This is a genomic window from Acidovorax facilis (assembly GCF_023913775.1).
In the GTDB taxonomy this organism is placed as follows: domain Bacteria; phylum Pseudomonadota; class Gammaproteobacteria; order Burkholderiales; family Burkholderiaceae_C; genus Acidovorax; species Acidovorax facilis.
In genome coordinates, this window is record NZ_JAMXAX010000016.1 from 1 (window position 1) to 54,690 (window position 54,690).

At 62.1% G+C, this 54,690-nt stretch carries 64 protein-coding genes (1 of these 64 only partly in view); 21 read left to right on the forward strand and 43 right to left on the reverse strand.

All coding sequences use genetic code 11. The annotated features are described in order from the left end of the window. The 13 genes from NFX52_RS07575 to NFX52_RS07635 all read left to right on the forward strand — a co-directional run. The coding region (locus NFX52_RS07575; RefSeq protein ID WP_252635595.1) for a Mu transposase C-terminal domain-containing protein at positions 1-1,905 on the forward strand (1,905 nt) is incomplete at its 5' end. 71 nt (positions 1,906-1,976) lie between these two features. Then, complete coding sequence (locus tag NFX52_RS07580) at positions 1,977-2,717, forward strand: AAA family ATPase (RefSeq protein ID WP_055395407.1); 741 nt, start codon at positions 1,977-1,979, stop codon at positions 2,715-2,717. Next, the gene (locus NFX52_RS07585) at positions 2,714-3,325 is read left to right on the forward strand and encodes a hypothetical protein (RefSeq protein WP_055395406.1); all 612 of its coding nucleotides are present in this window, start codon (positions 2,714-2,716) and stop codon (positions 3,323-3,325) included. Before NFX52_RS07580 ends, NFX52_RS07585 begins: the two co-directional genes overlap by 4 nt. Continuing rightward, positions 3,322-3,750, forward strand: coding sequence for a helix-turn-helix domain-containing protein (locus NFX52_RS07590; RefSeq protein WP_055395404.1), 429 nt, complete (start codon positions 3,322-3,324; stop codon positions 3,748-3,750). Before NFX52_RS07585 ends, NFX52_RS07590 begins: the two co-directional genes overlap by 4 nt. Then, a complete protein-coding gene (locus NFX52_RS07595) occupies positions 3,747-3,974 on the forward strand; it encodes a hypothetical protein (RefSeq protein ID WP_055395401.1) in 228 nt (75 codons plus the stop codon). Before NFX52_RS07590 ends, NFX52_RS07595 begins: the two co-directional genes overlap by 4 nt. Then, on the forward strand, positions 3,971-4,153 hold the full coding sequence (locus tag NFX52_RS07600) for a hypothetical protein (RefSeq protein WP_207401917.1): 183 nt from the start codon (positions 3,971-3,973) through the stop codon (positions 4,151-4,153). The genes NFX52_RS07595 and NFX52_RS07600 overlap by 4 nt, the downstream gene beginning before the upstream one ends. Continuing rightward, complete coding sequence (locus tag NFX52_RS07605; RefSeq protein WP_055395398.1) at positions 4,146-4,559, forward strand: hypothetical protein; 414 nt, start codon at positions 4,146-4,148, stop codon at positions 4,557-4,559. Before NFX52_RS07600 ends, NFX52_RS07605 begins: the two co-directional genes overlap by 8 nt. Next, complete coding sequence (locus tag NFX52_RS07610; RefSeq protein ID WP_055395396.1) at positions 4,556-4,819, forward strand: hypothetical protein; 264 nt, start codon at positions 4,556-4,558, stop codon at positions 4,817-4,819. Before NFX52_RS07605 ends, NFX52_RS07610 begins: the two co-directional genes overlap by 4 nt. A gap of 26 nt (positions 4,820-4,845) precedes the next feature. Beyond that, positions 4,846-5,460 carry a DUF3164 family protein gene (locus NFX52_RS07615; protein ID WP_055395394.1) on the forward strand — a complete coding sequence of 205 codons (615 nt, stop codon included), beginning with the start codon at positions 4,846-4,848 and terminating at the stop codon, positions 5,458-5,460. Continuing rightward, entirely contained in the window at positions 5,457-5,771 is a 315-nt protein-coding gene (locus NFX52_RS07620) for a hypothetical protein (protein ID WP_055395393.1), read from the forward strand. Before NFX52_RS07615 ends, NFX52_RS07620 begins: the two co-directional genes overlap by 4 nt. After that, the gene (locus tag NFX52_RS07625) at positions 5,768-5,941 is read left to right on the forward strand and encodes a hypothetical protein (protein ID WP_156358620.1); all 174 of its coding nucleotides are present in this window, start codon (positions 5,768-5,770) and stop codon (positions 5,939-5,941) included. Before NFX52_RS07620 ends, NFX52_RS07625 begins: the two co-directional genes overlap by 4 nt. Positions 5,942-5,951: 10 nt before the next feature. Beyond that, complete coding sequence (locus NFX52_RS07630) at positions 5,952-6,380, forward strand: hypothetical protein (protein WP_055395391.1); 429 nt, start codon at positions 5,952-5,954, stop codon at positions 6,378-6,380. Beyond that, entirely contained in the window at positions 6,377-7,078 is a 702-nt protein-coding gene (locus NFX52_RS07635) for a DUF7168 domain-containing protein (RefSeq protein WP_055395389.1), read from the forward strand. The genes NFX52_RS07630 and NFX52_RS07635 overlap by 4 nt, the downstream gene beginning before the upstream one ends. Positions 7,079-7,095: 17 nt before the next feature. On the opposite strand, the gene NFX52_RS07640 is transcribed toward NFX52_RS07635, so the two are convergent. After that, positions 7,096-7,521 (reverse strand): hypothetical protein, encoded by a 426-nt coding sequence (locus NFX52_RS07640; protein WP_156358619.1) that lies wholly within the window; start codon positions 7,519-7,521, stop codon positions 7,096-7,098. A gap of 262 nt (positions 7,522-7,783) precedes the next feature. Between NFX52_RS07640 and NFX52_RS07645 the strand changes: the two genes are divergently transcribed. From NFX52_RS07645 to NFX52_RS07660, 4 genes are read left to right on the forward strand one after another with little or no spacing between them, the layout of a single operon-like run. Then, positions 7,784-8,266 (forward strand): regulatory protein GemA, encoded by a 483-nt coding sequence (locus NFX52_RS07645; protein ID WP_055395384.1) that lies wholly within the window; start codon positions 7,784-7,786, stop codon positions 8,264-8,266. After that, complete coding sequence (locus NFX52_RS07650; protein WP_055395383.1) at positions 8,263-8,481, forward strand: hypothetical protein; 219 nt, start codon at positions 8,263-8,265, stop codon at positions 8,479-8,481. The genes NFX52_RS07645 and NFX52_RS07650 overlap by 4 nt, the downstream gene beginning before the upstream one ends. Continuing rightward, positions 8,474-8,908, forward strand: coding sequence for a hypothetical protein (locus tag NFX52_RS07655; protein WP_055395381.1), 435 nt, complete (start codon positions 8,474-8,476; stop codon positions 8,906-8,908). Before NFX52_RS07650 ends, NFX52_RS07655 begins: the two co-directional genes overlap by 8 nt. 4 nt (positions 8,909-8,912) lie before the next feature. Next, entirely contained in the window at positions 8,913-9,329 is a 417-nt protein-coding gene (locus NFX52_RS07660; RefSeq protein ID WP_082437322.1) for a Mor transcription activator family protein, read from the forward strand. A gap of 528 nt (positions 9,330-9,857) precedes the next feature. Here the strand turns inward: NFX52_RS07660 and slmA are convergent. The 36 genes from slmA to NFX52_RS07840 all read right to left on the reverse strand — a co-directional run bounded on the left by slmA (position 9,858) and on the right by NFX52_RS07840 (position 46,029). Next, positions 9,858-10,520 (reverse strand): nucleoid occlusion factor SlmA, encoded by a 663-nt coding sequence (gene slmA, locus NFX52_RS07665; protein WP_055396778.1) that lies wholly within the window; start codon positions 10,518-10,520, stop codon positions 9,858-9,860. A 177-nt stretch (positions 10,521-10,697) separates the two neighbouring features. Beyond that, positions 10,698-12,149: a sensor histidine kinase gene (locus tag NFX52_RS07670; protein ID WP_252635600.1), complete on the reverse strand. Its 1,452-nt coding sequence runs from the start codon at positions 12,147-12,149 to the stop codon at positions 10,698-10,700. 90 nt (positions 12,150-12,239) lie between these two features. Further along, a complete protein-coding gene (locus tag NFX52_RS07675; RefSeq protein WP_055396780.1) occupies positions 12,240-12,932 on the reverse strand; it encodes a response regulator transcription factor in 693 nt (230 codons plus the stop codon). 173 nt (positions 12,933-13,105) lie between these two features. Continuing rightward, on the reverse strand, positions 13,106-13,996 hold the full coding sequence (gene argB, locus NFX52_RS07680; RefSeq protein WP_055396782.1) for an acetylglutamate kinase: 891 nt from the start codon (positions 13,994-13,996) through the stop codon (positions 13,106-13,108). Between the two features lie 84 nt (positions 13,997-14,080). After that, positions 14,081-15,184, reverse strand: a complete 1,104-nt coding sequence (locus NFX52_RS07685; protein ID WP_029413975.1) for a glycosyltransferase family 4 protein — start codon at positions 15,182-15,184, stop codon at positions 14,081-14,083. Positions 15,185-15,404: 220 nt separating this feature from the next. Then, positions 15,405-16,097, reverse strand: a complete 693-nt coding sequence (locus tag NFX52_RS07690) for a lytic transglycosylase domain-containing protein (protein ID WP_369801334.1) — start codon at positions 16,095-16,097, stop codon at positions 15,405-15,407. Positions 16,098-16,102: 5 nt separating this feature from the next. Further along, positions 16,103-16,756, reverse strand: coding sequence for an acyltransferase (locus tag NFX52_RS07695; RefSeq protein WP_242701098.1), 654 nt, complete (start codon positions 16,754-16,756; stop codon positions 16,103-16,105). Positions 16,757-16,758: 2 nt separating this feature from the next. Next, positions 16,759-17,796 (reverse strand): class I SAM-dependent methyltransferase, encoded by a 1,038-nt coding sequence (locus NFX52_RS07700; protein ID WP_055396785.1) that lies wholly within the window; start codon positions 17,794-17,796, stop codon positions 16,759-16,761. After that, complete coding sequence (locus NFX52_RS07705; RefSeq protein ID WP_202907145.1) at positions 17,793-18,692, reverse strand: lysophospholipid acyltransferase family protein; 900 nt, start codon at positions 18,690-18,692, stop codon at positions 17,793-17,795. Before NFX52_RS07705 ends, NFX52_RS07700 begins: the two co-directional genes overlap by 4 nt. Next, on the reverse strand, positions 18,689-19,912 hold the full coding sequence (locus NFX52_RS07710; RefSeq protein WP_055396789.1) for an ABC transporter ATP-binding protein: 1,224 nt from the start codon (positions 19,910-19,912) through the stop codon (positions 18,689-18,691). Before NFX52_RS07710 ends, NFX52_RS07705 begins: the two co-directional genes overlap by 4 nt. A gap of 4 nt (positions 19,913-19,916) precedes the next feature. Continuing rightward, complete coding sequence (locus NFX52_RS07715) at positions 19,917-20,741, reverse strand: ABC transporter permease (protein WP_055396791.1); 825 nt, start codon at positions 20,739-20,741, stop codon at positions 19,917-19,919. Further along, on the reverse strand, positions 20,738-21,658 hold the full coding sequence (locus NFX52_RS07720; protein ID WP_055396794.1) for an NAD-dependent epimerase/dehydratase family protein: 921 nt from the start codon (positions 21,656-21,658) through the stop codon (positions 20,738-20,740). The genes NFX52_RS07715 and NFX52_RS07720 overlap by 4 nt, the downstream gene beginning before the upstream one ends. After that, entirely contained in the window at positions 21,658-22,881 is a 1,224-nt protein-coding gene (locus NFX52_RS07725) for a glycosyltransferase family 4 protein (RefSeq protein WP_202907146.1), read from the reverse strand. Before NFX52_RS07725 ends, NFX52_RS07720 begins: the two co-directional genes overlap by 1 nt. A 2-nt stretch (positions 22,882-22,883) precedes the next feature. Continuing rightward, positions 22,884-23,861 (reverse strand): glycosyltransferase family 2 protein, encoded by a 978-nt coding sequence (locus NFX52_RS07730; protein WP_055396795.1) that lies wholly within the window; start codon positions 23,859-23,861, stop codon positions 22,884-22,886. Between the two features lie 158 nt (positions 23,862-24,019). After that, positions 24,020-24,913: a peptidylprolyl isomerase gene (locus tag NFX52_RS07735; RefSeq protein WP_242701099.1), complete on the reverse strand. Its 894-nt coding sequence runs from the start codon at positions 24,911-24,913 to the stop codon at positions 24,020-24,022. A 23-nt stretch (positions 24,914-24,936) separates the two neighbouring features. Continuing rightward, a complete protein-coding gene (locus NFX52_RS07740) occupies positions 24,937-26,049 on the reverse strand; it encodes a YncE family protein (protein WP_252635596.1) in 1,113 nt (370 codons plus the stop codon). A gap of 122 nt (positions 26,050-26,171) precedes the next feature. Continuing rightward, positions 26,172-27,143, reverse strand: a complete 972-nt coding sequence (locus NFX52_RS07745; protein WP_055396804.1) for a hypothetical protein — start codon at positions 27,141-27,143, stop codon at positions 26,172-26,174. A 172-nt stretch (positions 27,144-27,315) separates the two neighbouring features. After that, positions 27,316-27,768, reverse strand: coding sequence for a hypothetical protein (locus tag NFX52_RS07750; protein WP_055396806.1), 453 nt, complete (start codon positions 27,766-27,768; stop codon positions 27,316-27,318). A gap of 74 nt (positions 27,769-27,842) precedes the next feature. Beyond that, entirely contained in the window at positions 27,843-30,083 is a 2,241-nt protein-coding gene (gene gspD, locus NFX52_RS07755; RefSeq protein ID WP_238385546.1) for a type II secretion system secretin GspD, read from the reverse strand. A gap of 192 nt (positions 30,084-30,275) precedes the next feature. Continuing rightward, positions 30,276-30,779, reverse strand: coding sequence for a hypothetical protein (locus tag NFX52_RS07760; protein ID WP_238385547.1), 504 nt, complete (start codon positions 30,777-30,779; stop codon positions 30,276-30,278). Next, positions 30,776-31,300 (reverse strand): type II secretion system protein GspM, encoded by a 525-nt coding sequence (gene gspM, locus NFX52_RS07765; protein WP_238385549.1) that lies wholly within the window; start codon positions 31,298-31,300, stop codon positions 30,776-30,778. The genes NFX52_RS07760 and gspM overlap by 4 nt, the downstream gene beginning before the upstream one ends. Before the next feature lie 26 nt (positions 31,301-31,326). Then, complete coding sequence (locus NFX52_RS07770; protein ID WP_055396812.1) at positions 31,327-32,328, reverse strand: PilN domain-containing protein; 1,002 nt, start codon at positions 32,326-32,328, stop codon at positions 31,327-31,329. Beyond that, positions 32,325-33,239 (reverse strand): type II secretion system minor pseudopilin, encoded by a 915-nt coding sequence (locus tag NFX52_RS07775; protein WP_055396814.1) that lies wholly within the window; start codon positions 33,237-33,239, stop codon positions 32,325-32,327. The genes NFX52_RS07770 and NFX52_RS07775 overlap by 4 nt, the downstream gene beginning before the upstream one ends. Then, entirely contained in the window at positions 33,239-33,850 is a 612-nt protein-coding gene (locus tag NFX52_RS07780; protein WP_055396816.1) for a prepilin-type N-terminal cleavage/methylation domain-containing protein, read from the reverse strand. The genes NFX52_RS07775 and NFX52_RS07780 overlap by 1 nt, the downstream gene beginning before the upstream one ends. After that, complete coding sequence (locus NFX52_RS07785) at positions 33,847-34,299, reverse strand: type IV pilus modification PilV family protein (protein ID WP_055396819.1); 453 nt, start codon at positions 34,297-34,299, stop codon at positions 33,847-33,849. The genes NFX52_RS07780 and NFX52_RS07785 overlap by 4 nt, the downstream gene beginning before the upstream one ends. Beyond that, entirely contained in the window at positions 34,296-34,790 is a 495-nt protein-coding gene (locus NFX52_RS07790; protein WP_082437370.1) for a GspH/FimT family pseudopilin, read from the reverse strand. Before NFX52_RS07790 ends, NFX52_RS07785 begins: the two co-directional genes overlap by 4 nt. A 50-nt stretch (positions 34,791-34,840) precedes the next feature. Further along, on the reverse strand, positions 34,841-35,284 hold the full coding sequence (gene gspG, locus NFX52_RS07795) for a type II secretion system major pseudopilin GspG (RefSeq protein ID WP_055396821.1): 444 nt from the start codon (positions 35,282-35,284) through the stop codon (positions 34,841-34,843). A gap of 26 nt (positions 35,285-35,310) precedes the next feature. Further along, a complete protein-coding gene (locus NFX52_RS07800; RefSeq protein ID WP_055396824.1) occupies positions 35,311-36,519 on the reverse strand; it encodes a type II secretion system F family protein in 1,209 nt (402 codons plus the stop codon). Next, complete coding sequence (locus NFX52_RS07805; RefSeq protein ID WP_202907147.1) at positions 36,512-38,230, reverse strand: GspE/PulE family protein; 1,719 nt, start codon at positions 38,228-38,230, stop codon at positions 36,512-36,514. Before NFX52_RS07805 ends, NFX52_RS07800 begins: the two co-directional genes overlap by 8 nt. A gap of 72 nt (positions 38,231-38,302) precedes the next feature. Beyond that, positions 38,303-39,241 carry a glycosyltransferase family 2 protein gene (locus NFX52_RS07810; protein WP_238385548.1) on the reverse strand — a complete coding sequence of 313 codons (939 nt, stop codon included), beginning with the start codon at positions 39,239-39,241 and terminating at the stop codon, positions 38,303-38,305. Between the two features lie 68 nt (positions 39,242-39,309). Further along, entirely contained in the window at positions 39,310-40,503 is a 1,194-nt protein-coding gene (locus NFX52_RS07815; RefSeq protein WP_055396826.1) for a DUF1972 domain-containing protein, read from the reverse strand. Further along, positions 40,500-41,045, reverse strand: coding sequence for a dTDP-4-dehydrorhamnose 3,5-epimerase (rfbC, locus tag NFX52_RS07820; RefSeq protein WP_055396828.1), 546 nt, complete (start codon positions 41,043-41,045; stop codon positions 40,500-40,502). Before rfbC ends, NFX52_RS07815 begins: the two co-directional genes overlap by 4 nt. A 6-nt stretch (positions 41,046-41,051) precedes the next feature. Continuing rightward, positions 41,052-41,936: a glucose-1-phosphate thymidylyltransferase RfbA gene (gene rfbA, locus NFX52_RS07825; protein WP_055396830.1), complete on the reverse strand. Its 885-nt coding sequence runs from the start codon at positions 41,934-41,936 to the stop codon at positions 41,052-41,054. 14 nt (positions 41,937-41,950) lie between these two features. Beyond that, positions 41,951-42,841, reverse strand: a complete 891-nt coding sequence (gene rfbD, locus NFX52_RS07830) for a dTDP-4-dehydrorhamnose reductase (protein ID WP_055396832.1) — start codon at positions 42,839-42,841, stop codon at positions 41,951-41,953. Further along, positions 42,838-43,932, reverse strand: coding sequence for a dTDP-glucose 4,6-dehydratase (rfbB, locus tag NFX52_RS07835; RefSeq protein WP_055396834.1), 1,095 nt, complete (start codon positions 43,930-43,932; stop codon positions 42,838-42,840). The genes rfbD and rfbB overlap by 4 nt, the downstream gene beginning before the upstream one ends. A gap of 111 nt (positions 43,933-44,043) precedes the next feature. After that, entirely contained in the window at positions 44,044-46,029 is a 1,986-nt protein-coding gene (locus NFX52_RS07840; RefSeq protein WP_055396836.1) for an SDR family oxidoreductase, read from the reverse strand. 227 nt (positions 46,030-46,256) lie between these two features. Between NFX52_RS07840 and NFX52_RS07845 the strand changes: the two genes are divergently transcribed. The 3 genes from NFX52_RS07845 to NFX52_RS07855 all read left to right on the forward strand — a co-directional run bounded on the left by NFX52_RS07845 (position 46,257) and on the right by NFX52_RS07855 (position 48,587). Continuing rightward, positions 46,257-46,862, forward strand: a complete 606-nt coding sequence (locus tag NFX52_RS07845; protein ID WP_055396839.1) for a phasin family protein — start codon at positions 46,257-46,259, stop codon at positions 46,860-46,862. Positions 46,863-47,091: 229 nt separating this feature from the next. After that, positions 47,092-47,754 carry a TetR/AcrR family transcriptional regulator gene (locus NFX52_RS07850; RefSeq protein ID WP_121422226.1) on the forward strand — a complete coding sequence of 221 codons (663 nt, stop codon included), beginning with the start codon at positions 47,092-47,094 and terminating at the stop codon, positions 47,752-47,754. A 56-nt stretch (positions 47,755-47,810) separates the two neighbouring features. Next, complete coding sequence (locus tag NFX52_RS07855; RefSeq protein WP_055396843.1) at positions 47,811-48,587, forward strand: tetratricopeptide repeat protein; 777 nt, start codon at positions 47,811-47,813, stop codon at positions 48,585-48,587. 192 nt (positions 48,588-48,779) lie between these two features. Here the strand turns inward: NFX52_RS07855 and NFX52_RS07860 are convergent, their stop codons facing one another. Then, positions 48,780-49,547: a type III pantothenate kinase gene (locus NFX52_RS07860; RefSeq protein WP_055396845.1), complete on the reverse strand. Its 768-nt coding sequence runs from the start codon at positions 49,545-49,547 to the stop codon at positions 48,780-48,782. A 180-nt stretch (positions 49,548-49,727) separates the two neighbouring features. Here NFX52_RS07860 and lysM point away from each other — a divergent pair, with 180 nt between their 5' ends. Then, positions 49,728-50,213 (forward strand): peptidoglycan-binding protein LysM, encoded by a 486-nt coding sequence (gene lysM, locus NFX52_RS07865; RefSeq protein WP_252635597.1) that lies wholly within the window; start codon positions 49,728-49,730, stop codon positions 50,211-50,213. A gap of 197 nt (positions 50,214-50,410) precedes the next feature. Here lysM and NFX52_RS07870 read toward each other — a convergent pair whose 3' ends face one another. From NFX52_RS07870 to glyS, 5 genes are all read right to left on the reverse strand, one after another. Further along, positions 50,411-50,833 carry a rhodanese-like domain-containing protein gene (locus tag NFX52_RS07870; RefSeq protein ID WP_055396849.1) on the reverse strand — a complete coding sequence of 141 codons (423 nt, stop codon included), beginning with the start codon at positions 50,831-50,833 and terminating at the stop codon, positions 50,411-50,413. A gap of 137 nt (positions 50,834-50,970) precedes the next feature. Continuing rightward, entirely contained in the window at positions 50,971-51,930 is a 960-nt protein-coding gene (locus NFX52_RS07875) for a M48 family metallopeptidase (protein ID WP_055396851.1), read from the reverse strand. Between the two features lie 11 nt (positions 51,931-51,941). After that, positions 51,942-52,718: a lysophospholipid acyltransferase family protein gene (locus NFX52_RS07880; RefSeq protein ID WP_055396853.1), complete on the reverse strand. Its 777-nt coding sequence runs from the start codon at positions 52,716-52,718 to the stop codon at positions 51,942-51,944. Between the two features lie 65 nt (positions 52,719-52,783). Further along, positions 52,784-53,395, reverse strand: a complete 612-nt coding sequence (gene gmhB, locus NFX52_RS07885) for a D-glycero-beta-D-manno-heptose 1,7-bisphosphate 7-phosphatase (RefSeq protein WP_055396855.1) — start codon at positions 53,393-53,395, stop codon at positions 52,784-52,786. A 52-nt stretch (positions 53,396-53,447) separates the two neighbouring features. After that, positions 53,448-54,690 carry the 3' portion of a glycine--tRNA ligase subunit beta gene (glyS, locus tag NFX52_RS07890; RefSeq protein ID WP_055396857.1) on the reverse strand. The gene runs 1,010 nt beyond the window's last position, so 1,243 of the gene's 2,253 nt are visible here — the last part of the coding sequence; its start codon lies beyond the right edge, outside the window — the gene reads right to left on this strand; it ends in the stop codon at positions 53,448-53,450.

Consider the following 54,690-nt stretch of genomic DNA (forward strand, 5'->3'; position numbering starts at 1 on the left):
CCGCCCAGCCTGACCGACAAGGCCACGGCAGACGCTCGCATGCTGCTGGTGAACATGGTCCTCGACCTGGAGCCCCTGCACGGCATCAAGCGCGCTTGCAACCTGGTGGCACTGCAGCTCGCCAGCGGCCAGGCCAGCGCCGATCTGCAGGCCACTGCACGCAAGGCCAACCAGCGCGCCCGCGCCGACCAGGTCAGCGCACGCACCCTGGAACGCTACCTTGGCATCTACCGGGCCGAGGGCTGGTGGGGCCTGCTGCCCGCTCCCACACCAGAGCCTGCGCTGCAGGATGTGGAGCAAGACGTGGCCGCTGTGCTGGGCCTGTACCACAGCCGCGACGCACGGTTTCGCAAGCTCACGGGCGCAGCCAAGGAGGTTACGCGCCAGCTCGGTCGGGACTTCGACACCTGGAAGGCTCTTTACGCCCGGGCACGCCGCGCCCTGGACAAGTTCGGCAAGAGCCACGAGGCCAACACCGCACTGATCAAAGCCCGTTTCGCACCCGGCGCGCAACGCGACGCCCAGTTGCCCTTCAAGTTCCGCGACACCATGGTCCTCAAGGCCAACGACGTTGCGCTGATTGACGGCCACACGTTTAAAGCCAAGGTTCGCCACCCAGATCACGGGGCGCCGTTCGCCCCCGAGCTGACGGTGACCCTGGATGCGAAGACCCGGATGGTCACGGGATGGTCAGTCAACCTCTCGGAGAACGTCCGTGCCGTGGGCGATGCCTTGCGGCATGCAGTAGGCCAATGGGGCGTACCCGCCATCCTCTATGGCGACAACGGTGCCGGTGAAACCGCCAAGCAGATGGATTGCCCGATTGACGGGTTCTGCGCTCGGCTGGGCATCGACCACCGCACCGGCATCGCGGGCAAGCCGCAAGGCCACGGGGGCATTGAGCGCCTGTGGCAGACGGTGGGTATCAACTGCGCCCGCAACTTCGCCACCTACCAGGGCAAGGACGTGGACGGCGGCACCTTCCGCAAGGTGGCGGCCGAGCTGCAGAAAGAGCAGCGCGCCGTGCGCCGGGCCCAGCAGACGGGTGAGGTGGTGGTGCTCAGCAACAAGGTGCCCACCTGGCAGCAGTTCATCGACGCGGTCGAGAAGGCTGTGCATGAGTACAACCATGAGCACCGCCATCGCAAGCTGTCCAAGCGTGCGGATGGCAAGCACATGACCCCCGCCGAGGCCTGGGCCGCTGACTACAAGGTCGAAGAGCAGGTACTGCTCACCCAGCTTGAGCTGCGCATGATGTTCATGCCCGCCGTGCTGCGCACCGCCAAGCGCGGCCAGGTGACCTTCTTCAACCAGACCTACGCCGCACCCGAGCTGATGCGCCGGGATGTGGATGGCCACGAGGTCAGCGTGCGCTACGACATCCATGACCCGAGCTTTGTGCTGGTCTACACGCTGAGCGGCGAGTACGTCTGCGAGGCCAAGTTCGAAGCCAGCCGCCGCGACTTCTTCCCCACGCCCGTGATTGACATGGCGCGCGAGAAGCGCGTGAAGGCCGCAGTGAAGCGCCGTGAGCAGCAGATCGACCTCGCATTGCGCGAGCTGCAGCCCACGGTGCAACCCGCCCAGTTTTCCCTGCCGGAGCCTGACGCCCCTTTTCTGGTGGTGCAGCCCAACGTGGAGGCGCTTTCTCCCTCCCCTCTCCCTTCTTCCTCCACGGACGAAGTGGCGCAAGCCGCTTCGGGCAGGCCTTTCTTTGACGCCCCCAGCGACCGCTACGAGTGGCTCATGGCTCATCGCAGCGAATGGACCGAACAGGACACCGCCTGGCTGCACCAGTACGTGCGCAGCGAGGACTACGAGGGCCTGGCCGACTTCTACGTGTCGCGGGGTTTGGGATGGGAAAGCGACGCGGGGATGGAACCCGGTTTTAAGAGTGCCCTGTGACGGCGGCAACCGTCACAGAGCGTGCCTGAGTTGATTTGAGAAACGAACGTGCAAGCAAGGAGAACTGTACTGTGAAAAAAGGCTTTGTCAAAACCGAAAACTTTAAACGCCTGGCCGAAGCGCAGAAGCTTGTGGAGCGCCGTGGTGCACGCGAGGCCGGTCTGGTGCTGGTCAAGGGCCACTACGGCATCGGCAAGTCTGAGCTGACCGAGCGCTGGGCTGCCGACAGCGGCTGGGTGTTCGTGCGCGCCAAAGTGACCTGGACGAAACGCGCCTTGCTTGATGAGCTGGCCGACAAGATGGGCCTATCCAAGGTGGGGCGCAATCAGGAGGTGCAAGCCCGCATCATCGGCAAGCTGGCGGTGGACATGGTGCCCATGATCATCGACGAGGCCGACTTCCTGGTCGGCTCCAGCGCCAGCCTGCTGGAAGTGGTCCGCGACATCACGGACCTGACCGGCACCATGTGCTTCCTGGTCGGCATGGAGCAATTCCCCATGAAGGTGGCACGCCATGGCCACATCGCCAGCCGTGTTGCCAAGGTGGTGGAGCTGCTGCCCTTGTCTCTCGCGGACGTAAAAGCAACTGTGGCCGCCAAGTGCGAAGTTCCCCTCGCCGATGAGGTACTGCACGAACTATTGGGCCAGGCCAACGGCCGCATGCGCCTGGTGCTCAACGCCATCGCCAACATTGAACAGTGGGCGCAGGCCAATAGCTGGACCAAGGTGGAGCTGGAGCACATCAAGGGCCGCCCCTTGTGCACTGAATTCAGCGGTGTGCAACTGGGTCGGCGTCGGAGTGCGGCCGAATGAAACCCGCCTTCTGGTTCATCCCGGTGGTTCTGCTTGCGCTGGGGCGTCAGTTCGCGCGCCAGGACCGCGCCTTCACGGTGGCTGAGCTGCTGTCCTGGGCGCCTGAGCTTGGCGCGCCCAAGACCGTGCGAAGCGCGTGCCAAACGCTCCAGCGCAACGGCCTGCTGGAGCGCGCGCCCGATGCACTGCCCACAGGCCTGCGCAAGCCCACCAATCCACAGACATGGCGGCTGACAGCGGATGGCCGCACTGCATGCCGAAGCGCCGTGCAAGAAGCTGGTCGCCTGACCCGTATCGCCTCGCTCAAGGCCACCAAAAAGCGGCAGATCGGCAGCACCCTTTACGGCCGCCTGTGGAACTTGCTGCGCAACCGCCAGCAACTGACCGCCGAGGAAGCCGTGGCGACATTGGCTGATGCGGGTGATGACACCACCAGCCTACAAGGCAGCGTCTCGCGCTATCTGCTCGGCTGGCAGACCTCTTTGCCAGAGCACATCCAGGTCAGCGCCCGGCGCGTCAATGGTTTTAAGCGCTACGTGCTGGTCAAGGACTTTGGTCCAACACCACCACCCGCCAAACCCGAGCAGCGGGAGGCGGCAGCGCAATGACGCTTTCCTACCAGCAAGAGCCATGGTTCGCACTTCTTCTATCTCGCACCGAGGGCACGCAACGCTCCCTGATAGCCAAGCAACTGGGCATCAGCCCAGCCACGCTGAGCCAGGTGCTCAACGGCAGCGGCTTGTATGGCACGGGGCAGGCCAGTACGGAGCGGATCGCCGACAAGGTGACGCACACCTTCGGCCGCTACACCTGCCCGCACCTGACCGAAGAAGCCGCAGGCGAGCCGCAGGTGGTGACCGCCGAGCAGTGCCGGGGCTATGCCCACAGTGCGCCGCCCACGGGCAGCCCGCGCGCCATGCAGCACTGGCAGGCATGCCGCCAGTGCCCTCACAAGGCAGCGAGTGCACCGCCTGTGCCTCGCGCCATCAATCCACGCAACAAAGTGATCCCCATCCAGCAGGAGGCCCTGTGAACGTTTTAAAGACCCTCATCCTTGGCGGCCCGCTGGGCCTGGCCCACGCAGTGCGTGAAGCCAGGGTGGCCCGTCGCCTGCGCCGCGTCGCCACGTTGATGGATCGCGAGCGCGCACTGCACCGCGAGCACATGGCCCAGCTCCGCGCGGAGCTGGATGCGCTCCAGTCCCGTCAGATCAGCAGCACCGCCCGTGCCGCCAGCTTCTGGAAGGGCCTGTCATGAGCACTAGTCCGAACTACCAGCGCCCGCCGCTGCGCTGGATCACCCGCCGCGCCCGCTGCCTGCAGAACGGCTTTGGCATTGACCGCCGCGAGGCCTTGCGCTTTGCCGTCATCGACTACGCCTGGTTCCAGGGCATGCGTGGTCTCACTCTGGTTCAGGGAGGGCACAGCCATGGATAAGGGCCTCACTGTCGATTGCGCGGCTCTGTGGGCTTTCATTCGCAAGGATGGTGGCTGGTGGAGCGTGCTGCGCCTGACCCGCCACTGGACTCCGACCTACAGCCTGGGCGAGGTGGAGGAGATCCTCGCCACGCTGCACAAAGGTGACTTCTTGGAGTGCCAGACGCTGCATCGCGCAGGCACTGTCTATGCGGTCACCTCCAAATGCCTTCCGCTGCCGGGGGCCTCCACGAGCGCCCCCGCAGCTCACCCAGCGCCCGCCATGGCGCCCACGCGCCCCGATGCGATGCGCGGTGCTTTTGTCCCACCACCAATGCCCACCTCCCGGCCAGGCGCACTGGATCACACCCACTGCCCCAGCCTGATGCAGGGCAAACGCAACGCCTATAGGAGCACCGCAACATGAATCAAGCCCAAGAAAAGCCATTCCCTGCGTCCCACGAAGAGGCCGTGGTGCAAGTGGCGACGTTGGCCGACGAACTCCTGACGCAATGCGAACTGCACCACCACAACGTTGGTTTGAGTGCGCTGCTCACGGCTTTCAGCGACCTTGCAGCCCGCAATCCTTGCTGCATTCAGGGCAGCGCCAACCAGGCCATGAGTGTTGCCATGAAGCTTGCTCGCCGTGCCTCCGAAGTCGCCCCGCATGGCGCCCCCATTCACTGATCACTGACCCGAGAAAGAAGAAGACCATGACAGAAAAGACTATCCCCAACGGCTACTGGGAAGACGCCAATGGCGCCTTGATTCCCATCTCCAAAATCAAGGACATCGACAAGGACCGGCATCGCACCGTCTCAGACCTGTGCCAAGCAGCCATCAAGCAGCACGCCGAGCTGGCCCAGTTCAAAGCCGCAGCCATGGCCGAAGTGTCCGATTTCATCCAGCGCAGCCTGGCCCAGTACGAAGTGCAACACGGTGGCAAAAAGGGCAACGTCACGCTGATCTCCTTTGACGGCCGCTACAAGGTGGTACGCCAGATCCAAGAGAGCCTGGTGTTCGATGAACGCCTCATGGCAGCAAAGGCGCTGATTGATGAGTGCATCCAGGTGTGGAGCAAGGGCAGCAACGCCCACATCAAGCTCTTGGTCAACGATGCGTTCCAGGTGGACCAAGCCGGAAAGATCAACACCGGCCGCGTCCTGGGCCTGCGCCGCGCCAAGATCGACGACGAGAAGTGGCTGCGCGCCATGGCCGCCATCGGGGACAGCATTCAGGTTGCAGGCAGCAAGCCCTACATCCGCTTCTATGAGCGTGATGCTAACGGCGTCTATCAGACCATCAACCTGGACATGGCGGCTGTATGAACCAACGAAGCAAGCCCACCCCCGAGCAGATCGAGCTGGAGATCGTCCGCCTCAAAGCAGTCCACCCCCAGGTGCCAACTCACTCGTTCTTCGGAGACGACAACCGCGCCGCCATCGACGCCCAGATCCGGGTGCTCGAAGAGGGTATGTCTCTGGATGAGGTGCATGAAGCCTTCGGCGAACTCACCGAGGAAGGCGACTTCAGCCAGAACACGCTGGACTGCGCACTCACGGCACACGACTGGCTCAACGGCGACCTGGCCGCTGATGAGGCATCCCCCGCATTTGGATGGGAGGGCATCGCGCGATGAGCACGTCTCCACGCGTCGTCTGTGTCTGCTGCCAGGTCACTGAGGTGGCCTGGTACGCGCTGACGTGCGATGGCTGTCGTCCCACGCTCGAAGCGGCCGGGCTCATTGAGCCGGGCGCCTCAGATGCCTCGGCCGATCAGCGCATCCAGATCGGCCCTACCGATATTTAAAGGAGTTTTCATGCAGCACATCGAAATGCTCTCCGCAGGCCTCGGCCTGCTCGGCGCCTTCCTGCTCGCCACCAAGAGCCGCTACGCGGGCCTGGCCTTCGTGGCCTGGTTTGTGAGCAACCTGGGCTGGCTCATTTTTGGCGCCCACAACGACCACTGGTTCTTCTTCGTACAACAGATCGGCTTCACCGTCACGTCGGTGCTGGGCATCTGGAACTGGCTGGTGAACCCGGCGCTGCGCCAAGCTCAAGCAGAGGATGAAGGCGCCCGCGAGCGAAGGGCCTTTGAGGCCATCACGCTCAACTTGGATCAGAGCTTTGTGGGCACCGCACACACAAAGGTTTTGGTTACCTATATGACCCTTGAGCGCATCTACGCCGCTGGCGAGGAAGAAGGCCGCGCTCTGGAGCGTGAACGGGCGGGAGGTGTCTCGCCATGAACCGCGACGACGCCCTGAAGAAGATCAAGAAGTGCCTTGCCCTCGGCCGCAGCGCCAGCGAGCACGAAGCCGCAGCAGCCATGCGCCAAGCGCAAAAGCTCATGGAGCAATTTGGCCTGCGCGAGCAGGACGTGTCCCTGTCCGATGTGGCCGAAGTCAAGGTGAAGGCCTGCAGCACCGCAGCCAATGCGTGGGAGCTGCGTCTGGTGAACATGATTGCTGACGCCTTCGGCTGCGAATCGTTCGGGCAACTGGCTGGCAAATACAACGACGCGGGCAACTTCATTCGCACTCGTTACTGGGTGTTCGTCGGCCTGCACGCCGCGCCCACCGTTGCGGGCTATGCCTGCGAGGTGTTGTCTCGGCAGTGCGCCAAGGCCCGCCTGGTGCACATCAGCAAGCAGCCCAAGAACTGCAAGCCCATCACCAAGACGGCGCGGGGCGATGCATTTGCCATGGGCTGGGTGATAGCAGCCGAGCAGCTCGTGGAGCGCTTCGCCCAGCCCGAGGCCGACAAGGCGCTGTTGCTGGCCTACATCGAGCAGCAGCATGGCGAGCTGACCAAGGGCAAGGCCCGCGACACCACCAAGGCCCGCAAGACGGACATGGGCCACTTCGCCGCAGGCCATCGCTCGGGCCAGAGCGCGCAGCTCAATCGAGGTGTTGGCGGAATGACTGCGCAGGGGCTGCTGTCGTGAGCTGCATCGTCATGGGGCTACTCGCCTTCGTTCCAGGCGCTTGCGTACTTTGCCGTGTCAACTGCGGCAGCAGCAGCTTCTCTTGCCTCCAGCCGTGGATGCTCTCTGCACGCGGCATCGAGCGCCTCGTTCGGTGTGTCGCGACCACCGAGAACAACGGTCGCTCCGCCATCGCGTGTGATGACGGGTTGATAAGTGCCATTCGTTGTCGGAATAGCGTCAAGGATGTACCGGCTCATAGTTTTCCTTTCTTCGGATTGCGGGGCGTTCGACATGCAGGAAAGCATCCAGTTCCTCGCTCCGGATCGCGCAAGCCCGGCCCCCTGAAGCTGTCTCTCCTCAGAACGTTGAGCACGGAACGAGAAGCTTGCCAAAGATTCTTCGAAAATTTTTTGGAAGGCCTTCTGATGCCCTTCTACCGCCTCAAGACCGGCATCGTCCACATCAAGGGCACGCGCCTTCCGGCGCCCTGCTGCGTCCGATTCTCCTGGCCGAGTAGCGGCAAGGAACAGGGCTGCATGGCCCCGAGTGCCTACCTCTGTGACGGAGCCAACAGCGCCAACCGCAGCGGCACCTGCGACGCGCCGCTGTGCGAGGTCCATGCCCGTGAGGTCGGCAAAAACCGGCACCTTTGCCCAACGTGCCTTCAGTCCCACCGCGACGCCGACCCGCAGCGCGGTCTATTCGCCTCTCTCGTTTGAAGCCATGGCAACCACCACACGCCGATTCACGGCCCACACCAATGCAGGCAACGCCGATGCCCAGCGCAGGCGCGAACTGGGCCATATCCACCAGGGCTCTGACTTCCTCGGCTGGAGCAAAGACGACTATCGGTTTCACCTGCGCAACCTCACCGGCAAGAGCAGCTCGGCCGAACTGGATGCAGCAGGCCGCCGCAAGGTGCTCGACCACATGGCAACCCTGGGCTACGCGCCCAAGGCCAGCACCTTCAAGCCCTTCGACCAGGCCGCCAAGATCAAATGGCTGTGGAAGAAGATCGGCGAGCACGGTGGCCTGCGTGATTCCAGCCCGGCCGCGCTGCTCACCTTCATTGGACACACCACGGGCAGCGGCTACTCCGAAGTGAAGTTCGTCCCCACCCTAGAAGCATCCAAGGTGATCGAAGCCCTCAAGGCCATGCTGGATCGTGCAAAGCGGGCGCAGGCCAAGGGAGGGGGCGCTGCATGAGTGCTCAGAATCATTCCCACGGCTGCTGCGCCGACAAGCACTGCACGGACAAGACCTGCATGGAGCTGCCCAACGGCAAGACCTGCGGCCACTGCGTGCATGAGCGTCGGTGCTGCACGATCTTCGGGCACACGCCGTCCGATACCTATTGCGACTGGTTCCCCCGTCGGTTTGCAGAAAAGCCCGTGCAAATGGAAGGAGACGGCAATGGCTGATTCTTTCGTCGCACTGCGCTGTGCACTCGCCGATCTGCCGAAGATCGAACGCTGGTTTGTGGTGGGCGCGCCATGGGGCAAGGGGGACTTCATCGTCGCGGGGCACCCTGATCCGCATCTGGGCCGCTACATCGCAGACACAGAGGACTTCGACGGTGAGGGCGAGCACGTCTTGGAGCATGCCGCGTTCATCGCGGCCGCCAATCCAGCAACGGTCGCACGCCTGCTCCAAGAGCGTGATGCACTGCTCGCTGCACAGATCGCCAATGCCGAGCACGCTAACCGCTACGCCTGGCTGCGCGAGCGCGACCTAAGCACCATCCTCCAAGGTGGCGTCTTCGCAGGCAAGACACCCGAGAACGTGGTGCTCAACGGCTCCGACCTGGATGCCGCCATCGACGCGGAACGCGCCAGCACCCGGCTTTAAGCCCATGCCACCCAGTCCAGCCATCCCCACGGATCTCCTGCCGCCCCTGCTGCAGGACTTCGAGCGCCTGATCGGCCTGGAGCCCACCATGGCCCTGGTCAGGCACTCTGGCGGGCTGCGCATTTACATCCCCACGCCCGAGCGCGTTTCGGCTGACCATATATTCGCGCACGTCATTGGTCTGGAGAACCTTTTAAAGCTCGCCGAGGTGTACGGTGGCGAGGATCATTTCCAGCTTCCCAAGGCAGAACGCGCCTTGATCCAGGTGCGAAACCAGCGCATTGCGCAGGCATACGCCACCCACAAAACGGCTCGCGAGCTGGCTTCTGAATACCACCTCACCGAGCGCCAGGTAGTCCGTATCGTGGCTGCCATGGGAGCCACGGCGCCGGTGGATCGGCGGCAGGCACTATTGTTTTAAAGCTGAGCAAGGTTGCTTTAAAGACTTCCAACCTCATCAAGGTTGGATGATGTGGACAAATTTCAGGTCAGCTCCTGTAACCTTTTGATTTGATTGATTTTTTCAAGGTCGGAAGTTAGAAATGCTTCCAACGTCAAAACTTCCAACCTCGCGCTGAGCAATCCTGCGCAGAATCAGGCGCCTTTAACAAGGCCCTTGTAGGGGCTCCACCAATGAAAACGGGGCGGCAAGGCCCCGAAATCACTATCCGCCACCCCAGGCCCGGCACAGCCCGAGAATCGCCCATTTCGGCCGTTTTGGCCCTATGGAGCGCCCATTCCGCGCCAAAGCGGGCGGCAACGCCTGAATGCCTCAAACTCCCCGCAAACCCGCGCCAGTATTAGCGAGGCCCAAAGTTATCCACAGCCATGGTCCGTGCCAATTCGATCACCTCCCCACTCGTTGCGGCGGTGCCACCCTCTGCCCCACCCCATCGCTTCCGCCCCCGCCACAGGGCCGCCCACGGCAGGCGGCACCCAGGCGGTGGTATCAGAGAATCAGCGCCAGGCTGACTTCCAGATGTTCCGACGGCAGGCGCTTGAAACCCGAGCGCGCGTAGCGTTGCAGGCGCCCCACGGCAAACGCCGTGAGCACGCTGGCCGCGACCTGGGCATCCACAGTGGGTGTGGCAGAGCCCGCCACCGCAGGGCGCAGGCACTGGCGCAGGGTGGATTCGATGCGGTCAAAAAACTGGTTCATGCGCTGCTGCAGGCGCTCGTGCTCAAACACCAGGGCATCGCCCACCATCACGCGCACCATGCCGGGGTTGCGCTCGCCAAACTGCAGCAGCAACGCCACGATGCGCGCAGCCTGGCGCGTGCCCACTTCCGCAGACTGGTCCGGATCGGGTACATCGCGGCCGGTAATCTGCTGGACCAGAGTGAACACGGTCTGCTCGATGAAGTCGATCAACCCTTCGAACATCTGCGCCTTGCTGGCGAAGTGGCGGTACAACGCGGCCTCGCTGACAGAAAGACGCGCCGCCAACGCGGCGGTGGTGATGCGCTCTGCCCCAGGCTGCTCGAGCATGGCCGCCAGCGCTTGCAGGATCTGTACGCGCCGCTCACCCGGCTTGGGCCGTTTGCGCGCAGCCGGAGTTTCGCCCCCGTCGTCGGTACTGGCTGGCTCGGGGAGGGGCGAAAGTTCAGACATGCAGGAACAAGGGCTGGGGTAAGGCCATGCGGCCAAGGGCACCCTGCGCCGGGTTCACATGCCAGGTGGGCATGCACCGGCCTGCGGCAGGGCGTAAATCATGTGTGGAAATGATTCTCGCACAGGCCCTGGGGCGGCCCCATGGGCACGGGCGAGAGCAGCTGCCGCTACGCCGATTTACAGCGGAAACACCACAGTCACCAGCAGGCCGTGCCCCAGCGGGCCGGTGCCCAGCGTGAGGGCGGCGCGGTGCACGCGCGCAATTTCGTCGGCAATGGCCAGCCCAAGCCCCGTGCCCTCGCCCACCGTACCGGGCACCCGGTAAAAACGCTGCATGACGCGCCCTCGCTCGGCATCGGGCACGCCAGGCCCATCGTCTTCCACCTCGATGAACACACGTGGCGGCCCTGCGCGCCCTTGGCGCATGCCACAGCGTATGGTCACAATGCCGCCCGCCGGGGTGTACTTGATGGCGTTGTCCACCAGATTGGACAACAACTCGCGCAGCAGCCAGCCATGGCCGGTGACATGCACGGGCTGGACTTCCAGCCCCAGGTCCAGCCCCTTGCCGGTGGCTGGGTCGAGAAAGGTCTCCAGCAGGGTTTCGCACAGGTCCTTGAGGTCTACGCGCTGGGGCGGCTGCGCGTCCAGGCTGCGCGCATCGGCGCGCGACAGTGCCAGCAGTTGGTGGGCAAGCTGCGAAGTGCGGCGCGTGGCATTGCGCAGCTTCTCGATCTGATCAACTCCTAAAACAATAGCACCTTTCGCCTGCCCATCATGCGCTAGCGGCAATTTTCCCTCAAAATTTGACAAAGACACCCGGGGTGGTGCCGCCGCCTTGGCCATCATGGCCCAGGCTTCGACCTGTGCCTGCAGGCCCGCCAGCGGGGTGCGCAGCTGGTGCGCCACATCGGCCACAAAGCGGCGCTGCCCTTCCGCCTGCGCATTGACCAGTGCAAACAGGCGGTTGAGCGAGTGCACGAGCGGGCGCACCTCGGCGGGCGACGAGGCTTCGTCGATAGGGCTCAGGTCACGCGGCGAACGGTGCTCCACCGCTTCGGCCAAGTCCACCAGCGGTTTGAAGGCCCGGCCTACAGCCCAGTGGATGGCCAGCGCGGCGGCAGCCACCAGCACCAGGTTGGGCAGCAGCACCCGCAGCAGGAGCTGCTGCGCCCATTGCTGGCGCGGGTCAGACCCGTCGGCCAACGCCACCACCAGTTCGCCGGCCCCGGTGCGACCACGCTGCACCGCCACCCTGTAGGTCACGCCGCCAAACTCAACGCTGTGGAACTCGGGCGCATGGGTGGTGGGCACGGCACTGTGCACCCAGTCGTCGCCCAGCAACAGGCGTCCTGAGATGTCGCGCACGCTGTAACCCGCAAACCCGGTGTTCTGGCGCAGAAAGTCTTCGACCGGAGGCGCCAGCAGCAGCAAGGGCGGCTCATGGTCACGGATCGACGGGGCCAGCACCGAATCTGCCAGTGCGGGCAACAGCCGCAGCAGGCGCTGGTCGTGCCGCCCGGCGGCCTCGTCGGCCGAGCGGTAGTCGAGCCACACGCCCACCAGAGCCAGCGCGCACAAAGGCAGCACCAGCAAGATCAGCAGCCGATTGCGCAGGTCGGAGGTCATGGCACGCAGGCCGGGCCGTGGGGAAGGGATGGCTCGGTCCGGCGGCGTCATCATGATCCTTACCGACGGCTTCAGCCAGGCCGGTTCCGCTCAGGCGGCCTGGAGTTCAAGCCGATAGCCGAACCCGCGGATCGAACGCAGCGCCACGCCATGCGGCTCCAGTTTGCCGCGCAGCCGGGAGACGTAGACCTCCACCGCGTTGGGCGTGATCTCTTTGTCCCAGCCCGTCAGAGCCTGCAGAAGCTTGTCCTTGCTGGCAGGCTTGGGGGCATTGATGAGCAGGTACTCCAGCACAGTCCATTCACGCGGACCGAGTTCAATGACCTGCTCCCCGTCCCCGGTACGGATGCTGGCGCGGCGGCCAGCCGTGTCCAGCTCCAGCGGACCAAAGCTCAGCACCGCCGTGGTGGCAGCTTGCGAGCGGCGCAGCAGGGCGCGCAGGCGTGCCAGCAATTCAGGCAGCTCGAAGGGCTTGACCATGTAGTCGTCGGCCCCCAAGTCCAGCCCCTGCACGCGGTCATGCAGTGCATCGCGCGCGGTGAGGATCAGCACCGGCAGGGCGGGGCTTGCCATATCAGGGCGGCGCAGGCGGCGGGTGAGTTCCAGCCCATCCATGGCCGGCAGGCCGATATCGATGATGGCCGCGTCGAACGACTCGGTGCGCAGCACCTCTTCGGCGCGCTCACCGCTTCCGACCCAATCCACGGCGTATCCCGCGTCGGTCAGCCCCAGCTTGATGCCGCTGGCAACCATCACATCGTCTTCGACCAGCAATAGTCGCATATCAACCCACTTGTTCGCTGTGCATCGCAGCATGCGCAATAGGCTGGCGCAGCCTCAGCCAGCGGCCACCGCGCAAGGGCCCCCAATACCTTGTGCTGGCGCTGGCGACGTCACCCACCCCGCGAAGCGAGAGAAGGGAGAAGGCGCGAAGCGACTCAGAGGGATGGACCATTTCAATGGCTACGAATCATGGTCCCGTAAGCCTGGTCGGTCAGGATTTCGAGCAGCATGGCGTGCGGCACACGCCCATCGATGATGTGCACTGCGTTCACGCCGGCCTTGGCGGCATCCAGCGCCCCCGCAATCTTGGGCAGCATGCCGCCAGAGATGGTGCCGTCGGCAAACAGCGCATCGATCTCGCGGGCCGTCAGGTCGGTGAGCAGATTGCCCGCCTTGTCCAGCACACCGGGCGTGTTGGTCAGCAGCATGAGCTTTTCCGCTTGCAGCACCGTGGCCAGCTTGCTGGCGACCACGTCGGCGTTGATGTTGTAGCTCTCGTTGTTCTCACCAAAGCCGATGGGGCTGATGACGGGGATGAAGGCGTCGTCCTGCAGCGCCTTGACCACACTCGGATCGATGGAGACGATGTCTCCCACCTGCCCCACATCGTGCTCGATGGACGGGTTCTTGTTGTCCACCATCTTGAGCTTCTGCGCACGGATCATGCCGCCGTCGCGCCCCGTCAGGCCCACGGCCTTGCCGCCGGCCTGGTTGATCAGGCCCACGATGTCCTGCTGCACCTCGCCGGCCAGCACCCACTCGACCACTTCCATGGTCTCAGCATCGGTCACACGCATGCCCTGGATGAACTCGCCCTTCTTGCCCAAGCGGTTCAGCGCCGTCTCAATCTGAGGCCCGCCGCCGTGCACGACCACGGGGTTCATGCCCACGAGCTTGAGCAGCACCACGTCCTCGGCAAAGTCGGCCTGCAGCGCGGGGTCGGTCATGGCGTTGCCGCCATATTTGATGACCATGGTCTTGCCATGGAACTTGCGGATGTAAGGCAGCGCCTGGGCCAGGATTTCAGCCTTGTCGCGCGGGGCAATCGAAAGAAGGTCGGTCATGGAGGCGGGCCATCCAGAGAAAACGGTGAGGCGCAAATTGTGCCGCATTCGCGCGGCGCGCTGGGTTTGCCAGCGCACCCGCCGTCAGTGGCGCAACCAGTTGGGTACCTTGAAACGCACAATGGCCAGGTAGGCCATCACATAACTGATGACGAACAGGCCGCAAAACGCCATCAGCAGTGGGGTATTGCTCCAGAACAGTACCGCAGGCACCACCGTCAGCAAGGTGAAGCCCCACAGGTAGGGGGATGTGCGGTTATTGCGCATCAACACCCTGCGCGATTCATCGTCATGGAAGACACCCCGAACAATGCGACGGTAAATCAATTGGTGAAAGTGCAGCGCATCGGCCACGCCGGGGGAAACACCCCGCACAGTCTTGCGGTAGATCGAGAAGATCGTTTCCCAGACGGGGTAGATCAACAAAAGCATGGGGAACCAGGGCGACACATCGGCGTTGCGCTGCACCAGGGAAATGCTGGCCAGGGCAATCACGCCGCCCCACACGTAGGCACCGCCATCCCCCGCGAACAGCATGCCGCGCGGGTAGTTCCAGACCAGAAACCCGCCCGTCGCCGCCGCCGTGGACACCAACAGCGCAGCCAGCGCACGGTCCCCCACCTGCAGGGCCACATGGGCCAGCGCCAGGCAAACGATCAGAGCCACCATGCCCGCCAGGCCGTTGTAGCCATCAATGATGTTGAATGCATGGGGAAGTCCCGCAACCGCCAGAACAACCACCGCAACGCCCAGCCACGGTGCAGCGGCCAGCAAAGAATCCAGCCAAGGCCACCCCATGCGCGGCAAGGTCAGATCCAGCAGGATCACCGCCAGAGCGCCGGATGCGCCGGTCAGGCTCAACCGGTAACGCACGGACAGGCGCTGGGTCATGTCCTCCGCAATACCGCCCAGCGCGGCGGGCAGCAAGGCCACCAGCCAGCCCCCCACCCAAGCTCCGAGCTTCAGCGAACCAGGATCGCCCCAATGGGTAGATTGAAGAACACCAAGGCCCCAACTGCACCCAATGCCCAGCAGCAGTGCGGCGCCTCCCAAGCGGGGAACATCCCCCAAATGAAAGCGTTGGGGCATGCCATTGCCATACACGGAAGCGTGGCTGTGCATCCACCGCACGATGAACCCTGCCGCCAACGCTGCAACGATGAATGCCACCACAGATAACCAGATCATGAGCGGCCGATGGTACCCGCACTCGGTCCCAGCGCCTGTAAGAAAGCGCTATCCACGCAGCCCCACCCCAGCGGACTAGGGCTGTTGGCATGCTGCAAGGACGCCATGTGGGCAGAACCTGGCAAGACGCCACCACGAGGGGCCGAGCCTGAATCAGGCCGCCCCCCCGACAACCCCGAGGGGGCCGTGGAGAGGTTCATGCGGTCAGAACCCGGGGCCACTACCGAAGCAAGCCACGGTAAAAACGCATCACCTTTTCCACGTACTGCTGCGTTTCGGGATACGGAGGGATGCGCCGGCCATACTTGATCACGGCACCTTCCCCGGCGTTGTACGCCGCCAGCGCCAGTTCCTTGTCGCCATCGAACATGCGCAGCAGATCGGCCAGGTAGCGGGTGCCAATCTGCGCATTCACCTTGGGCTCCATCGCGGCATGCTCTCCGTCTGACGAAGGGCGCGCTGCAACCCCATAACGCTCAGCCGTTGCCGGCATGACCTGCATCAGCCCCAACGCACCTTTGCGCGAAACGGCTTTCACATTGAAGGCCGACTCTGCTGCCGCGACGGCAATCACAAATGCGGGGTCCAGCGACTGCGCCACCGCCGCCGCTTCCAGGTGCTGCTTGACGTCGTCATAGCCCGGAAACTGCAGTGCAGAGGGGCCGCGATCCTTGCCCTTCACCACCGAGGCGGGAGGCACACGGCTGAGCCAAATCACACCCCGCGTAGCCGCCGAAGGAGGCACATTGCCGATGTGGGTTACGCCCTCCCCATCCACAAACTCCCACACCTGGTTCGCCCAGGAGGACGGCAACCATCCCCCAAGCAGAAAAGCCAAGAGCACGACCCCACGCATGACCGTCCCAAGCGATGGGTGGCCGCGCTCGTCAGACTCCTTCCAAAACAGACTCATTGTTGTCATTTGACCTCGCGCCCTTCGCGAAAGAAACTTTTCAGTCCGGAACCGACCCGTTGAACCCAGCAGGCCGCTGCTGCCTCGGACTCAGGCTCCGGCCATGCCTCCCCCCGCCTTGAACGGATCAGCCGGGCGGGCATACCTGCAGCCACCATGCCCGCCGGGACATCCTGTCGCACCAGCGCCCCAGCTGCCACGACCGCGCCACGGCCAATCGTCACACCCTCTAGAACAATCGCGCCAGCACCGATCCAAGCGCCGTCTTCCACAACGATTTTTGCGCGGGTGATGCGGTTGCGCGCAATCACCACATCCCCCCCATCGATGGCATGGCCGGCAGACAGCAGCTTGGCATGGGGGCCAATCAGGACATCCTCACCAATCTCCAGGCCACCTTCACCCGACAGGTAGCCTCCCACATTGACGATGGTGCGGGCTCCGATGAGGATACCCACGCAGGGATCTGCCACCACATCGCCCAGCACCAGCCGTGTCTGGGCATAGATACTGACTCCGTCGGCCAGGCACAAGACATCGGAGCGCTGGCCGAAACGCATGACCGAGACTGACGGGTCAATCCGACATTCGGCGCCCATGCGATCCACACCTGCGTGTGACGTCGTGAAAGCAGGAATTCCCAGCAGCATGTCCGTCATGTTCACCGGCTGTGATGCGAGCCCATGAGCCTGCGCAAACGGCTGCGCCATGCGCGTTCATTCAGCTCCGCCGTCCTGGCCTGCAACGCTATTTGCGTGGTCGCAAGCTCAGCCCCCACCATGGCCTTTTCGGTTCGCAGCGAGCCCACCTCTGCGTGCAATTCGCCAATCTCTTGCTGGAGTTTTGTAATCTCTTGCTGGAGTTTCGCAATGATGTCCTTGGCTTCCGCAAAAGCCTTCTGGTGCTCCAGCAACGAAGCTCGTTCGCGTTGGTGCAACACCGTCAGTGCTTGCAACTCGTCGCGCAAGCTGTCAGCCATGCCGCGAGCCTCTTTGAGTTCCCACGCTGGGGCATCCGCAGAAGGCGTGACCACCACCATCCACTGGTAGACGTCAAAGTCCTGCCACCCAGCCAGCAACGCCTGGCGCTGGTCGCCCGACAGGGCGCTCCAGTAGCCGGCGAATTCGCTGCATTCAACGGGTACCCTGTTGGCTTCCCAGACCCGGGGAGCCCATCCACAGTCCAGCAACACCTTCTCCATGCTGCGTTTGGTAAAAAACCGGACATGGGTCCTGTCCAGTTGGCCCTTGTCGGAATAGTCAAAGATGCCGCTTCGCATCGAAGCCAGCACCCCGGCATAGGCGATGTTCGGAACGGAAATCAGTAGACAGCCCATGGGAGCGACAAACTCACTCAACCGCTGCAGCACACCTTCGGGCTTTCTGAGGTGTTCCAGCACATCACAAGCCATCACCGTATCAAACTGCCGACCCTTGATCGCATCCAGCCAGTCGGTGTTGTCCAGATTTCCAGGGATGACCTCCACGTCCAGTGTCTTGAGTACTTCCAGCGCCTCGGGGTCGTTTTCCACCACCGTGACGCGATAGCCCCGAGCCAGGAGAACACGGGTCATGGCGCCAGGGCCGGGCCCAAGCTCCAGCACCGAACCGCCACCTGGTGGTACGCGGCGCAACAAGCGGGCGGCCCACTCCTCGCCATCCGGGTCAAAAGCGTAGTCGTATCGCTCAATGTTATTCATGGATTTCCCTCCGCCTTTGGCGCCGGTTCGGGCTGCCACATCTGATCCCACAATCCCCACTGCCACCATGCCCAAGGCCTCGCCAGAACATCCTGCTCCAGCCGCTGGATGACTTTATCAATCGCCTGCCTGGGGTTTTCCGGCAATGGCTCGACGACAACCTCCAGATGGTCAGGGCGTCGGGAATAAGTCACAGCATGCAGCAACGGAACGCCCGTGGATTGCGCCAGACGCTCAATACCTGTGGGCAGACTCAGATTTCCGCCCAGAAAGGGGTTACCACGCAAACGGCCAAACTCAGGTCGCCATGCATCAGCCAGAATCACCCACGCTTGCCCCGCCCGCAGGCTTTCATGCACCGGGCGCAGCCCTTCACTCGTGGTGTGCCATTTTCCACCGGTAACCTCGGTATAGCATTGAATTTTTCGCAGCAAAAAGCGGCGCTGCGCAGCCTCAAGCTCCGGGTTGTCCAAGACCGGCATGGTCAGAACATTGGTGGCGATACCCTCCCTCGCCAAAGCAACCGGGGCAGTCAGAAGCCGGTCATAGTGATTGAGAACCAGTATGAAGCCCTTGCCTTGGCGAGCCAGGCCTTTGGCAAACTCGGCACCTTGCAGATCAATGGTCGGCCCTCCGGAACGGCCCAGGCGGCTGAAGGCCATGGCATCCACCATCTCCTGCGCTAACATGGCCAAGTGGGCTCGAGCCCATAGCGCATGCTGCTCCCCCGTGGCTTCCGGGAAGACCCGGGCAAACAAGCTTTCGAGCCAGCGCAGCAGGTGCTCGCGCTCCGCAGCTGATTCCCGCCCTATCCGCCCGGCCAGCCGCCAGGGCAGGGTCGTAGGCAGCCGGGCAATGAGAGGGAAAAGCAGGTCCAGAGACCAGGCTCGCGTCATTCCGCCAGCACCCATTCGTGTTCCAGCCAGGCAACACCAAACTCCCGGTGCTTCTGGTTCAGCACGGTAAAAGGCTGGATAAGTTCCGCCATGTCCAGCACCTGGATACCTGAATCATCCAGGACATACACGCTCCAGAGGTACTCACCAGACAGTAGCGGCAAGCGGGGGAACCTGGCACGAATGCGGTGGCTGCCAGTGCCCTGCAGCGGCTTACCCTCGGCGCGAAACTGCGTGCTCGTGCCAAAAACGTTGTCCTTGTCCGGGCGAACAATTGCAAACAACACATGAAACGGCGCGTCCCCATAGGACTCGATCTCGATCTCTACCGACAGATCCTGAAACGAATCCACCTGCGCAGGGTTGATGCCGTCCCCCGTTTCGATCGTCAGGCCTGCGATTTTTACCAGCGGTGCTCCCGACGAAGACGCCGCTGCGGGCTGCGCCGCTTCATCCTTTTTTGCGGCCTCATGGGCCTCGACGCGCAGGTGGGCATACCTGCGTCGCTCATGGGATTCGTAGGCGGTCACCACGTCCTCGGTAGCTCCGATCGCTTGCACGCGACCACCGTGTATCCATGCCGCCCGCTGACAGAGGCTTCGTACCTGATACAGGTTGTGGGAACAGAAAAGCACCGTGGCGCCTCGCTCACGAAGCTCCAGAATGCGATTGAGGCTCTTCTTCTGGAAATGCAGGTCGCCCACGGAGAGCGCCTCGTCCACGATCAACACATCCGGATCGATGGCCGTCGCAGCGGCAAAAGCGAGCCGCATGAACATGCCCGATGAGTAGGTCTTCACCGGCCGCTCCAGCGTCTCCTTGGTCAACTCCGAGAACGCAGTGGCACGGACAATGAAGTCCTCCATGGCGGCGCCCTCCAGCCCATGCAACGCGGCCATGAAGCGGATGTTGTCGTAGCCGGACTCCTCCGGGTGAAACCCCGCACCAAGCTCCAGCAACGCGGCAACGCGGCCTTCTTGAAACACCTGCCCACGGGTGGGACGGATGGTGCCTGCCGCGATTTTCAGCAAGGTGCTTTTGCCCGCACCGTTCTCACCAATGAGGCCAAACGTTTCGCCGGCCTGCACCTCAAAATCCACCCCGGTCAAAGCGACATGTATACGGTGGCGCTGCTTACGCGTCACCCACTCCCAAAGCCGGTCCTGAGGACGGCTGTAGACCATATAGGTCTTTTCAATGCCTTCAAAGCGGATCGTCATGGCTTTACAAGGCCTCGCCCAGTGCAGACTTCATGGAGCGGAAGAACCACCACCCCCCTCCACCCAGCAACAACACCCATACGGCCAAGGCCACGGGGGTTCCCGGCGGTACCGGCATATGCAATACAGTGCTCTGCACCATCAGGACCAGGCACGCTACGGGGTTGAAAAGGAACCAGTTGTGGAATTTCTCCGGCACCTGGGACAGGGGGTATACGACAGGTGTCAGGTAGAACCAGAGCTGTAGTGCGAAGGCCACCATGGAGCCCACATCACGCCACAGAAAATGGGCCATGCTCAGCAACAACGTAAGACCAAAGGTCAGCGCAATCTGGGCCAGCACCAGAACCGGCAGCCAAGCCAATGACGCGTAAGGCCCCACACCCTGCACCACCGACAAGACAATCAACAGCGCATAGCCAATACCCAGAACGAGCAGGCTGCCGCCAACGGACACTGCGGGCAGTATCTCCGCAGGCATAGGCTGCTTGCGCAGAAAGTCCTCATACGCCGCCAGAGACCCAACCCCCCGGCCAATGGCATCGGTAAAGGGCAGCCAGACTGCAAGCCCTGCCAGAAGGTGCAGCAGATAGCCATTGTTCACGTCCAGCCCGGGCACCCGCACCGCCAGCACCAGGCCAAAAAGAACATAGAAGATGGCCAGCGTGGCAACGGGCTGAACAAAAGCCCAGGCAAAACCCAATACCGAACCGGCATAGCGGGTCTTGAACTCGCGCACCATCCAGTAACGCCAAAGCACCCACAACTGGCGCGCATTGCGCGGCGCTGCCGATGAGACCCCAGTGGAATGGGAAACAGGGCGCGTCATGCTACCGTCCGCAGCCATTCGACCGATTTGGCCACCCCATCCTCGAAAGCCATCGTCGGCTTCCAGAACAGCTCGTTCTGGGCACGCTGAATGTCCAACACATTGACCGGTGGGTCAAAAGGACGCGCGGGGAATACACGCCGTTCTACGGCATGCCCCAACAACTGCTCCAGTGTGTGCACAATATCGTTGACGCTGTGCCCTGCACCACCGCCAATGTTGAATATCCGGGTCTCCCCCTCATGGCGTGCCGCTGCTGCGAACGCATATCCCACATCCGCAGCGTAAACAAAATCGCGCACCACGGACCCATCACCCCACACATCCAGCGGTTGCGCATTGAGCGCACGGTGTGCGAAAACGGCAATCACACCTTGGACTCCATGGGGTTGCTGCCACTCACCGTAGGGATTGCTCAAGCGCAGAATCCGGCATGGCAGGCCATGCTGTGCTTCTTCGATGCGCAAGTGGTGCTCAATCGCCAGTTTGGTGGCGCCGTAGGCCCCCATGGGCATGGTGGGATGGGCCTCACACAAAGGCACATACTGCGGCCGCCCGTACACCGCCCCGCCGGATGACGCAAACAGCAACCTGGGGCGCACAGCCTTTTTTCGCAATTCCTGAAGAAGGCGCAAGGTTCCCACTAGATTGGTCTGGACATCCTGGATAGGGTCCTCACTGGCCGTGGCCGGCACCGTGGAGGAAGCGAGGTGAACAATCACATCTGCCCCCCCCACCACATCCCACCAGGAGGGCAGGTCAAAACAATCTGCCTGCACCTCTCCTGCCAGCCAGGGAGCACTACCCGCAGCCGACAATGACCGGTCTACCGACCACACCTCTGCGCCTTCCGACGCCATGGCACGCCCAATATGGCGCCCCAGAAACCCGGCACCTCCCAAAATTGCGCAACGCATCAGGAAGCCTCCACTTGCTGCTGGGTGCGCGCGTGCAGCAGGGCGGCTTCAAAGTCCTTCGCAACCATGTCCCAAGTCTGCGCCCGCGCAAACTTTTCGGCCCGTGCGCTCAAAGCATGGCGCCGTTCATCGTTCTGCAACAAGTCACAGACTGCATCCGCCAACCCCTCGGGCGAAGACTCTGCCAGAGTGGCCACGTCTTCATTGAGCAGCCATTCCACGTTGGGGCCCCGATTCGAAACCACAGCACAACCCGAAGCCATCAACTCCAGGGGCAATAGCGATGCATTCGTGAGCGACAGAACCAGCGCCACATCGCACTGGCTGTAGAGATCCGGCAGATCATCGAGCGCCACGGTTCCACACCCCAAGTGTGGAAACGGAATGTGATAGCCAGCCGTGTCCCAGCCTGCCAGTACGAACTGGACGTCGGGCATCCGCTCCCACACTGCATTCAGCACCAGAAGTCCTATCTCAAACGCCCTGCGGGGCGTGGGGGGACGCGCGTAGAAGAAAACCCGGCGAATCTCCGGCTCCCTGCGCGGCAAGCGCCGGTAACGCTCTAGTTCCACTCCAAAACCTACCGCGTGGGTGGTCATGCCATATTCATTCGCCAACTTGCTGGCCAGCCAGCCACCCGCCGTGATGCCGAAAAATCCAAAGCTGTAAGTATTCTGTGCTAAGACCGACTCCGACCCGACGGGGTAAAAATGCGGCTCGTAGTCCTGCACAAAGTAGAGCTTGTGCCTCGCGCCCGTAAAGGCGCGTACGGTGTAGGCAGTGTCCCATCCCGTAGCAATGGAAAATTCGCACGGCGGCAGATCTTCAAGACCCAACAACACCTGCGCCTGCAGCGGAAAGAAGTGCTTCCGAATGGCCTCGCGGGCCTCCTGCGCATCGTGGTGCATGACGGGCTTGCCGATCACGATACTGGAGGCATAGCCCATCTGCTCCAGATGCCAGATGGTGCGGAAGATGTTCAGATGGCCACCGGACCCGACATTGAAGTCTGGAATGAACCACAGCAGGGTGCCCGGCTTGGCCTCACCCGACTGGGCAGGCAAGACATAAGGCAGGGCAAAGTCGTAGTGTCGAAAGACATCCACATACCTCCCGGGGCCTTGGCGCAGGCGACGCACCACCGCACGCAGGGCGGCAAAAACGCCTTCCTTGCGCGCCATTTCTTTTACACGCCAGATCTTCTTGGACAGATTCAACGCCATGGTCAGACAGCTCCCGCACGCTGCAATTGCTCATCGCGCGACACCGAGCGCAGCAGCCAAGCGGGCAAACGGTCGTGGCGCGTGCCCAGGTATTGCCCCGAAACCCTCGCCATTTCAATGAAGCCCATGTAAATCGCATTTTTACAAAGGCGCCAGCCCTGCAGCCCCCCGCCACGTAACCAGCCAAGATCCCGCTTTGCCAAGTACAGACCGGACTTCAAAGCCTGCACCAAGCTGTCCTGAATGCGATAGCCAAAATAGAGATTGAATGAGCGTGCTTCGTCAAAATTGCGCTGCAACGTCTCCCACACACCGAAATCGTGCGAATGGTAGACCACCGCATCTGGCACAAAGGCCTTCGCGTGCCCCGCCTCAATGGCGCGCAGCGCCCATGTCTGGTCCTCTGCAAATGCCACTTCTGGCAAAGGCAGTTGCTCCCACACCGATCGGCGGATGCATGAATTGTTGCTGGAGAAAAAGTGCAGCCACTGGCGGTAACCAGGATCTCTGGCAAATCGGGCGGGGTCTTCAAGGCGAACCACAGACAGCTTGTCACCAAAGCCGGCAAAATGCTGATTCAGCTCACAGTGCGTAACATGCCGCGCTTGGGGATGCGCTCGATGAGGACCAAAAGCCCCCGCGACGCCTGGCTCAGCATCGCAACCCTGCACCATGTTGTACAGCCATTTGGAGCCCGCAGGTCGCGCGTCTTGCGTGATAAATACCAGAAACTGCCCCCTTGCCATGGAAGCCAGTAGATTGCGTGTACGCCCGTGGCCGAACTCTGCCGCAGGAATGGTCTCTACACGAACACCACGCTGCCGAGCGCACTCCACAGAATCGTCGGATGATCCGGAGTCCATCACAATGACCTCGAATGGCCAAGGTGCTTGCTGCGAGAGCACAGCATCCAGCACTTCACCCAGCAAGTGCCCTCCGTTCTTGACGGGGATCAACACGGAGGCGCGTATTTCAGTCATTGGCAGAATTGGCGGGAGCTCAATAGGAAGATAGCGCCATGCGCCTTGTCGTCAGATTGCACATTTCTGGCAGAGCGCCATGGCAATCTGCAAAACCGACCATTGTACTGCGCCACCCAAAAGTGGCGCCCCTCCCGGGCTCCCAACTACGTCAGCGGTTATTTGGCTGGAGGCTGCTTCAAGAATAGCGATCTGATCGCAGCGTTATCCAGTTCAACGCCGTACTTCGCAAACAAATCGCTTCGAACCTTCTTGGCACCCTCTTGGCGACAAAAGGAGACGGCACGGGCGGGCACAGACACAGCAACCTCTTCCCACGCCAACTGACGCCCCTCACGCTTTTCATTCACCTTGAAAAGATAGGCGAAATCGCCTTCGCGAAGTGGGCCTACCATCTCCCCTTGTTTTGCCGTAGCCAAAACACGCAGCACACTAGCATCTTCATCAAAAAGGGTAATCCAACCTAAATCACCTTGAGTGTCCAGCCTGTACACAGCCTCTGCTTGCTTGACCAAGTCATCAAATGACTTCTTCCCCGAAGCAACAATCTCCGCCTCTTTCATCAGCCATGCTGCGGCAGGTTCACCCTCCAGGATCTCGGACGCAGGAAGAATCACTCGACTCAGCCGAGCCATCGGCGGCACCCGGAATGCCTGAGGGTTGTCGCTGAAATACTGACGCGATGCCTTCTCGTCGGCAGGAGGCGCACAGACAGGAAGCAGCTTGGTATGGACAGCGTGTGCATAGACATCATCAAAACGCTGCTCCTCCCTTCCCTCTTGGCGCGGCTCACCGATTCGTGCGCCCTCCAGGGATAGCACCCGTACCGTGGCCATTTCCCGCAATACAGTTTGTACGCCCCAAACGTTGCGACTGGACGCCCGAAGATCTATCCGCTTTTCCACATAGGCCGAAAAGTCATCTTGACTGATCGTTTCACCATTGGATAGGCGAACCAGCGTCTCCGACGCACCTGCCAGCGATGCAGTAGCGGCTGCAACACACATTACAAGGGCTCGAAGCCAGCCCGGATTGCACAAAGAAGGGGTCATAGTAATTACTACAAAAAACAAACTCACAGGCGTTCGACAGCGCGATCCCAAAGCGGGCCGTAGATCACATCCACGACGGAATCGACTGAATTGAGCACCACCAAGTCGCGCCCGCCATCACCATCCACATCGATGAGCTGCAAACCCGTAGAGAATCCGCTGGTCTTTATCCAGCGCGTTTCCAACACTTTCGCGTCAGCATCAAGACGCTGCAGATACATCTTTCCGTCGTCAGCCCACACGACCAGATCGTCAGACAGTGGAGCGACAGCAACACTGCCCGTCAGAGGTGACTGTATGTATTGGAGTTCCCCGGTTTGCATGTTGATACGGGCATTGCGTGCACCAGTCTCCAAAGCCACATACAACCACTGACCCGAAGGTGAAGGCCGCGCATGGCGAGCGATAGCACCAAAAGTGGCAAGCACGCGGGGTGTTGCCAGGAGATCTGTATCGGAGACTGCCACAACCTTGCGATCATCAAGACAGGCGACGGCAAATCCACCACTTGCCGTGCCAGGAATTTTGGTCACGCGAACAGGATGCCACGGAGCCTCACACCATCGCACCGCTTTTGACACGGCTGCCTGCCGATTGTCTTCGTGCCAATCGATCCACGCCACATTCTTTCCGCTGTACGGTGTTGCCAACATCTTGTATTGGCCCTGCGACGCGCTGACCAAGACGACATCACGCGGGGCAAAACCTACAACAGCCTGATGTATTCGCACCAGGCGCTCGCCCTCTACTCTGAAGATGTCGAGACTCCCCGTAGCCTCAACAGCTGCAGCCACCAGGGTGTCCGACAACCACACTGCAGAATCCGGATGGTAGGCCACAGGTTGGCGATCCAACTGACGAGAGGTTCTTCCGCTGAGTTGGTGCAGAACCACCCGCCCCTCTTCATGCTCGACCAGCACGAAGCGGCACTCTCCCTTGGCAAAACAGCGCACCTCACCACCCCAGACCATGTGAGCATCAATGGCCGTTCGATCAGAAGCACCTTGAGTGACTGGCGCCTTAGCGGGAGGAGCCCCCCCTCCTTCAACAGATACGGGCTGCATCTGGCAACCCGCCAGCCCCCAAAAACCCAGCACAGCAAGAAGCCGGAAAGAAACAGAGCAAGACAATTTCATAAAGACCCCAGACATGCAAAAAAAATGGCGCCGAACGGCGCCATTTTTTTATGCAGCCCCAATGTGGCCGCTTGTTTTTTCTTTTTATGCACGGTGTAAACTGCCGTGCATATCAAGAAAAATTAGTTGTGCGTACCAAGGATGGACTGGATAGCACCGAAAGCAGGCATGTTGATCACGCTGTACGTGAACACAGAACCGCCCAGGAAGAACAGCGATTGACCAGAAGTACCTGGGTAGTCAGCTGGCTCAGCAGACATGGGAGCCCATTCAATGAAGCCATCGCCAAAGTTTGCAGGACGGCCTGGGATCGTTTCTGGATTAAAGAACGACAGTTCAGCTTCAGCCAGAGCGAAGTTCACAGACTTACGGTTTTGAGCCGCATCGTACATGTTAACCGTGTGGGTGCCACGCTGGTCACCAGTCGACCACACCACAATGCGGGTCTCCAGACCTGCATTAGCCGTGTTATCGATAGCGTAACGCATGCTGAAGGAAGGATTAGGCGTCTGAGGTGGAATGAGGGCCGAGGCAGTAGCACCAACAGCACGAGCACCACCAACGGACAGCAGGCTATTTGGGCCCAGGATGGTCAGGTCAGAACCAGAAACCAGGTTCAGAGGACCGTCGATCACTGGAACATAAGCCACGTCTTGGGTACCGGTGGTGACCTGGAAGGCGCTAGCACCGATTTGACCGTTAGCAGCTGCACCAGCCGTTGCGGCAGCCACATTACATGCAGTTGCTGCAGAGGTGTTGGCGGTGTTTGCACCAACAGCGAACACCAGGTAACCACGCACGCCACTCAGACCGTTACCGGATTGCTGCGACCAAACGAAAGGCTCGAAGTCCTTGTTGGTCATAGGGAAGCAACCGTCGGTGACGTGGTTGGAGTTCGCATCAAAGAACGTCCAAAACACAGGCACAGTGTTGCCGGTTTGATTGACGATACCCACTGCAGTGGTATCGGCGTCGCCGTTGTGGACCACGTTAGGAACCACGAAACCATTGCTGTACGTACCCACGGTGTACGCCTGCGCCACACCAGCACTCAGCGCAGCGGCTGCAACGGCTGCCATTGCAAATTTTTTCATCTTCTCAGTCCTTAGATAATTGAAGGAAGCTTTCCCACCCTGTGCGGGATCTGCAACCCATCCGTACTCCGTTTGGGTTGATGCAATCCTATACTGATACCTTCGATTTTTTCAACCTATTTCAGTCAGAAAACCACCGCACGGTAGTTTGTTGCACCCAAACAACGAACCATCACTGCGATGTTGGAAACATGACACTAGGCCGCTGCACATGGTGCCATGCACCATCAACGCGGCGCCATTCATCTTCCAGCACAGCCTCCTTTCGTTTTACACGTAACAATGGCAGGGAGTAGCGCATCCAGACGGTAACGATGGCGCTGCCCCCGTCAATGCTGCGCACACCACGCACCTCCACCGCATCAAATGCAATGCCCCCACGCTTGAGGTAGCCTTCCAACGTACCGCTCGGGTCCTTGGACAACGCCTCATAGGCCCAGGCTCCTACGCGGTCATTTTTCTGAATGAGCGCCCAGTACGCTTTCGACCGGGCCAGAAGTGCTGCCTGGTCATCTTCAGCCGACACCACTGCACCACCAGTGGCGGCACAGCCCACCAGCACCGCCAAAACCGCAGGCGCAGCCAGGGTTGCGACAAGATGACGACGGGTAACAGGTTTTGTCATGTTAAGAATCTCCTGATTGACTATCTATATGTGGGATGCGCGACGTTGGCCAGAGCCGTAGGAGCCAGGCGCAGTCAGCGCGAGGGTTGCAACGGGGCATCTGGCGGGCGGAAACTCATTGGCTGTGCCTGCAAGGACAAGGAGCGCATACGTTCCCGCATCTCCGCACTGGCCGAACGCAGCTGATCATCGTCCTCCAGAGCGCGGGGCGTCATTAGCACCAGCAGCTCCGTGCGTCTACGCTGGTTTGACGTATTTGAGAATAGGGCCCCCAACACCGGGACGTCTGCAAGCCCCGGCAAACCGGCACGGCTGTTGGTGTCATTTTCACGAATCAACCCACCCAGAACGATGGACTCGCCGGAACGCACTGCGACACGCGTTTGTATTTGCCGGGTCTGAAAGGACCGCTGACTCGTCACAACGTCCCTCTCACCCACATCGGTGACTTGCTGAGAGATATCCATGGAGATCAACCCCCCCGCATTGACGGATGGCGTAACGGAGAGCATCACACCAGTATCTTTGTAAGTAATGGACTGAGTGATAAAGCTACTGCCAGTAGCGGCCGAAGTTGAACTCAGAATGGGCTGTTGGTCTCCGACTTGAATGGTCGCGGTGTGGTTGTTCAGAACCAGGAGCGACGGACTAGATAACAACCGCACTTGATTTTTTGAGGCAACGGCGTTCAGCGCGGCGCGAACCACGTTCGCCTTGGTGATGGTGTACGAAAAGCCAGGGACTTTAGGGCCTATCCCGCTGATTTCGCTGTTGAGATCCAACAGTGCCCCACCTTGGCGGTCCCTGCTAAGACCGTTCTGCAGGAACCACTCCACACCATATTCAAGGTTGCCCGTGAGGCTCACCTCCACGATGCTGGCCTCAATCAACACCTGCATCGGAGCCCTGTCCAGTTCGCGCAATGCCTGCTCGATGCGGCGGTATTCGGTGCGCGGAGCGCGAATCAGCAGAGCGTTGCGCTTCTCGTCTGCAACCACACGCACATTGCCGCCCAATTGACTCGTCGACGTAAGGGATGTGTTGTTCGAAGAAGTTCTGTTTCCGCCAGCACCCAGCGCGGCGTTCATAGGACTACTGCCTGTGCCGGAGCTGCTGCTATTGCCATAGAGGCCGCTGGAACTGCCCGTATTGCCAGTGCTGCCCGTACCCAGACCGGAGCCCCCCGCCCCCCGAGAGAACTGCGTGGGCGCCGAGCCCGCCGCGACGCCACCCGAGCCGGCTTGCCCGGACTGCCCACCAAAAAGGCCATTGAGCATTTCCGCCAGCTGCAATGCCGAGCCGTTTTGCACCGGATACACAAACAGGCTGGCCTCCAGCGTATCGGTAGGACGGTCCAGGCGACGGATCCAGGTTTCCACTTGGGCCAACAAATGACTGCGCGGCGTGACCACTACCAGGGCATTCAGGCGCTCAACGGGAAAGACGCGAATCAAGCCACCCAAAGGGGTCGCCATCTGGGCGCCGGCACCGCTGGCACCACCACTTGCAGCCGCACCACCTGCAGCAGCACCCGACGTGCTAGGCGCGCCCCCCGCAGGTGCGGCACCAGCACCCCCATAGGGATCGGAGGATTTGTCAGAACCCAGCATCGCCTGCAGGGCATCCCGTACCACGTTGACGTTGGCGTTTTCCAACACGAACACACCCAGCGACATGCCAGAGAGAAAGTCCACGTCAAACGCTTCCACCATTTCCAGCCAACCACCCAACTGGGCCTTGCTGCCCTGCAGCACCAGCAGGTTGCGCAAGGAATCCACGTAGACGATGGCCTCACGGGGTGCGATAGGCGCCAGAATCTTGGCCATCTCGGCCGCTGCAATGTGGTTCAAGGGAACGATAACCGTCCCGGCACCCGACAGATCCTTGAATTTGGACGCCCCCACCACCGGGCGCGCGCCCACGGTAACGGTACGCTTGGTCACGTGGTAGACCCCCGCGTTGTCGCGGACGATGGCCAAGTCGTGGGGCAACAGCACCGCATCCAGCACATCCAGAACCTGACTGCGCAGCAGCGGCTGGCGCGTATGCAGGCTCACCACCGTTTCGCCACCAGCGTCGATGGTGTAGTTGAGCTTGAGCAGGTCTCCTAGCAACGCTGTAGCCAAGTTGCTGACAGTGACATTCTCGAAATTGAGTGCCACCTTGTCGCCCTTGGCAAGCACGGGATCGATCGCAGGAGCCTTGTCGCGCTTGAAAAACTGGTCGTTGCCAGGATAAAGCTTGGTGCTGGAAGAAGCATTCTTTTGCGCCTGCTCCTTGGGCGCTGACGCTGCCGGTGCAGGGCTTGGCGCCACTGGCGCAGCCGCAGCTGCAACAGGCTGCGATGGCCCCGGTGCTCCGCCAACTGCGACCTTGGAGTCCGCAACTCCGGACGCCGCAGGACCTCCCTGCGTGCTGGCACAGCCTGCCGCCAGCAATGCGAGCAAGAGGATGGATGGCCGAATATTCATAGAGATAGCTCCAATATTGGGGTACGCCGCTAGGGCTTATTGATTTGTTGCAGGCCTGCGCAGGCGGTCACCGATCGGTCCGGCTTTCACGGCCGCCGCACTTCCCGCTTCCAGCGGGCGCTCTACACGTTGGTCATCAGCTGACACAAAGAGAGCCTTGCGGCCATCAAAGGACTCAACTCGCCAGGGTTTGGTTTCCCCGGTGATCTTGAGGGTGCTGCCATCGGGGCGCTGCAAGATGGCCACACGCTCCTTGCCAGACTCAAATACTGCAGTGAGGCGCGCCTGCAGCAACTCCGTGACCAAACTGGTCTTTTTTTCTTCCACCGCCACCGGGCGCCGCGATGCCCACAACAAGGGGCGCTCCACTGCCTGCTTTGCCCGGACCTTGATCACCGGGGGCATGGGCTCAACCTTTGGAAGATCGGGCCGGCGCGCTTGCGGCGGGTTCCAGCGCTCTTTTTCGGTATGCCACCAGTAAGCGCTCGCAGCCACAGCTACGGCACCCAGGACGGGGCCGACGTACCAAAGTTTGATCATGGCTTGGCCTTTTCTGGTGCCAAGGGGGCCTCCAGCTGCAAAGACAGGCGTGCATTTTGCGGACCCGCGCCAGAACTTGCCCCCTCACGCGTGATGTTGGCGGTGCGCACCCAGAAAGGAGGGCGGTGCGTCTGAAGACTTTCCATAAAGCTCACCAACTTGACCCATTCACCATTCACGGTTGCCGTCAAGCGTATGCGCGCCAGCTTGCCATCCACCCCAGGCTCCAGTGCGACCTGGGACGAAACCAGCGTGCCGCCAGAAGCCATGATCATCTGGCGAAGCTTCTGCTGGATATCGTTTTGAGAAGTTTCGCCAGCAGGGTGCACCAGCGGGGCCACTGTACTGCTTGCAGCGCTGAGCAGGGTTTCGATTTCAGCGCCGGCGTTCACTACCCCTTCCAGGCGTTCGCTGCGGGGCTCCAGTTGTTGCAGGGCGTTGTTGTAACGCGCCCAGAGAGTGCTGTAAATCAGAGCGGCACAAGCCAAGGCGCCAACAAACAGCACCAGCAGCAAAACCACCGAATGACGGCGCCATACATTCATTTTCATGGTTTTGCTCCCTCGCCCCGCCAGCGCATTTCAAACGTGAAGCGCTCTTTATTCAGCGTGCCGTCGCGCACATTTGCCCCGGTGGCGCGCACATCCACCAAGCCAGGCTGGCGCCCTAGATGCCCAATAAGTTCGGTAGCGTTAGCCGTCAAGCCCGTGATCCGGATTTCGCTACCGTTGACTTCGATGCGATCGAGCCAGGTGTCGGCAGGAATAGCGGCGGAAAGCGCATCCACGACACTGGCGAGAGGCAGGTCCGTACTGATGTTCTTGCGAAGCTCTTCCGCCAGTTCTGCCTGGCGACGCAGTTCATCCATCTTCTGGCGCAAGGGAGCCGCCTTGGGCTCCAGCATGTTGACGTGCTCCACAGCGCGGACCACGGCCTGGCGCTTCAAGACCAGCGGCATGAGTGCCGGCAATGACAATGCTGCGAGCAGGACAAGCACCAGCCCCACCCCCAACCAATCCATCCAACGCTGGCGGTTGTACTGCTTTTGCCACGCCGCAGTACGGACGGGAAGCGCGCGCCCCTGGCGCATCAGATACACAGGCGCATTTTCGGCAAACCCGTGCTGCGCCATTTGCTCGGCCAGGGTGTTGCGTCGGCACATGCCCCACTCCACCATCCAACCACCTTGGGCTTGAGGTTCTGCCCACCATGCCGCCACAATCTGTTCCGGCGGCATGGGAGAGACCCGCCACAGGGCTTCTTCGACGCCGCCTGCCAACGAGCGCCGCGGCATATCCGGCAACTGCACGGTGCCCCAAAGACAGCCGGACTCCGGTACCAGCAGGCTGGAAGCCTTTCGGTTGTTGGCGCGCTTGCGGGCACGGGTTCCAGTGATGGTCCAACGCCCTCCGTCGGACGCAATGGCTGCACTCGCGACTGCAGGCCAGGCGCCATGCTCCATGAGAACGCGCTTGAGATCACCGAAACCCCATGCCATTCGGTCCAGTGTTTTTTGCGCACGAAGAGATAGCTGCCCCCAACCTGTCATGGCTTGAATTCCTGTTCCGGCTTGTTTAAGCGGCGTGTCGGCTCCAAAGAGAGCGTTGTCCAGGGCGTCAGACCACCGGGACGCTCGCTGAGATCGATCCATGCCTCACGCTGCCACCAGCGATCACCTTCAGCCCGCACAAAAGCATTGAGGCGCACTGTCAGACCGCCTCCAGCGCGGGCAGGCGAGAAAAATTCGGCTGCAGCTCCTGTCAAAAGCACGCCAGCCCGCGTTTCCGGTGGGGAGTTGTGAATGCGCGCCCCCAAACCTGGCTGTCCCGTGAGGACGTCGATCAGGGCGGGGGGGGCTGAATCGATTTCGATGCGTTGCTGCCCATTGATACCCAAGTGGGGCGCGATTATCTCATAGAGCTCAGACGTCATTCCCAGGACTGATCTCAGTTCCGAAAGGTCATCCAGCGCGCCATTTCGAGGCAGGGAGGGCCAGCCAGCAGCGCGGTATTGGGCAGCCTCAGCCCCGCCCACCCCACCTGGCGTGTCGTCAGGGTCGATGAAGTCCCGCACACGTGAGGTCAAGATGGCAGCCTCCCCCGAGGAGAGCCCTCCAGCTCTTTGAAAGAGCGCCTGCAGCAGGGCTTCGCTGGCGACATTAACGTCTACCAGACCTCCAGAAGGCGTGACCTCCACCCAGATGTCATTCGACCCCATTGGCAAACGTTGAATGCGGTACCAACTGTCTGCGGTCTTTTCGGACATCATTCGCTGCGCTGTCAGTTGGATCGCGGCGTCCAGCACGGACTCTGCGCGCAAGCGTTCCAAATCCAGCGCTGCGCGCTGCGTTTGCTGGCGAATCCCCCGTGAACTCGCCATCACCACCAATGACAAGGATGCAACCAGCCACAGCACCAGAATCAGCGCTGCGCCCCGGCTGCCGTGTTTCGACCGCTTCATCACCTTGCCCTCGCGAGAGGGAACACCAGAGGAGGCCAGTCTCCGCGCGCATCGGCAATTTCCACCCGGATACGTGCGGGGTACTGCGCTTTGGCAGAGTCCCATTGCTGAGTCCACTGACCCGTCAGCCCGTCCTGGTAATGCCACTGAAGCGTTCGCACATCCGACAGAAGTGTTTCGCGCAAAGCCTTGCCCCAGTCCAGCGCCATCAGTGCTCCGTCATAAGGAACGGCTTCTACCGACAGATCGACGCGCCCATCGGCATGGCGCAGGGGGCTCATGCGAAATACGTAGAGTCCCCCAGCATCCCCCCGCTCTGGCAATGGCGCCACCCAGATCGCACCCGCAGCATTTCCGCTAAAGAAATTCACAAAGATGTTTTCGTCGCGCCGACTCAACAAGCGCAGGGTGTCAAACTTGCGCCCAAGCCATTGGCTGACCACCAACATGCGTTCAGAGCGCTCAATGACGCGCTGGTTGCGCTCTTCCGAACGCCCGATGACTCCCACGCCCGCAAACACCAGAGCGACCACTGCGGACGTCACGGCCAATGCGACCAGCAACTCCAACAAGGTAAAACCACGGGAAGTTTTTCGAAAAGAGTGGGTCATGGTGCAGACCTGTAGGGCTTCCATGTGGTCCATGTGACAGCCGTCACCCCATCTTTACTGACCTCTACGGTCACCCTTGCCGCACGCACAGGTGGCCCGGCCACCGGGCGACCACTCTCGTCCATCATTTGGACCGGTTCGGGCGCCACCTGAATCCGCCAATTCCAATCGCCTGCCCGCCCGGAATCCTGTCGCATCAAATCCTCTGCAAAGGTTCCAGCAGCCACTGCCGACCTGGCCACGAGAGAGGCCTCCACCCGAGCCTCCACATCCACCACATTTTTGGAGCCTTGCCCCACGCTGCGGTAAAGACTTGCCAGCGCAATGGAAGCAATTGCCATGGCGACCAAGGCCTCCAGCAAACTGAACCCCCGTTGATTCCGTGGCGCTCGCCTGAATGACTTGAAAATAGGATCAATCAGGGGCAACAGACAGCACGTCACGGTCATGACTGGGCCGCGACCATGGATTGCTCCACCGTCCCAAGGAGCCAGTTCACGCGAAAGCTGACGCCCTGCCCACCTCTTAGCACTGCAAGCCGCCCGCCACGTGCGCCGCCGTCGGAATTGAACACAAAAATAGGTTCTCCCACGGCAGTTGCAGTTTTGCCAGTCCGCGAATTGCGTTCAATCGCTTCCCACTGGACCACCAGTGATGCTGGCACCTCCAGGGCCAGGCGCCCGTCAACCACCAGCCTGCGAATGTCTGGCTGGTAGGTCACGGCCACCGAACGGCCTTCCTGGACGCTGAGCGCACGTGCTTTGTTCAGTTGGCTGGAAACATCCCGTACCGTCTGGTTGTAGCGTGAACGCTCCATGTACGCCTGCCCGCCCGCCCCCACCACGGAGACAGTAATGGCAGCCAGCACCAGCACGACCAGCATCTCCAACAACGTGAAGCCACGGATGCGGAGGTCTGGCGCCAACCAAGGGCGGCTCATGCGAAACAAGTCACCAGACGGCACTGGGGAGTGGAAAGCGCAACAGAGCGTCAGTTAAAAACGTCCGCGTTCTCACCGTCACCGCCCGGCTTGGCGTCAGACCCCAGAGAGAACACGTCGGGCCCGCCATTGCGTCCCGGGTTTTTGTACAAATAGGCGGCACCCCAAGGATCAGAAGGCAGGCCCTTCTTCAGGTAGGGGCCATTCCATCCCTGGGCCGTTGCGGGCCGCTCTGCCAAGGCACGCAGCCCTTCAGCATCATTGGGATAACGGCCGACGTCCAGCTTGAAAAGGTCCAGGCTCTGCTCAATTTCCGAGATCTGAATGCGGGCCGTCTTGGACTTGGCACCGCCTAGTTGATCAAGCACCTTCGGGCCCACCAGCCCGGCAAGCAACGTCAGAATCACCAGAACCACCAGCAATTCAATCAGCGTGAAGCCCGAGGAACGCTGCGCTCGCGCCATTGCTTTGTGTTCAAAATTCACTACATTCATTTCAAAATCTCTCAAATAATCCAGAATCAAATTGTGTCGTTGATCGACAAAACGCCACCCAGAATCGCAATAATAATGAAGGCAACCAATGCCCCCAAAACAATAATAATCAAGGGTTCCATGGCTGCCAAAACACGCCCCATGGTACGCCGACCTTCATCCTCATAACGATCCGCCAAACCCAGCAGAGTAATATCAAGCTGCCCTGTTTCCTCTGCAACCCGAATAAGCTGCGGGGTGCTGGATTTCCCGAAGTAAGGAGAGACAAACCCTGTGGAAAGTCGTTTGCCTGTTTTTACAATGCCCACCAGAGGTTCAATATCCTTGCGCAATGCGGTATTGGTCAGTGCGTCCACAGCAATGCGCAACGCATCCACCATGGGTACACCCCGCTGCAGCAAGATGCCGAAGGTGCGGAAATAAATAGCAAACTGCAGATTCCGCAACACCTTGCCGAACAGGGGGAGGTCCAACAGCACACTGTCAACGCGCAACCGCCCCGCAGGCGTCGCGCCCCAGCGGGAGCCCAGGAACAAGACCACCGTCAAGCCTAACAGGATTGCCATCCAGTGCGAGCGGATCAGATCACTGAGATCGACCACCAAGCGCGTGGAGTAAGGCAGTTTGTCGCCCATGGAATCAAAAATTTCCCGAAACTGGGGAACCACAAATGCCAGGAGCATCACGACGGACAGCACCGCAACAATCAGCAAGATGACGGGGTACGTCATGGAGGAAATGACGTAGTTGCGAAGCTTGTCTTCTGCCTCCAGTTGCACTGTGAGTTCTTTCAGAACCACATGCAGCGAACCAGAAGTTTCCCCCGCCCGAATCAGAACCAGATATTGGCGCCCAAGATCCCGCTCAAACGGCAGCAGCGACTGGTACAGAGACTTACCGCCACGCACCCCTTCCTCGACCTTGGCAATGAAGGCTTTCAGCCGCTCCGTGTTGGCCGTCTCCTTGAGCATGACCAGCGCCTTGTCCAGCGGCATGTTGGCCTGCTTGAGGTGGGCCATCTCGCGGCTGAACAAAAGGATCTCGCCACGTTTGAGCTTGCCCCCCCGGCTTTGCGGCTCATCTTGGGCAACTGCTGCCGACTCGTCTGCAATACGAACCGGCGTCACGCCCTGCCCAATGAGTCGCAGTCGCGCGGTCTCCACGTTCAGCGCGCGGATCGTCCCCTGGCAGGCCTTGCCATCGGACGTGATTCCATCGTATTGAAATTCAATCATTTTGACGCGCAACGCGCAGGACTTCTTCCGCAGTCGTCAGACCTTTGAAGACCTTGGTGGCGCCATCCTGCAACAAGTTCCCCCCGGCATAGGCGCCATCTCCGCCCCCCAACGAAGAACCTCTTTCGAGCACCACTTTTTTTACGTCTTCTGACATTACCAGCAATTCATGAACAGCCAACCGCCCTCGGTAGCCGGTCCCCCGGCATGCAGAACAACCGACGGACCGATAGATGACCTGGCCCTCCTCCATGGCCATGCCCAGGGAGGCTGCGGCCGCCTGCGCCTGGTCCGGCAGCAACGGCGCTTTGCATTCCTCACACAGCTTGCGCACCAGGCGCTGCGCCAGCACGCCAATGACGGACGCCGTGATCAGATAGGGCTCCACACCCATGTTGATGAGCCGCACGATGGCCCCGAGCGCGCTGTTGGTGTGCAGGGTGGACATGACCAAGTGGCCCGTCAATGCCGCCTGCACCGCAATTTCTGCGGTTTCGCCATCGCGCATTTCCCCGATCATGATCACATCAGGATCCTGACGGAGAAAGGATCGCAACACCTTCGCAAAGGTCAGCCCGATCTGGGGCTGGACCTGCACCTGGTTGAGCCATTGCAGCCGGTACTCCACCGGATCTTCCACCGTCAGAATCTTGAGGTTCTCGCCCTCCAGTTCCTGCATGGAGGCATACAGCGTGGTGGACTTCCCGGAGCCTGTGGGACCTGTCACCAGAAAGATCCCATGTGGCACGCTGAGCAGCTGACGCATGGTTTTCAAAGTGGGTGGCGTGAAGTGCAGGCTCTCCAACGAGAGCAGGTCGAAGTTCTTTTCCAGCAAGCGCATGACGACCGATTCGCCAAACATGGTGGGAATGGTGGACACGCGAGAGTCCATTTCCTTGCCATGCACGCGCAGCTTGGTGCGCCCGTCCTGCGGCATCCGGCGTTCCGCAATGTCCAGTTGCGAAAGGATCTTGATGCGGGACACCACAGCGGGGGCATCCTTGTTATCAATCTCGTCAATGGGGTACAGCTCGCCGTCCACCCGTATCCGGACCACCGATTTTTCTTCGTAGGTTTCGATGTGAATGTCGGAGGCCTGGGCCGCCACGGCCTGGGAGAGGATATGGCTCACGCGCTGGATGATGGGGGCCTCCGAGGCCATGTCCCTCAGGTGCTCGATGAATTCAGAAGCCTCGAACTGGTCCGCAACGGCTTCTCCTTCCGGCTCCGACTCCTGGACGTACCAGGCATTGAGCTGACCGGATATTTCAGACTCCAGGCCAAAAAAGACCCTGGGCACATCCCCAAAGACCAGGCGCAATGCATCGCGCAATGCCGCGCTCTTCGGATCTACCGACGCGAAATCCGGCGTGGACTCAGCGTCCTCTGCATTTCCCAAAGGAAGCAGGTTGTTGGCCAGCAAAAAGCTGGTGTTCAACCGCGACGTTTCCGGCTTTTCCTTGGGGAAGGCGTCTTGACGCACCAAAGGCAATCCGGCCTGCCGGGACAGTGCGGAGTAGACATCCACCTCAGACACCAGTCCCAGACTGATAAGCAGGCGCCCCAGACGACCGCCCATGGAACGCTGGACCTCTAGCGCCCTCTCCAGGTCATTGCGCGACAACTTCTGGTCCGCAAGGAGCATCTCACCGAGCCTGGGCGCAGCGATATCGACGCTTTCCACTTCACCAATTTCAGCCGAGAGCTTCATTACCAACGCCTTTGAACATTCTTCCAACCACCCAATACCCGGGCCCGACTTGTCTCACTCGGGCGGAGTGAATCACTTGAACCACAGCAAACAGCGGCTTAATCGATCCAATTCGGGGCCCACATAATATTCGCGATATCCAAAAATTCTCGCCCTCAGAGGCCCACCTCTCCACGCAAGGTATTCTGACACGTAGCCTTCATCCAGCCCCAAGGCGCGCAATCGCAGCTGCAGCGCCTGCGCCTGCAGATAGGTAGCCCCACCCAGCACCCGGACACGCCGGACGATCCCCTGGCCATTCGTCAACAGCCGGAGCAAACGCGTCTTCAGGCTACGATCCTTGGCTCCCACCTGGTTGGCGCCATGCTGGCGATACAGGATCAGCGGGGTTGGCACAAAACGCCTATGGCCGCTTCCACTCACCAGGCCACACCACCAGTCGTGCATGATGGTTTCCTGCGGGAGGGGCAAGGCCATTCGCAACAGGGTGCGGTTCACCATCATCGTGCATCCCGTCACCTGGTTCACGCTGAGCAGCGAAAGTGGCGAGCACTGCAGAGGGTCCATACGTTGGTATGTGGCGAAGGACTCCGAAATCACGCCCAAGTGCTCATCCACCACCGTCAGGTCGGAGTGCACCAGACAAGGCAATTCCGCACCACCCTCTTGCTCCATTCGCACCATTTCTTGGAGACACAGCTCGATTTTCGGAGGGAGCCAGACATCGTCCTGGTCCGAGAAAGCAACCCAAGCAGCCACACCATCATGCAGGCTGGCCACCATGAGATTCTCAAAGTTTCGGACCAGCCCTTGCCCATGGTGGGGATTGGGTACAAGTACCAAACGCTCTCCAAAGCGCACCCGGTAGCTCTCCAGGATTGCAGGCGTGTCATCCGAAGACCCGTCATCGCTGACGAGGAGGCGGAAATTCTGGTGGGTCTGGGCCAACAGCGAATCGAGCTGGGCACGAAGATACTTCGCCCCGTTGTACGTGGCCAGCAGCACATCCACCAGCGGTGACTGCGAGGGGGCAGCCCCGCCCGCCCCTCCGCGTGAGGCCAATCCGTGAGTCGGCTCAGTCACACGGTCCCCGTGCTGGGTGTTGCAGCGCTGTGGGACCGGCATTCTGAATGCATCAGCGCCTCGTAGGCATCTGCGATGCCATCCCAGGTGTAGTGCTCCGCCACGATGTCGCGGGCACGCTGGCTTCGCTGCGGCAGCATGGCGTCCGACTGGTCAACCACTAGGTCCAGGCTGCGAGCGAGTTGCTCGGGGGTTGCAAAGTAGTCGGCCGCATCGCGTGCCACTTCGCGGTTGAACGGGTTGTCATGCGCAATGACCCAGTTTCCGCAGGCCAGTGCCTCGAGCAGCGAAGGGTTCGTCCCCCCCACCGAGTGCCCGTGCAGGTAGCAGGCCGCATGTACACGCAAGCTTGCGAGCTGCCCGGTGTCGTAGATGCCCCCCACGAAACGCACGCGGTCGCTGGCATGTTGCCTCAGCAGTTGCTGGTAGGCCGTAGCACCGGACACATCCCCCACGATGACCAACGGCCAGTCACCTTCGTGCATCTCATAGCCTTGAACGATTTCAAGGATATGGTTTTCTGGCTCCGGGCGCGCCACGACCAGCATGTAGCGGCGGGGCTTCAGCCCCCAGGCAGAAAGCACGGAAGGGTCCACGTCCCGGTCCTGCACCAGTTCGGCGCCGTAGGCAATGAAGCTCGACGGAGCCCCCTTGGGATAAGTCTCGCGGAACCGCTGTGCAATGGCCTCGGCATCGGCGATGAGGCGCGTGGCCACCCGGCTGGCCACCCACTCCATGCAGCGCAGGTAGATGCGTGCAGCCCTCCCCCATTTGCTGCGGGCCCACTCCAGTCCGTCCACATTGATCCAGACCGGAACCCCAAAAACCCGGGGCCACCAGCAGGCCCACGCAGCGCCATACCCCAGCATGTAGACCAGGTCGTACCCCCGCCGGGCGTCCCACAGGCAGGCACAGTCGTAGGCCAGGACCGATGCAGCCCCCCACCGGGGCCGACGTTTGTGGCGCACGCGAACACCTTGGTAGAAGATGTCTTCGACGGACGACTCGCTGGTCTCTGCATACACAGTGACCTCGTGGCCCCGCTCCACCAGGCGTATCGAGAGTTGTTCGGCAAAGGTTTCGAACCCCCCATAGCTCGCGGGGATGCCCCTGGCTCCCAACAGGGCGATCCGCAGCTTGGCAGGGCGGTCCGGAGATCCGCCCGTTGCACGCCCCTGCGCCGTCGTCAAAGGTCTGCCTCAGCGAACCAGCGCCCCGCCTGATCCTTCGCCGAAAGCTGAATAGCGGCATCCACCGCTGGCCAGGCGATGGCAAGCTCTGGATCGTCCCAGCGAATGCAGCGCTCATGCTCCGGGCTGTAGTAGTCGGTGGTCTTGTAAAGGAAGTCAGCCGATTCGGACAACACCAGAAAACCGTGAGCAAGCCCCGGCGGCACCCAAAGCTGCCGGTGGTTGTCTTCGGTCAACAGGGCCCCCACCCACTGGCCAAAGGTGGGTGACCCCTTGCGAATATCCACTGCCACATCAAACACAGCGCCACGCACCACGCGCACGAGCTTGCCCTGCGCCCTGGGGGGCAACTGGTAGTGCAGGCCCCGCAACACACCCTGGCTGCTGCGGCTGTGGTTGTCCTGCACAAAGTCGCACTGGACCCCCGTGGCCTCCCGGAAGGCCTGCTGGTTGAAGCTCTCGTAGAAAAAACCACGGCTATCGCCGAACACCTTGGGCTCAAGGAGGACAACGTCTGGGATGGATTGCCGGATGGAGTGCATGGGGGATCAATAGACTTTGTCGTTCAGCAAACGCTGGAGGTACTGGCCGTAGCCGTTCTTGGCAAGAGGTTGTGCCAGGCGCTGCAACTGGGCACTGTCGATCCAGCCGGCGCGCCAAGCAATTTCCTCGGGGCAGGCAATCTTGAGGCCCTGGCGATGCTCCAGCGTCGCAATGAACTGGCTGGCCTCCAGCAGGCTTTCGTGGGTGCCAGTATCCAGCCAGGCATAGCCGCGGCCCATGATCTCGACATTGAGCTGCCCCTGCTCCAGGTACAGCCGGTTCAGGTCGGTGATTTCCAGTTCGCCGCGTGGCGATGGCTTCAAGCTCCGGGCCATCTGCGCAACCTGGTTGTCGTAGAAGTAGAGGCCTGTGACGGCATAGCTGCTCTTGGGCTGAGCAGGTTTTTCCTCCAACGACAACACCTTGCCCTGGGCATCGAACTCGGCCACACCGTAGCGCTCCGGGTCGTGCACATGGTAGGCAAACACGCTGGCACCCGCAGAGCGCTGTTGAGCGTTGCCCAGCAGTTCATGGAAATCGTGCCCGTAGAAGATGTTGTCTCCCAGCACCAGGGCGCTCGGAGCCCCATCCAAGAAAGACTCCCCGATCACAAACGCCTGCGCCAGGCCGTCCGGGCTGGGCTGCACCGCGTATTGCAGGTTCAAGCCCCATTGGCTTCCATCCCCCAGCAGTTGGGCAAAACGCGGCGTGTCCTGCGGGGTGCTGATAACCAGAATGTCCCGGATGCCCGCCAGCATCAGCGTGCTGAGCGGGTAATAGATCATGGGCTTGTCGTAAACGGGCAGCAGTTGTTTGCTGATGGCCAGCGTGGCCGGGTGCAGCCGGGTGCCGGAGCCTCCTGCGAGGATGATGCCTTTGCGTTGCGTCATGGTCTGGGGTCCGTTCAGAGAATTTCCGTGAGCATGCGCGCCACGCCCTGTTGCCAATGGGGCATCTGCAAACCGAAGGTGGACTGCAGCTTGTGGGTGCTCAGGCGCGAGTTGTGGGGGCGCACGGCCGGTGTGGGAAATGCGCTTGTGGGCACAGGCGCGACTTCTTTTGCTATTATTTTTGTAGCTATTTGCGCTTTCTGGGCTTGCGCCAGCACGTATTTTGCATACTGATTCCAGTTGGTCTCGCCCGCAGCCACGCAGTGGTACAGGCCTGCATCCTGCGGGCGCTGCTGCAGGTGGCGCAGCGCGTGGGCGGTCACATCGGCCAGCAGGTCGGCACCGGTGGGCGCACCCCATTGGTCATCAATCACCGTCAGCCGCTCACGCTCTTGCGCCAGCCGCAGCATGGTCTTGGCGAAGTTGCCGCCGCGTGCTGCGTAGACCCAGCTGGTGCGCAGGATCAGGTGTTTGGCGCCCGCCTCTGCAATGAGCTGCTCGCCTTCGAGCTTGGTGCGGCCGTAAACGCTCAGCGGGGCGGGTGTATCGGTCTCCACCCAGGGGCGGCTGCCGCTGCCATCGAAAACATAGTCCGTGCTGTAGTGCACGAGCCAAGCACCCAACTTCGCGGCCTCCTGCGCAAGGGCTCCGGGCGTGGTGGCATTGAGGGTGCGGGCAAACTCGGCTTCGCTCTCGGCCTTGTCCACGGCCGTATGGGCGGCGGCATTGACGATGACATCGGGGCGCAGGGCGCGCACCGTATCAGCCACGCCGGCGGGGTTGGAAAAGTCACCGCAGTGCTCGGTGCTATCGAAGTCCAACGCCGTGACGGAGCCCAGCACCGACAGGCTGCGCCGCAGCTCCCAGCCGACCTGGCCACCCTTGCCAAACAGCAGGATGTTCATGCAGTGGCGCCCGTCACAGCCGCAGCGGAGGCCTCCTGCGCATACTGGGTCTGCACCCAGTCGCGGTAGGCGCCGGTCTGCACGTTGGCCACCCAGTCGGCATGGTCCAGGTACCACTGCACGGTCTTGCGGATGCCGGTGTCGAAGGTCTCGGCGGGCTTCCAGCCCAGCTCGCGCTCGATCTTGCGGGCGTCGATGGCGTAGCGACGGTCGTGGCCTGGACGGTCTTTCACATAGGTGATCTGGGTGCGGTAGCTTTGGCCGTCAGCACGGGGGCGCAGCTCGTCGAGCAAGCTGCAGACCATGTTCACGATCTCGATGTTGGGCTTCTCGTTCCAGCCACCCACGTTGTAGGTCTCACCGGGCGCGCCAGCCTCCAGCACGCGGCGGATGGCGCTGCAGTGGTCCTTTACGTAGAGCCAGTCGCGCACCTGCATGCCGTCGCCATACACGGGCAGGCTCTTGCCAGCCAACGCGTTGACGATCATCAGCGGGATCAGCTTTTCGGGGAAGTGGTAGGGCCCGTAGTTGTTGCTGCAGTTGGTGGTGAGCACCGGCAGGCCGTAGGTGTGGTGCCAAGCGCGCACCAGGTGGTCGCTGGCGGCCTTGCTGGCGCTGTAAGGGCTGTTGGGCTCAAAGCCACGCGTCTCGGCGAAGGCCGGGTCGGTGGGGGCCAGCGATCCGTAGACCTCGTCGGTGGACACATGCAGGAAGCGGAAGGCGGCACGTTCGCCCTCGGGCAGCGCGCTCCAGTAAGCACGCACGGCCTCCAGCAGGCGGAACGAGCCCACGATGTTGGTCTGGATGAAATCCTCGGGACCATGGATGGAGCGATCCACATGCGATTCAGCCGCGAAGTTGACCACGGCGCGGGGCTTGTGCTCAGCCAGCAGGCGGGTCACCAGCGCGGTGTCGCCGATATCGCCCTGCACAAAGATGTGGCGCGCGTCACCCTGCACGCTGTCCAGGTTGTGCAGGTTGCCCGCGTAGGTGAGCTTGTCGAGGTTGACCACGGGCTCGCTGGAGGCAGCAAGCCAGTCAAGAACGAAGTTGGCGCCGATGAAACCCGCGCCGCCAGTAACCAGAATCATAGGGAGGGCCGTGTGAAATGCCTGCTCGGCAGAACCCACGATTATCCCACCCCGCCCGGCCCCCGGGTAACAGAGTTCAACGCGGGTATTTCTGCCCGGGCCGGCAGGTCATCAGAAGTGGATGCCTCGCATCATCTGCTGCAGCGCCACGGCCTCGGCCGACAGCTGCGGCTTGGCGTCCTTGCTGCCCTTGGCGGCGGTGGAGTCTGGGAACATGCGAAAGCTCGTGTTCATGGTGATCTGCGCCACGCGTGGCACCAGCGCGTGCAGCAGCTGGCCGGTGATGCCCAGCCGCGTGGCGATGCGCACCGGCTTGAAGATGCAGGCCTGGGCGATCATGTCCGCCGCCTCCTCGGGGCTCAGCGTGGGCACGTTGTTGTAGATCTTGGTGGGCGCAATCATGGGCGTGCGCACCAGGGGCATGTTGATGGTGGTGAAGGTGATGCCCTGGTCGGCAAACTCGCTGGAGGCACAGCGCGTCCACGCGTCCAGTGCCGCCTTGCTGGCCACATAGGCCGAAAAGCGGGGCGCATTGGTCAGCACGCCGATGGAGCTGATGTTGACCACATGGCCCTTGCGCTTAGCCACCATGCCGGGCAGAAAGCCCATGGTCACGCGCAGGCAGCCGAAGTAGTTCAGCTGCATGGTGCGTTCGTAGTCGTGGAAGCGGTCGTAGCTCGACTCGATGGCGCGGCGGATGGAGCGACCCGCGTTGTTGATGAGGAAGTCCACACCGCCGTGGTTGTCGATGAGCAACTGCACAAAACGGTCGCAGTCGGTCATGTCGGCAATGTCTGCCGAGTAAGCGATGAATTGGTAGCCCTTGGCCTTGGCTTCGGCACAGGCCTCGTCGAGCTTGTCCTGATCACGCCCGCAGATGATGGTGGTGGCGCCTGCCTCGGCAAACTTGTGCGCTGCCGCCAGCCCAATGCCGGAAGATCCACCGGTGATCAGCACCACCTTGCCCGCCACCGTGCCCTTGAGCGTGCGGTCGATGAACAGCTCGGGGTCCAGATTGCGCTCCCAGTAGTCCCACAGCCGCCAGGCGTAGTCCTTGAGATTGGGGCAGGTGACGCCGGAGCCCTTGAGCGCGGCCAACGTTTCGCGGCAATCAAAGCGCGTGGGGTAATTCACGAAGGTGAGCATGTCCTCGGGCAGGCCGAGGTCCTTCATCACCGCGTTGCGCACGCGGCGCACGGGCGCCAGCGCCATCAGGCTCTTCTTCACGCTCTTGGGGATGAAGCCCAGCAACGCGGCGTTGACGAACAGGTTCATGCGCGGCGCATGGGCTGCGCGGCTGAAGATGTCGAGCACATCGCCCACGCGGTAGCCCACTGGGTCCACCAGGTGGTAGCACTTCTTGGTGATGTCCTTCTGGTGGCTGATGACGTTGAGGGCATTGACCACGAAGTCCACCGGCACGATGTTCACGCGCCCCCCTTCCAAGCCAACGGTGGGCATCCAGGGCGGCAGCAACTGGCGCAGGCGCTGGATGAGCTTGAAGAAGTAGTAGGGGCCGTCGATCTTGTCCATCTCGCCGGTCTGGCTGTCGCCCACCACCATGGCCGGGCGGTACACCGTCCAGGGCACCTTGCAGTCTTGGCGCACGATCTTTTCGCTCTCGTGTTTGGTCTGGAAGTACGGGTGGTCCAGGCCCTCGGCTTCCTCGAACATGTCTTCGCGGAACACGCCTTCGTACAGACCTGCGGCCGCGATGGAGGAGACATGGTGGAAGTGCCCGGCATCAATCGCCTTGGCCAGGTCCACCGTGTTGCGCGTTCCCTCGATGTTCACGGCCACCTGGGTTTCTTCGTCAGCAGAGAGGTCGTACACCGCAGCCAAGTGGTAGAAATGGTCGATCTGCCCTTTGAGCTTCTTCACGTCGTCTGCCGCCACACCCAGCTTCTTCGCGGTGAGATCGCCAAACACAGGGACCGCACGCGTGGGCCCGACACCCCAGAAGCTGCGCAGGTCGGCCACCTTGTCCGCACTTTCCTTGCGGATCAGGAAATGCACCACCGCCCCCTTGCGCTCCAGCAGCTTCTTGACCAGCCGCTTGCCAATGAACCCCGTTGCCCCCGTCACGAAATACTGCATGGATAACTCCTCTGAGATAGCTTCATTCTTGCCCAAGGCCTGCGCGCACCGATTCAGCAGAAACCCGCGCCGATGCTAGGCGGCCAGCGAACGCCCCCGCTAGATGGCACGCTCTACATTTTTAGGAGCGCGCGCCTACACCTGTTGCGCCGTGCGGCGTACAGTGCGGCCATGCGTCGAAGGCAACCCGCCCCGGCAAACCCAACCAACCGCACAACGGAGGCCCCATGGTCAAGAAACTGCAGAAACTCAGCGCCGACAAAAAAAAGAGCAACGCCCAACTGTCCAGCACCGTCAAGGACTCCGCACAGCAGATCTGGCTGGCAGGCCTGGGTGCCTTCTCCAAGGCACAGGAAGAAGGCGGCAAGGTGTTTGAAGCCCTGGTCAAGGAAGGCTTGACCATTCAGCGCAAGACCCAGGCCGTGGCCGAAGAAAAGATCACCGAAGCCACCAGCCGCGTGACCACCATGGCCAGCGACATCGGCTCCAAGGCCCAGGGCCAGTGGGACAAACTCGAAAACATCTTTGAAGACCGCGTGGCCAAGGCCCTCGCCAAGCTGGGCGTGCCCTCGGCCCGCGACCTGGAAGCCCTGAGCGCCCGTGTGGACGCCCTGGCCAAGGGCAGCAAGGCTGCACCCGCCAAAGCTGCTGCCAAGCCAGCCGCCAAACCCGCAGCCAAGGCTCCCGCCAAGAAGGCAGTGGCAAAGAAGGCGGCTCCAGCAAAGGCCGCCGCCAAGCCTGCAGCCAAGGCCCCCGCCAAGAAGGCGGCTGCAAAGAAGACCGCGACACGTGCTGCTGCCGACGCAGCCACCAGCACGCCATCGGCCAGCTGATCACGGCTTGCCACCGGCAAGCACCCAGCCCGCTCCAAGCGGTCCACGCGCCAAGGCGTTTGGACCGCTTTTCTTTTTTTGGTGAAACCCATGAAGTGCGCTACAAGCAGCCTAGGTACTGCATACGCACCCCAAGTTCATGTCGCACTGCAGCATGACCGCGTGGGTTAGAGTAGCCATCAGAGACAACGCAACAACGACGCCAAACGACGCGAAGGGGCCCGCACACATGGTGAAGAAAGCGCCACGCCGCACCGCAGAACGCATTCTGGAAGTGACGCTGGACCTGTTCAACCGGTTCGGTGAGCCCAACGTCTCCACCACCCTGATCTCGGCCGAGCTGCGCATCAGCCCCGGCAACCTGTACTACCACTACCCGGCCAAGGACGAGCTGATCAACGCGCTGTTTGATCGCTACGAAACCTCGCTGACCGAACTGCTGGCCGCCGCCGATGGTGTGCGCAATGTGGAGGACGCCTGGTTCTTCATGCACTCGCTGTTCGAGCTGATCTGGCAGTACCGTTTCCTGTACCGCGATCTCAACGACCTGCTGTCCAAGAACCGGCGCCTGGAAACCCACTTCCAGGCCATCCTCAAAAACAAGACCCGCGCCGTGCGCGCCATGCTCGACGGTATGGGCCGCGCTGATGCACTGCACATCGACTCGCGCGAACTGGAGGCCACCGCCACCAGCATGGTCGTGGTGCTCACTTACTGGCTGAGCTTCGAATACGTGCGCGACCCGCGCCGCGCACTGGAGCCCGAAAGCGCCCAGGCCGCGCTGCTGCGCGGAGCCCACCATGTGCTGAACCTGCTCATGCCCTACCTCGAAAGCGGCCAGCGCGCCCACCTGCTGCAGCTGGTCGGCGCCTACGCACCAGCGCCAGGCTGATACACGGCCCACCCGCCACAGACACCCACCAACAAGAACTTCCGGAGACACACACCATGGCCAAATGGACCCCCTTCCCCCACGCTGGCGACTACCAATTTGACGCTGCGAGCGTCAAGAAGCATTGGGCACGACTGCATGGCGGTGATGCCGAACCCTGCCCCAAGGACGCTGCCGCGCTGGAAGCCTGGGCGCTGTTCCACAACGGTGATTTTGAGAAAGCTGCGGCAGCGGGCATGGCAGCCGGTGGCGCGGGTATCACTGCCGCCAACAAGGCCACCTCCATCTATGCCAACTACCTGGAGCCGAAGGAGAAGGCGCGCCTGGACCTGTTCATGCAGGTGGCCGAACGGGCGGAGGCCCAGGCCGCCAAGGAGCCCGACAACGCCAACGCCTGGTACTGGCATGCCTACGCACTGGGCCGCTACAGCCAGGGCATCAGCGTGGCCAAGGCGCTGGCGCAGGGCTTGGGTGGCAAGGTGAAGGACTCGCTGGAGAAGGCCATTGCCCTGTCGCCCAAACACGCCGATGCGCGCATTGCGCTGGGCGCCTTCCATGCCGAGGTGATCGACAAGGTGGGCTCGCTGATTGGCGGCATGACCTATGGCGCCAAGAAGGACACAGGCCTCAAGCTGTTTCAGGAAGCCCTCAAGCTCAACCCGGGATCGGCCATCGCGATGATCGAGTACGCCAATGCGCTCGTCATGCTGGAGGGCGACAAGAAAATGCAGGAAGCCACCGCGCTCTACGAAAAGGCCGCCGCCGCTGAACCCATGGATGCCATGGAGCGGCTGGATGTGGAGATGGCGCGGGCTGAACTGGAAGAAGAGTAAGAGGCATCCCCCTGAGCGGCTTTGCCGCTTCCCCCTTCTCTCGACTGGCTACGCCATTCGGGAAGGGGGACGACACCCTCGCTGCGGGACGGCCCTTGCTCGGTGTCTCTGGCTTGCGCAGCGCCAGTTTTGCACAGAGGTTTGCAGTAGATTGCCGTGTCGCGCTGCTATGGATGCGGAGCTCAAAAGCCCTCAGCCCCCAAACCGCTGCGCGGCAATCTCCAGCAGGCCGTCAAAAATCAGGTTGTCCACCAGCTCGAACGGCCGTGTCATGCTGGGCGCCATCTTCCAGCCTGCGCCGCCGGTCATGATGCAGGCGGGCTCCTGGCCACAGTGCTGCAGCAGGTGCTGGTACATCCGCTCCACAGCTCCAGCGATGGCGTAGGTGCCGCCGCTGGTCAGTGCATCGCTGGTGTTGGTGGGAAACGGGCGCACCTCACCCGTGGGCACATGCAGGCCGGCGGTGCCCGATTCGAGCGCGCGCAGCATGATGCCGTGGCCGGGCAGGATCAGGCCGCCCATGAAGCGGCCCTCGGTGTCGATGCACTCCACCGTCACCGCCGTGCCCACCATCACCACCACCAGCGGCCGCGCCGGGCCACGTGCCAACACATGGTGGCGCGCGCCGATCATGGCCACCCAGCGGTCCGAGCCCAGGCGCGAGGGATGGTCGTAGCCGTTGGTGAGCCCCGCCTCCTGCGCCGAGGACACCACCCACGAGGGGGTGACGTCCCAGATTTCCATCTGCTCTTGCACGCGGCGTTTGACGGCATCGCCCGCCACCACGCAGCCCAGCATGCGCTCCGGGTGGGGCAGCGACTCCCAGCTACCTTCAGCCAGGCGGTCGATGTGGTCGAGAAACTCGGCGCCATGCGCAATGAGCGCAGCCCCGGGGCGGGGAGCGTCGTACAACGCCCATTTGAGACGGGTGTTACCGACGTCGATGGCCAGAAAAGTCATGCGGCGGATTATCCCGAGTTTTGCGATGCACCTCTGCCCGAGGGCGACAGCCCCCGGCTGCACCACCCCTGCCCTCCCACAAATTGTGAAAAATCGTGTCGCGCCCGTGTCCGACACGACGCAGCCGCCCATTGCCGCTACAGTGGTCCTTCCTGTTTCTGCAACATTAGGAGGTACGACATGGGTCTTTTCAGTTTCATCAAGGAAGCCGGCGAAAAGCTGTTCGGCGGCAAAGAAGCACAGGCCGCCACGGCAGCAGCCCCCACGCAAGATGAACTCAACGCCAAGGCATCCAAGGCCATCGAGACCTACATCGCGTCCCAGAACCTGGGCGCCAGCAATGTGCAGGTGGCCTTTGAAGGACCGGAAGGCAAAGTCACCGTGAAAGGCGCAGCCCCTACGCAGGCGGCCAAGGAAAAAGTCACCCTGTGCTGCGGCAACGTGGCCAGCGTGACCAGCGTCGAGAACCTGATGGATGTGACCAACCCCGAGCCCGAAGCCCAGTACCACGACGTGGTGCGCGGCGACACTCTGAGCGCCATTGCCAAGAAGTTCTATGGCGACGCCAACAAGTACCCCGTGATCTTCGAGGCCAACAAGCCCATGCTGAGCCACCCCGACAAGATCTACCCCGGCCAGAAACTCCGAATCCCGCAGGCTAAGTAACCCCCTGAGTCGCCTGCGGCGCCTTCCCCCAAGGGGGACGCACCCGGTGGCCCGGCAAAGCCGGTTCCACGGGTGCACTGGCCTGAGTCGGGGGTGTACCGACGCCCCAGACGAACGGAACGCCGGGGCAAGTCAAGCTTTAGAATCAGCTGCCAGCGCTTATCTATAAAGCGCTGGCAGCTATTTTTTTGGGAGCATCAACCCTGCTTCCACGGCAGGCCGTGATAGCGCCAGCCGCCTTTCTTGCCACGCTGGCCCTGCGCATCAGCGTCGCCTTCGAAGCCTTCAAGGATGTTGTACGCCGTAATGCCCAGTTCGGTGGCGCGGCGCGCGGCGGCGATGGAGCGCACGCCGCTGCGGCACAGCAGCACAGCCCGGGCGCCCTCAGACACGGCAGTGCGCATCTGCGCATCAAAATCCGCGTTCATGGCCATGCCCGGCCACTGCTTCCACGCTACGGCGACGGCGCCGGGCACCTGCCCCACCCATTCACGTTCGGCGTCGCTGCGCACATCCACCAGCACGGCCTGGCCGGCCTGTACCCACTGCCAGGCCTGCTGGGGCGTCACGTCACCGGCATAGCCGTCGGCGGGAGAAACGGAGGAGAGCGTATTTGTCATGGTTTGGATCCTTTCTGGGCACTAGGCAAAACGTTTGAACTGGGCGCGACCAGTGCGAGGGACGCAAGCCAAGGGCCGCCCCGCAGCGAGGGCGTCGTCCCCCTAGGGGGAAGGCGCCGCAGGCGACTCAGGGGGATTCACCACAAAGGCGCGGGCTCATCCCGCAAGCGGCTGCGCAGCTGCGCATAGTCGGGCACCACGGTGGCCACGGTGTCCCAGAAGCGCGGACTGTGGTCCATCACGCGCAGATGGGCCAGCTCGTGCGCCACCACGTAGTCGATGATGGCCGGGCGGTAGTGCAGCAGGCGCCAGTTCAGGCGGATGGAGCCGTCGGCCTTGGCACTGCCCCAGCGGGTGTTGGCGCTCGACAGGCGCAGGCTGGCCCAGCGCACACCCAGCAGCGGGGCGAAATGGTCGAGCCGGGCCGTGAAGTGGCGGCGCGCGTCACGCATGAGCCAGGCCTGCACGGCGTCGCGGATCTGCGCGGGGCTGGCGCTGTGGGGCAGACCGATGTGCAGGCCGGGTGGCACCACATCCGTGCCCGCCACCAGCGCACCGCCCTTGCCCGCAAAACCGTGGCTCGGGTCCAGCACCACGGTCAAAGGCTCGCCCAGATAGGGCAACACGGCGCCATCGGCCCAGACAATGCGACCGCCTTCCATGCGCTGGTGGCGCTCGCGCGCCTCAGACAGCTTGCGCAGGATCCATTCGGACTTCTCGCGCAGCGCAGAATCCACGCCCGACAGGGTGACCCAGCTGGGCGCACGTACCGACAGCCCATCGGCCCCCACGGTGAAGCCGATGGAGCGGCGCCGCGCGCGCTGCAGCGCATAGGCCACGACGGCGTCGCCCAGCAGCACTTCGCGACTGGCCTGCGGGTGGCGGAATTCGGCCGGGGACAGCAGAGATGGCAGCGGTACAGCAGGTACAGCAGGCCGACTCACTACTGATTTAGGAGCTACTGGCGCTTGCCCATCCAGCGCTGGAGGCAGTTTTTGTTTGGAATCTGCAGCCTTCACCACCGGCGCTGCAGCCGGTGCTGCCGGCGCGACCGGCGGGTCGAAAAAGTCGAGCGCCAACTGCACAAGCCGCTGCATCACGCTCTGGCCTACTTCTCGCCCGCCTTACCGTGCGGGGGGATGACCACGGCTGGGTACGCATCAGGGTCCAGGCGGCGCATCTCGGCCTCGATCCAGGCCTCCACTTCGCGCATCAGCTCGTCGGGCTTGCGGCCTGCGCTGGAAATGGGCTTGCCGATGGACACATCCACCACGCCCGGGCGCTTGATGAACGCCTTGCGCGGCCAGACCTTGGCGGACGTCACGGCAATCGGAACCACTGGCGCGCCGGTGTCGATGGCCAGGCGGGTGCCGCCGGTCTTGTAGTTGCCCTTTTGCCCACGCTCGATGCGCGTGCCTTCGGGGAACATGATGATCCAGATGCCCTGGGCCAACAGGTCCTTGCCCTGCTGCACCACCTTGTGGAAGGCCTGGGTGCGCTGGTCGCGGTCGATGTGGATCATGTCGAGGCGGCCGATGGCCCAGCCGAAGAACGGCACACGCAGCAGCTCCTTCTTGAACACATAGGCCAGGGGGCGCGGCATGATCGCGGGCATCAGAAAGGTCTCGTATGTGGACTGGTGCTTGACCAGCAGCACCGCCCCCGCGTTCTCGCCCTGCGGCAGGTTCTCCATGCCGATCACGTTGGCGCGGATGCCCAGGATCACGCGGGCACCGCTGATGCACAGTGACAGCCACGCGCGGGCGATGCGGTACAGCGGCTTGCCGCGCACGCCCAGCAGCGTGCCCAGCATGATGGTCAGCGCATAGGGCACCACAGTGATGCCCATCCAGAGAAGGTGAATGACGGAACGGAGAAAGGCCATTTTTGTGGTCATTTTGGCCGCCAGCGCTTATCTATCAAGCGCTAACAGCTATTAAAGTAATAGCATCAGAAAGCAGCGCCGCCAGGCGCTGGCAGGGGTGTCGCCGCCAGGGGTGCCGCAGCGGGCTGCACAGCAGGCAAAAGCTGGTCCACAAAATCACCCAGGCTGGCATGCACGCGCGTGCCCGGCGGAACCCCCGCTGGCAAGGGGCCACCGGGGTGCACCTGCGCCGACTGCCCCGTGCACACCAGGTGCAGCTGTGCGCCCAGTGCGGCGCCTGCCTGCAGGTGCGCGGTGCAGCTGCCCACCACCTGCACATCCTCACGCTCCACCCCATAGCGGTCACTGATCTGCTCCAGCAGGCCGGGGGCGGGCTTGCGGCACGCACACTCCTCATCGGCCGCGTGGGGGCAGTAGAAAACGGCATCAATGCGCCCGCCCACCGCCGCCACCTGACGGTGCATCTTGGCGTGAATGGCGTTGAGCGCCACCACATCAAACAAGCCCCGGCCCAGGCCCGGCTGGTTGGTGGCCACCACCACATGCCAGCCCGCATGGTTGAGGCGCGCAATGGCTTCGAGCGCGCCCGGCACAGCGGTCCACTCGTCGGCAGCGGTGACGTAGTCGTCCGCCAGCGGGTTGAGGGTGCCGTCGCGGTCGAGGATGGCGAGTTTCATAGGAGGGGTTTACCTTGTGAGAACCGCCAGCCTAGCAGCTTGTGCAAACCGGTCAAACCGCCAGGCGGGACAGGTCGGCCACGCGGTTCATCGCGTTGTGCAGCATCTTGAGCAGGCCCAGGCGATTCATCCGCACATCCAGCTGCTCGGCGTTGACCATCACATCGTCAAAGAACGCATCCACCGGCGCGCGCAGCACGGCCAGGGTCTGCAGCGATGCGGTGTAGTCGCCAGCATCGAACTGGGCATTGGCTTCGGGCACAAAACGCTGCAGCGCAGCGTAGAGGTCCTGCTCGGCCTTTTCCTGCAGCAGCTCGGGGTTGACGTGGGCATCCACCGGGCCTTCGACCTCGGCCTTCTTGAGGATATTGCCCACGCGCTTGTTGGCGGCAGCGAGGGCGGGGCTTTCGGGCAAGGCGGCGAAGGCGCGCACTGCGGCCAGTTGTTTTTCGACCAGTGCCAGGCGCTGCGGACGCAGGGCCAGCACCGCGTCGACTTCCTGGGCGCTGTAGCCCTGCTCGCGCAGGCTGCCGGCGAGGCGGTCGTAGATGAAGTCTGTCAGCTGCTCCGCCGCCGTCGGGTTCATCGAAGTGCCGACACGAACAGTTGCCACACCGAACTGAACTCCCCCACGAGACCGGTTTACCGCCTCCATCTCCTGCACGGACTTTTCAGAGACAGCACTAGCAAATACTTGCTCGCCGAATATGGAAAAAGTCGATTGAACCAATGACTGCAGATCCAGCGGCAGATCCTTCTCGACCAGCATGCGGATCACGCCCAGCGCATGGCGGCGCAGCGCAAACGGGTCGCGGTCGCCCGTGGGCAGGTTGCCGATGCCGAACATGCCCACCAGGGTTTCCAGCTTGTCGGCCAGCGCCACCACGACGCCCGCCGTGTTGCGCGGCAGCGCGTCGCCTGCAAAACGCGGCTTGTAGTGGTCTTCGATGGCGTGCGCCACGGCTTCGCCCAGGCCGTCGTTGAGCGCGTAGTAGCCACCCATGATGCCCTGCAGCTCGGGGAACTCGCCCACCATGTCGGTCACGAGGTCGGTCTTGGCCAGCAAAGCGGCTTGGTCGGCATCGGCCACCAAAGCGGCGTCGCCCAATTGGGTGGCAATGGCCTTGGCGATGGCGCGCACGCGTTCCACGCGTTCGCCCTGCGTGCCCAGCTTGTTGTGATAGACCACCTTGCCCAGGCCTTCGACGCGCGAGGCCAAGGTTTTCTTACGGTCCTGGTCAAAGAAGAACTTCGCGTCGGCCAAGCGCGGGCGCACCACGCGCTCGTTGCCCCCG

What these genes read in the sequence shown, in the direction of transcription:
- NFX52_RS07585 (WP_055395406.1), top strand. Translation starts at nt 2,714, where the DNA reads ATGAAACCCGCCTTCTGGTTCATCCCGGTGGTTCTGCTTGCGCTGGGG.
- NFX52_RS07590 (WP_055395404.1), top strand. Translation starts at nt 3,322, where the DNA reads ATGACGCTTTCCTACCAGCAAGAGCCATGGTTCGCACTTCTTCTATCT.
- NFX52_RS07600 (WP_207401917.1), top strand. Translation starts at nt 3,971, where the DNA reads ATGAGCACTAGTCCGAACTACCAGCGCCCGCCGCTGCGCTGGATCACC.
- NFX52_RS07605 (WP_055395398.1), top strand. Translation starts at nt 4,146, where the DNA reads ATGGATAAGGGCCTCACTGTCGATTGCGCGGCTCTGTGGGCTTTCATT.
- NFX52_RS07610 (WP_055395396.1), top strand. Translation starts at nt 4,556, where the DNA reads ATGAATCAAGCCCAAGAAAAGCCATTCCCTGCGTCCCACGAAGAGGCC.
- NFX52_RS07615 (WP_055395394.1), top strand. Translation starts at nt 4,846, where the DNA reads ATGACAGAAAAGACTATCCCCAACGGCTACTGGGAAGACGCCAATGGC.
- NFX52_RS07620 (WP_055395393.1), top strand. Translation starts at nt 5,457, where the DNA reads ATGAACCAACGAAGCAAGCCCACCCCCGAGCAGATCGAGCTGGAGATC.
- NFX52_RS07625 (WP_156358620.1), top strand. Translation starts at nt 5,768, where the DNA reads ATGAGCACGTCTCCACGCGTCGTCTGTGTCTGCTGCCAGGTCACTGAG.
- NFX52_RS07630 (WP_055395391.1), top strand. Translation starts at nt 5,952, where the DNA reads ATGCAGCACATCGAAATGCTCTCCGCAGGCCTCGGCCTGCTCGGCGCC.
- NFX52_RS07635 (WP_055395389.1), top strand. Translation starts at nt 6,377, where the DNA reads ATGAACCGCGACGACGCCCTGAAGAAGATCAAGAAGTGCCTTGCCCTC.
- NFX52_RS07645 (WP_055395384.1), top strand. Translation starts at nt 7,784, where the DNA reads ATGGCAACCACCACACGCCGATTCACGGCCCACACCAATGCAGGCAAC.
- NFX52_RS07650 (WP_055395383.1), top strand. Translation starts at nt 8,263, where the DNA reads ATGAGTGCTCAGAATCATTCCCACGGCTGCTGCGCCGACAAGCACTGC.
- NFX52_RS07655 (WP_055395381.1), top strand. Translation starts at nt 8,474, where the DNA reads ATGGCTGATTCTTTCGTCGCACTGCGCTGTGCACTCGCCGATCTGCCG.
- NFX52_RS07660 (WP_082437322.1), top strand. Translation starts at nt 8,913, where the DNA reads ATGCCACCCAGTCCAGCCATCCCCACGGATCTCCTGCCGCCCCTGCTG.
- slmA (WP_055396778.1), bottom strand. Translation starts at nt 10,520, where the DNA reads ATGTCTGAACTTTCGCCCCTCCCCGAGCCAGCCAGTACCGACGACGGG.
- NFX52_RS07670 (WP_252635600.1), bottom strand. Translation starts at nt 12,149, where the DNA reads ATGACCTCCGACCTGCGCAATCGGCTGCTGATCTTGCTGGTGCTGCCT.
- NFX52_RS07675 (WP_055396780.1), bottom strand. Translation starts at nt 12,932, where the DNA reads ATGCGACTATTGCTGGTCGAAGACGATGTGATGGTTGCCAGCGGCATC.
- argB (WP_055396782.1), bottom strand. Translation starts at nt 13,996, where the DNA reads ATGACCGACCTTCTTTCGATTGCCCCGCGCGACAAGGCTGAAATCCTG.
- NFX52_RS07685 (WP_029413975.1), bottom strand. Translation starts at nt 15,184, where the DNA reads ATGATCTGGTTATCTGTGGTGGCATTCATCGTTGCAGCGTTGGCGGCA.
- NFX52_RS07690 (WP_369801334.1), bottom strand. Translation starts at nt 16,097, where the DNA reads ATGAGTCTGTTTTGGAAGGAGTCTGACGAGCGCGGCCACCCATCGCTT.
- NFX52_RS07695 (WP_242701098.1), bottom strand. Translation starts at nt 16,756, where the DNA reads ATGACGGACATGCTGCTGGGAATTCCTGCTTTCACGACGTCACACGCA.
- NFX52_RS07700 (WP_055396785.1), bottom strand. Translation starts at nt 17,796, where the DNA reads ATGAATAACATTGAGCGATACGACTACGCTTTTGACCCGGATGGCGAG.
- NFX52_RS07705 (WP_202907145.1), bottom strand. Translation starts at nt 18,692, where the DNA reads ATGACGCGAGCCTGGTCTCTGGACCTGCTTTTCCCTCTCATTGCCCGG.
- NFX52_RS07710 (WP_055396789.1), bottom strand. Translation starts at nt 19,912, where the DNA reads ATGACGATCCGCTTTGAAGGCATTGAAAAGACCTATATGGTCTACAGC.
- NFX52_RS07715 (WP_055396791.1), bottom strand. Translation starts at nt 20,741, where the DNA reads ATGACGCGCCCTGTTTCCCATTCCACTGGGGTCTCATCGGCAGCGCCG.
- NFX52_RS07720 (WP_055396794.1), bottom strand. Translation starts at nt 21,658, where the DNA reads ATGCGTTGCGCAATTTTGGGAGGTGCCGGGTTTCTGGGGCGCCATATT.
- NFX52_RS07725 (WP_202907146.1), bottom strand. Translation starts at nt 22,881, where the DNA reads ATGGCGTTGAATCTGTCCAAGAAGATCTGGCGTGTAAAAGAAATGGCG.
- NFX52_RS07730 (WP_055396795.1), bottom strand. Translation starts at nt 23,861, where the DNA reads ATGACTGAAATACGCGCCTCCGTGTTGATCCCCGTCAAGAACGGAGGG.
- NFX52_RS07735 (WP_242701099.1), bottom strand. Translation starts at nt 24,913, where the DNA reads ATGACCCCTTCTTTGTGCAATCCGGGCTGGCTTCGAGCCCTTGTAATG.
- NFX52_RS07740 (WP_252635596.1), bottom strand. Translation starts at nt 26,049, where the DNA reads ATGAAATTGTCTTGCTCTGTTTCTTTCCGGCTTCTTGCTGTGCTGGGT.
- NFX52_RS07745 (WP_055396804.1), bottom strand. Translation starts at nt 27,143, where the DNA reads ATGAAAAAATTTGCAATGGCAGCCGTTGCAGCCGCTGCGCTGAGTGCT.
- NFX52_RS07750 (WP_055396806.1), bottom strand. Translation starts at nt 27,768, where the DNA reads ATGACAAAACCTGTTACCCGTCGTCATCTTGTCGCAACCCTGGCTGCG.
- NFX52_RS07760 (WP_238385547.1), bottom strand. Translation starts at nt 30,779, where the DNA reads ATGATCAAACTTTGGTACGTCGGCCCCGTCCTGGGTGCCGTAGCTGTG.
- NFX52_RS07770 (WP_055396812.1), bottom strand. Translation starts at nt 32,328, where the DNA reads ATGACAGGTTGGGGGCAGCTATCTCTTCGTGCGCAAAAAACACTGGAC.
- NFX52_RS07775 (WP_055396814.1), bottom strand. Translation starts at nt 33,239, where the DNA reads ATGAAGCGGTCGAAACACGGCAGCCGGGGCGCAGCGCTGATTCTGGTG.
- NFX52_RS07780 (WP_055396816.1), bottom strand. Translation starts at nt 33,850, where the DNA reads ATGACCCACTCTTTTCGAAAAACTTCCCGTGGTTTTACCTTGTTGGAG.
- NFX52_RS07785 (WP_055396819.1), bottom strand. Translation starts at nt 34,299, where the DNA reads ATGACCGTGACGTGCTGTCTGTTGCCCCTGATTGATCCTATTTTCAAG.
- NFX52_RS07790 (WP_082437370.1), bottom strand. Translation starts at nt 34,790, where the DNA reads ATGAGCCGCCCTTGGTTGGCGCCAGACCTCCGCATCCGTGGCTTCACG.
- gspG (WP_055396821.1), bottom strand. Translation starts at nt 35,284, where the DNA reads ATGAATGTAGTGAATTTTGAACACAAAGCAATGGCGCGAGCGCAGCGT.
- NFX52_RS07800 (WP_055396824.1), bottom strand. Translation starts at nt 36,519, where the DNA reads ATGATTGAATTTCAATACGATGGAATCACGTCCGATGGCAAGGCCTGC.
- NFX52_RS07805 (WP_202907147.1), bottom strand. Translation starts at nt 38,230, where the DNA reads ATGAAGCTCTCGGCTGAAATTGGTGAAGTGGAAAGCGTCGATATCGCT.
- rfbC (WP_055396828.1), bottom strand. Translation starts at nt 41,045, where the DNA reads ATGCACTCCATCCGGCAATCCATCCCAGACGTTGTCCTCCTTGAGCCC.
- rfbA (WP_055396830.1), bottom strand. Translation starts at nt 41,936, where the DNA reads ATGACGCAACGCAAAGGCATCATCCTCGCAGGAGGCTCCGGCACCCGG.
- rfbD (WP_055396832.1), bottom strand. Translation starts at nt 42,841, where the DNA reads ATGAACATCCTGCTGTTTGGCAAGGGTGGCCAGGTCGGCTGGGAGCTG.
- rfbB (WP_055396834.1), bottom strand. Translation starts at nt 43,932, where the DNA reads ATGATTCTGGTTACTGGCGGCGCGGGTTTCATCGGCGCCAACTTCGTT.
- NFX52_RS07840 (WP_055396836.1), bottom strand. Translation starts at nt 46,029, where the DNA reads ATGCAGTATTTCGTGACGGGGGCAACGGGGTTCATTGGCAAGCGGCTG.
- NFX52_RS07845 (WP_055396839.1), top strand. Translation starts at nt 46,257, where the DNA reads ATGGTCAAGAAACTGCAGAAACTCAGCGCCGACAAAAAAAAGAGCAAC.
- NFX52_RS07850 (WP_121422226.1), top strand. Translation starts at nt 47,092, where the DNA reads ATGGTGAAGAAAGCGCCACGCCGCACCGCAGAACGCATTCTGGAAGTG.
- NFX52_RS07855 (WP_055396843.1), top strand. Translation starts at nt 47,811, where the DNA reads ATGGCCAAATGGACCCCCTTCCCCCACGCTGGCGACTACCAATTTGAC.
- NFX52_RS07860 (WP_055396845.1), bottom strand. Translation starts at nt 49,547, where the DNA reads ATGACTTTTCTGGCCATCGACGTCGGTAACACCCGTCTCAAATGGGCG.
- lysM (WP_252635597.1), top strand. Translation starts at nt 49,728, where the DNA reads ATGGGTCTTTTCAGTTTCATCAAGGAAGCCGGCGAAAAGCTGTTCGGC.
- NFX52_RS07870 (WP_055396849.1), bottom strand. Translation starts at nt 50,833, where the DNA reads ATGACAAATACGCTCTCCTCCGTTTCTCCCGCCGACGGCTATGCCGGT.
- NFX52_RS07875 (WP_055396851.1), bottom strand. Translation starts at nt 51,930, where the DNA reads ATGCAGCGGCTTGTGCAGTTGGCGCTCGACTTTTTCGACCCGCCGGTC.
- NFX52_RS07880 (WP_055396853.1), bottom strand. Translation starts at nt 52,718, where the DNA reads ATGGCCTTTCTCCGTTCCGTCATTCACCTTCTCTGGATGGGCATCACT.
- gmhB (WP_055396855.1), bottom strand. Translation starts at nt 53,395, where the DNA reads ATGAAACTCGCCATCCTCGACCGCGACGGCACCCTCAACCCGCTGGCG.